Below are 56,376 nucleotides of genomic sequence, written 5' to 3'. Positions count from 1 at the left end.
GGGATCTGCGGCGTCCATCCCGTGGTGGCCGTCAGGCGTCCGTGGTCGCCCACCAGGACGGGCAGGTCGACCGGGCGCAGCCGTGCCGGGTCCACCTCGACGTCGATCGGCACGGCGGCCTGCGCGCGCAGCATGTCGAGCAGGGCGCTGATCGCGATGGCCTCCCCGCGACACACGTTGTAGACCTGGCCGCGCGCGCCGCCCTGCACCAGCAGGCGATAGGCGCGCACCGTGTCGCGGACGTCGCAGAGGTCGCGGCGCGGCGTCAGGTTGCCGACGCGCATCGGCCCGGGCTCGAGGCCTGCCTCGATGCGCGCCACCTGCCGTGCGAACGCCGGCGCGAAGAAACCGAGGTCCTGGCCCGTGCCGATGTGGTTGAAGGGGCGGGCAACGATGACGTCGAGGCCGCCGTCGCGCGCGGCATCGAGCGCGACCATCTCCTGTGCGAGCTTGCTGACCGCGTAGGGCGTCGCCGGCGCGATCGGGTCGTCCTCGCGCAGGGGCGCGTCCGATGCGGCGTAGATGGCGGCCGACGTGGTGACCAGCACGCGCGCCGTGGGCACGTGCCGTGCCACCGCACGGAGCAGGACATGGGTGACGCGGACGTTCAGCTCGAGCGTGACGTCGCTGTGGGCCCAGGCGGCGCCCTGGTTGGCGGCGCCGGCGAGGTGATGGACCGCCGACGGCTTCAGGTCCGCGATGGCGGCGTCGACCGCCGCCGCGTCGGTCAGGTCGACGGCGACCCAGGACACGTCGGGGCCGAGCGCCAGCGACGCAGGCGGCGGGGGCACTCCCGGCCGGTACCAGCCGACCACCGGGCCGTCGGCCCGGAGCAGCGACACCAGGTGTCCGCCCGCGAAGCCGGCCGCACCCGTGACCAGGACCGGTCCGTCCATGTCAGAACGAGCGGCTGCCGGACTGCCCGGTGTTGCCGCCGAACGCGCCCAGGAAGTTCGAGAAGGTGCCGAGCCCGGCCAGCGTGAAGCCGATGTTGAAGCGGCGGTCCTGCGGCACGGCGAAGGTGGAGTACTGCGGAAAGTTGTAGGCCTGGTACTCGACCACGATGCCACAGCACTGCGCGTTGTAGTAGCCGACGATCCGCTGGTCCATCATCACCGAGCGCCCGAGGTCGTAGAAGAACGCGTAGGTGCCGCCGAACCTGTTGCCCTTGGTCTTGAAGCTCGCGCTGGCGTTGAGGAACTTGTCGGGGCGATCGGGGAAGAACGAGAACTTGCGCTGGCTCCAGCCGCCGGTCACGTCGAGCCATTCCTTCAGGCCCCACTGGCCGTTCAGGCGGATGCTCTGGAACTCGCCGGCCCGATCGTCCCAGTCGAGGCGCGTCGTGACGCTCGTGCGCGCGGTCGGCGAGAACTGCGCGCTGAAGTTGATGGGCGAGAAGTTGCTGGGCAGCCGCCCGAAGTAGTTCAGCGGGTACGAGCCGAAGTCGTACAGGCTGGCGCGCGGGTCGCTGTAGTAGCTCTGGGTGAGCCCGACGGTCAGGAAGTCGCGCGTGCGCGCCGCCGACTCGCCCGAGCGCCGCTTGGCCGTGAACCTGTTCACCAGGCCGTAGGCGATGCGCGTGGTCCCGCCGTAGGTGAAGTCGTAGCCCTCGAGCTTGACGATGCGGTCGAAGTCCTCGAACGCGGTCAGCCGCTGCAGCGTGAAGATCGGCTCGATCGTGTGCTTGTACTTCTCGGCATAGCCGTTCTTCGGCGTGTCCCACACCTTGGTGAACTTCGGCCCGACGATGTCGGTCCGCAGGTCGAAGTAGCTGCGCGTGAGCGGCACCTCGGCCTGCACGTCGCGGTTGTTGGCGTCCCTGACGTAGCTCTCGGTCCACCGCGTGTAGTGGTAGGCCACCGACGAGTTGAACGTGAGGAACGGCCAGCGGTTGAACGGGACGCGCAGCGTCGGCGTGATGTCGAAGCGGCTGAGCGACTGGTCGGCCTCCCGGTCGCCGTCCTTGTCGACGCGGGCGATCGACACCCACTCCGACCCGAGCGCGTAGTAGAACGGCGTCTGGCCGATGCGGCTCTGCGCCAGGTTGTACGACAGGCGGGGCGTGCCGCCCTGCAGGCTCGACGAGGTGTCCGAGTAGAACAGCTCGGTGGTGTCGTAGGTGGCGCTCACGCTCTGGCGTCCCCACGTGCCCGACAGGTTGCCGCGCATGCTGCGCGTGCGCGACGACCAGTCGTACGGGTTCTGGTTGAACGTGGCGCGCGTGACGATGCTCGAGAAGTAGTCGATGTTGCCGCGGGCCCGCAGGTTGAGCGGCAGCACCTGCGCCACGTTGGCGCGGATCTCGTAGTTGGTGGCCGCCGGCGTCGTCACCGGGCCGCTCGTCGTGTCGTAGCTGGCTTCCTTCTCCTTCAGGTAGTACGTGGTGAAGGAGCCCTGCGACCCGGCGCCGGCGACGTAGCGGTACTCGCCGCCGACGCCCTGCCCGCGCTTGGTGAACCAGTCGTGGTAGATCGTCGCGTCCTGGCTGCGGTTGATCGCCCAGAAGAACGCGTTGCTGATGCTCTGCCCGCGGATCGTCGACGACCCGTAGGTCGGCAGCAGGAAGCCGGTCGCCCGATCGTCGCTCTGGATCGGGTAGTACATCACCGGCAGGTAGAACACCGGCACGCCCTTGACCTTGAGCATGGTGTTGGTGAGCACCGCGTACTCGTCGAGCTCGACCATCGCGGTGCTCGAGACGAGTTCCCAGCGTGGCGTCGGCTGCACGCAGCTCGTGAAGCCGCCGTGCGTGATCTTGTAGCGCTTGGGACCGACCTTCTCGATCCGCTCGCCGTAGAACAGCGCGTCGGGCTCCTGCGTGCCGAAGAAGCTCTTGTCGACCTTGTCACCGAGGTAGGTGGACCCGGTCGCGTTGTGGAACACGCCGATCTTCGTGTCGAGGCTGTACTCGAGCTTGTCGGCGGCGATGCGCGTCTGCGGCGACGTGTACACCACGTTGCCTGTCGCCACCATCAGGCGCGTGCTGGTGTCGTAGTCGACCTGGTCGGCGTAGAACTTCTGGTTGCCCTGCTCCATCTCCACCTGGCCCTCCAGGTGGTAGGTGTTGCCGCTGATCTCGATCTTCAGCTGCTTGGTCACCTTGAAGCCCGGCACCTGCTGTGCGCGCCCCGCTGCCGGCAACAGCGGCATCAGGAGGAGCAGGAGCGCGAGGACACGGAGCGTGTGGGTCGAATGCACGGGCTGGCGATCGGCGGCGGGCGCGACCCGCAGGATATCACGCGGGTTGCGGCGGTCCGGGCACCTGCGCGAGCCACGCGCGGGCGGCGCCGACGAGGAACAGCGAGCCGGCGACCACCACGCGCGCATGGCCCTCGGACGCCGCCGCCAGTGCGTCGGCCGGCGTCGGGGCCACCGTGACGGGCATCGCCTCCGCGATCGCCACGACGCGCGCCGCGAGGTCCTCGGGCGGCAGCGCGCGGGGGAAGGGCACCGCCGTCGCGATCACCGTGTCGGCCACCGACAGCAGCGGGCGCAGCAGGCCCTCCACGTCCTTGTCGCGCATGCACGCCACGACCAGCGTCGCGGGCGCGAAGCCCGCCTCCCGGCACCACGCGGCGAGCGCCTCGGCGCCGGCCGGGTTGTGCGCGCCATCGAGCACGACGGGCGTGCCACCGGGCAGCACGCGGCGCTCGAGGCGACCCGGCCAGCGCGCATCGCTCAGGCCGGTGGTGATGGCGGCCTCGCCGCCGCCGATTCCTGCGCTCTCGAGCGCTTCGAGCAGGCGCACGGCCACCAGGGCGTTGTCGACCTGGTGCCGCCCGCGCAACGCGAGGCGCACCGTGCGGTAGGCGCGCCTCGGCGTGGCGAGGGTCACCTCGCACTCGCCATCCGGTCCCGACAGCTGTACCCGTGTCTCGTCGTGCGCGCGGATCAGCGTCGCGCCGCGCGAGGCGGCGGTCTCCTCGATCACCCCGGCCGGCCCCGGCGCGGTGACGCCGCTCACCACGATCGCGCCCGGCATGATCACCCCGGCCTTCTCGGCGGCAATGAGCTCGAGGGTGTCGCCGAGCTGCGCCATGTGGTCCATCCCGATCGAGGTGATGGCGGCCCACGGTGCCTCGACCACGTTGGTGGCGTCGTGTCGACCACCGAGTCCCACCTCGAGGACCGCGACCTGCACCCGGGCCGACCGGAACAGGACCAGTGCCGCCGCCGTCGTCAGCTCGAAGTACGTTGCCGGCCCGGGGAGGCCGCCCTCGGCGAGCAACCGGTCCTCCGCCACGAACACCTCGGCCAGCGCCGCGTCGAGCGTCGCCTCGTCGACGTCCTGCTCGTCGATGGCAAAGCGCTCGGTGAGGTGGATGAGGTGCGGGGACGTGTAGCGCCCGGTGCGGACGCCGGCGGCGCCGAGCGCCCTGGAGACCATCGCCGTGACCGACCCCTTGCCGTTGGTGCCGGCGACGATGACGGGGATGAAGGCGCGCTCGGGGTGCCCGAGCGCGCCGACGAGCGCCCGCATGGTGTCGAGCCCGAGCTTGATGCCGAAGAACTCGCGCGTGGCGAGGCGCTGCTGTGGCGTCATGCCGGCGCGTGCATGAACCGCAGCGCGTCGGCGATGGCGTCCTTCAGCTTGCAGCGGTCGACGATCATGTCGACCATGCCGTGCTGGACGAGGAACTCGGCGCGCTGGAAACCCTCGGGGAGCTTCTGGCGGATCGTCTGCTCGATGACGCGCGGGCCCGCGAAGCCGATGAGGGCCTTCGGCTCGGCGATGTTCAGGTCGCCGAGCATGGCGAAGCTCGCCGTGACGCCGCCCGTGGTCGGGTCGGTGAGGACCGAGATGTAGGGCAGGCCGGCGCGATCGAGGCGCGCGAGCGCCGCGCTCACCTTCGCCATCTGCATGAGCGACAGCGTGCCCTCCATCATGCGGGCACCGCCGGAGCACGACACCACCACGACCGGGCGCCGGTGCTCGAGGCCGCGCTCGATGGCGCGCGTGATCTTCTCGCCGACCACCACGCCCATGCTGCCGCCGATGAAGGAGTACTCCATCGCGGCGATCTCGGTCTCGATGCCGTCGATCGTGCCGGTGCCGCAGATGATCGCGTCCTTGAGGCCACTGGCCTCCTGGGCGGTCCGCAGGCGCTGCGAATACGGCTTCGTGTCGATGAAGGCGAGCGGGTCGGTCGAGGCGAGGTCGTGGTCGTGCTCGACCCAGGGGCCATCGAACAGCATCGCCAGCCGCTCGGCGGCGGGGAGGCGGAAGTGGTGCGCGCACTTGGGGCACACCTGCAGGTTCCCGTCGAGGTCCTTCTTGTAGAGGGCCTGCCCGCAATCGGGGCACTTCACCCAGACGCCCTCGGGGATGCGGCTGGCCTTCTGTGCCGGGGCGATGGGCTTCGGAACGCGCTTGAACCAGGCCATGGGAGGCGCCTGCCGGGCAGGCGAAGGACCTAGGGTATCACCGCTGCCGAGGCACGTAGTACTGGGTGCCCTGCTGCATGTGCTCCACCTGCCGGAGCAGGTCCTCGACGTCCTCGTCCTGCCAGTCGAGGTCGAGCGAGGAGGTCTCGACCACCAGCAGGGGGGCGCTGGTGTAGTGGAAAAAGAAGTGGTTGAACGCGTCGTTCAGCTCGCCGATGTCCTCGTCGTCGCCGCGGCGGTCGGGGGCCCGCCGGGCGCGATCGCGGAGCCGCTTGCGGAGCCGGTCGGTGGGGCACTGGAGGTACACGACGACGTCGGGCGTGGGCAGGTCGCGGGCGAGCAGTTCGTAGAGGCGCTGGTAGATGAACAGCTCGTTGTCGTCGAGCGTCAGGTACGCGAAGATGCGGTCCTTGTCGAACAGGTAGTCGCAGACGGTGACCTGGCTGAAGAGGTCGCCCTGACGGAGGGCGTCCTGCTGCCGATGCCTGGCGAGCAGGTGGAAGAGCTGGGCCTGGAAGGCGGCACCCGACGTCCGGGTCTTCCGGTCGGGCGCGAACGGGTTCTCGATGTCGTCGAGGACGAGGCTGGCGTCGAGGCGCTGGCCGAGCCGTTCCGCGAGCACGGCCTTGCCAACGCCAGGAGGGCCCTCGATCGCGAGGTAGCGCGCGTCCACGATGGCGCGCAGTATAGCGACGGGCTTCGCGGGGCGTCCAGTCGCGCGTGCTAGCATGCGCCCGAGTGATGACGCGTCGCCTGTTGCCCCTTGCCGGACTGGCGCTGGTCACCGCCTGTGCGTCGGCGCCGCCGCCGCCCCCGCCGGTCGTGGCCCCGCCCTCCACCTACGAAGCCAAGATTGCCAGCATCCATCGGCTCGAGGACCATCGCGTGCTCGAGGATGCCCGGTCACGGTCTGTCGTGCCGCCACCCGTCGTGGATGCACGCGGCCGCGTCGTCGCCACGCCGCCCGCGCCGCCGTCGCTCGACCTCGTCAGCCTGCTCGACGACCCGGAGGCCCGCGTCAGGCGTCGCGCGGCGCTGGCCATCGGCCGCGTCGGGCTGCCGGCCGGCGTGGCCCCGCTCGTCGCACGGCTGCAGGATCCGGATGCCGACGTCCGTGCCATGGCGGCGTTCGCCCTCGGCCTGATCGGCGACGCCGGCGCCGTGGAACCGCTCGTGGCGGCGCTCGCTGATCCGAACGCGCAGGTGAAGGGCCGGGCGGCGCACGCCCTCGGCCTGCTGGGGCCGGACAAGGCGGCCGCCGCCGCGGCCCCGATCGGGCAGATGGTGCGTGGATTGGTCGAGGGCGGCGCCATCGCCACGCCGCCCGCCGACGAGGACTCCCGCAGCAGTGCGGAGGCCGACGCCGTGCGCCGGGGACTGGCTGCGCTGGCGGCCCTGAAGAACTTCGACGGCCTCGCCGCAGCGGTGCTCGACGGGTCAGGGCGGCCGCGCAGTGGCTGGTGGCCGGTCGCGGCGGCGCTGTCGCGCGTCGGCGACGACCGTGCGGTTCCCGGCCTGATCGAGCTGATCTCGTCGCCCTCGCCCTTCACGGCCGGGTATGCGGTGCGTGGCCTCGGCGAGCGGCGGGCGGCCTCGGCCATCCCGTCGCTGCTGCCGTTGCTCGAGCCCGCGCGTCAGGTCCATCCGCAGGTGCGCGTGTCGGCGGTGCGTGCCGCGGGGCAGATCAAGGACCCGCGAACGATTGCGCCGCTGCTCGGGTTGTTGCGACAGAAGGGCGTGCCGCAGGGCCTCGAACTCGAGATCCTGTCGGCGCTGGGGCAGCTCGGCGCCCGGGAGGCCGAGCCGGACCTGATCGATCGGCTCACGGCCCGCTCGCCCCTCATCCGCGCCGCGGCCATGCGGACGCTGGCGCGCGTCGACTCGCTCACGTTCACGACGGTGCTGTCGGGCCTCGATCCCGACGGCGACTGGCGGGTGCGCGCGGCGCTGGCCGATGCGCTGACGACGCTGGCCCCCGAGAATGCGACGCCGATGCTCGAGCGACTCATCGCCGACAAGGACGCGCGCGTGCTCCCGGCAGCGCTGCGTGCCTGGGGCACCCTGAAGCTGCCCCGCCTCGAGACGCACCTCGCGGCGGCGCTGGCGCGCGACGATGTGGCGGTGCGCGCCGAGGCGGCCTCGATCGCGGGCCAGCAGAAGCTCGCCTCGATGCGCGACGCGCTCACCGCGGCCTGGGAGCGCTCGCGCGGCGACACGGCCGACGACGCCCGCTGGGCGACGCTGTCGGCGCTGGCGGCCATCGACCCGGCGGCGGCCACCGGACCGATGACCGAGACGCTTGCCGATCGTGACTGGGCCATGCGTCTGCGCGCGGCACAGTGGCTGGTCGCGCGGGACCCCGCGAGCGACGCCCTGGCGCGCATTCGCCCGGCGCCGGTGACGGTGGCCGCCGAGGTGTACGAGGCCGCGCGCGTCGTGGCGCCGCCCTACTCGCCGCAGGTGTACCTCGAGACGTCGAAGGGGACCGTGCAGATCGAGCTGGCCGTGCTCGACGCGCCGCTCACGGTGGAGAACTTCGTCGCGCTGGCGCGTCGGGGCTACTTCGACGGGCTGCAACTGCACCGGGTGGTGCCGGCCTTCGTCGTGCAGGACGGCGATCCGCGGGGCGACGGGACGGGCGGGCCGGGGTACAGCATCCGCGACGAGCTCAACGACCGCCCCTACCAGCGCGGCACGGTGGGGATGGCGCTCTCGGGCCCGGACACGGGCGGCAGCCAGTGGTTCATCACGCATGCGCCGCAGCTGCACCTCGAGGGGCGCTACACGGTGTTCGGGCAGGTGGTGAAGGGGATGGAGGTCGTCGACCAGCTCGAGGTGGGCGACACGATCACGCGGGTGCGTGTGTGGGACGGCGTGACCGCGCCGCAATAGACACAAAAGGGGCGCGGAGGGCCGCGCCCCTTGCGGTGTGTGTGACCGGGCGACACCGCCTACCGCTTCTTGGCCGCCGTCTTCGCAGCCGGCGTGCTGGCTGCCGACGTCTTGGCTGCGGCCGTCTTCGCTGCCTTCTTGGCCAGGGCGTATCCCCCTTTCCAGGTTGATCGACCTTGGCCGGCCGCCCGCAGGCTCACGCCTGCGCTCGCAACGCTGCCTGCCGCGCTCACGACCCGTGAGTGGCGGGCCCGGACAGCCGTTCGTTGCGGCCGGAAATGGCCGGCGGCCACCGGTCGTGACTGGTAGCCGCCGCATGTCCAACTGGCGGACGCCACCCGAGGGCGGCATCCGTTTGCGGCCTGGCGACGAAGCGCCGTTGCCGCGACCGCTACTAGCGCTTCTTCGCGGCGGTCTTCTTCGCGGCCGGCTTCTTCGCTGCCGGCTTCTTGGCCGCGGCCTTCTTGGCTGCCTTCTTCGCCATTCTTCCTCCTCTGGCTGGCGGTGCTCGCCCCGCGGGCCGTCATTGGCCCATCACTACAGGTGGATTGAGCTACCCTGCCTCACACAAGATGTAGATTATGGATGAGAAAATTGCCTTGTCAAGCACAAAGAAACCGTGCTTGTCAAAATTTTCCGCCCGCCTTGCAGACCCCTCCGACGAGGCGACTAGCGCAAACGCCAGGGCTTGTCAAACTTGACAAATCAAACCCTTCGCTTACCCGCGAAAGGGTTCGGTCGCGGTGGTTTCGCGCACGCTTTTCCGGGGGCTGCCGCCCGCGCCTCGTCTCATCGGTAAGTGGATATCGACCTGACGAGCGGGCGGACGCGTCGGCGCGGGCAGACGCATCGGCGCGGCGTCCCGGGGGCGCACGCGGAGCCGCTGGTGGCTTGTTCTCGGGGAGGCGCCCTAGAAAAAAATCCGGCGGGTGCCCGTGGGGAGCACCCGCCGTCGGCCGCACCGGAGGCGCGGCGGTTCAGAAGGCCGAGACGCGCAGCTGCTGCTTCTCGGCGTGGCGCTCGAGCGCGAGCTGCACCAGCCGATCGACGAGCTCGGGGTAGGTGAGCCCCGTGGCGGCCCACAGCTTCCCGTACATGCTGATCGTCGTGAAGCCGGGCATGGTGTTGATCTCGTTCACGTACACCGCGCCCGATGCGCCGTCGACGAGGAAGTCGACGCGGCTGAGCCCCGCGCCGTCGATGGCGCGGAAGGCCTCGATGGCCAGCGCCTGCAACTGCGAGCCCAGGTCGGCCGGCACGTCGGCCGGGATGGCGAGCCGGCTGGCGCCGTCGAGGTACTTGGCCTCGTAGTCGTAGAACTCGCGCGACGGGACGATCTCCCCGGGCACCGAGGCGATCGGGTCGTCGTTGCCGAGCACCGCCACCTCGATCTCACGCGCGTGCGCGACCGCGACCTCCACCACGACCTTGCGGTCGTAGTCGGCGGCCAGCTTCAGCGCCTCGACCAGTTCCTCCTGCGTCCGTGCCTTCGAGATGCCGACGCTCGATCCCAGGTTGGCCGGCTTGACGAACAGCGGCAGCGCGTGGCGCGAGAGCAGGTCGGCGGCGACCGCGTCCGGGTCGGCGAGCACCTGGCGGCGGAGCAGCACCTCGTATGCGCACTGCGGCAGGCCGCGCGCCCCGAACACCGTCTTCATGAGCGCCTTGTCCATGCCGACCGCCGAGGCGAGCACGCCACACCCGACGTACGGCACGTTGGCGAGCTCGAGCAGTCCCTGCACCGTCCCGTCCTCGCCGTGGGGGCCGTGGAGCACCGGGAAGATGACGTCGAGCCCGACCCCATTCACCAGCGCGCGTGCCTCGTCGTCGTCGCGACGCGCCGTCCGGTCGATGGCGAGGATGGTCTCCTCGCTCGGCCGGGGGAGCAGGTGCACCTCGCGACCGGCGCGCACGGCCTTGACGTCGGCGCGGGTCTGCTCGATGACTTCGGAGGCGGAGGCGGCGGTCGGCGGCTTGTCGGCCAGCGACCAGCGGCCATCACGGTCGATGCGGATCGGCACCGCTTCGTAGCGGGTGCGATCGAGATTGGCCATCACCGCGGCGGCCGAGGCGACCGACACTTCGTGCTCGCCCGAGCGGCCACCGTAAATGACGCCCACGCGCAGTTTCTTCAAGGGTCTCCTGGGGTACGGGAGGCGGCCGGACCGGCCGGATTGGATGCCGTAGTATAGCCGAATGCCCGGGGCCTTCGCGTTCACGTTGACGGGCCGGGACGGGCAGGCGCGGACCGGTCTCCTGCAGACGCCGCATGGCGTCGTCGAGACGCCGGCGTTCATGCCGGTGGGCACCCGGGGGGCGGTGCGCGGGGTGACGCAGCGGGCGCTCGAGGAGGCCGGCGCCTCGATCGTTCTCGCCAACACCTATCACCTCTATCTCCGGCCCGGCGACGACCTGATCGCCGAGCGTGGCGGTTTGCATCGGTTCATCGGCTGGCCCGGACCGATCCTCACCGACAGCGGCGGGTACCAGATATTCAGCCTGGGGCCGCTGGTGAAGATCACCGAGGAAGGGGCACGGTTCCAGTCCCATCTCGATGGCTCGCGCCACGCGCTGACCCCCGAGAAGGTCGTCGACATCCAGGCGCAGCTCGGGCCCGACATCGCCATGGTGCTCGACGAGTGCCTGGCGGCGCCGGCCAGCGAGGCGGCCTCGGCGGCGTCGCTCGACCTCACGCTGCGATGGGCGCGGCGCGCCCGCGACCGTTTCCAACGCCTGCAGGCGGGGCCGGTCGACGGCGTCACCGTCTCCAATCCCGGACAGGCCCAGTTCGGCATCGTCCAGGGAGGCATCTATCCGCACCTGCGCGCCAGGAGCGCCGAGGCGCTCCAGCAGATCGGGTTCGAGTCCTACGCGATCGGCGGCCTGAGCGTCGGCGAGTCGGTGGAGACGATGTACGAGGTGGTGGGCTACACGACGCCGCTGCTGCCGGAGGACCGGCCGCGCTACCTGATGGGGACCGGCATGCCCGACGACCTGGTGGAGTGCGTCGCCCGGGGCATCGACATGTTCGACTGCGTACTGCCGACCCGGAACGCCCGCAACGGCCAGGTCTTCACGCCCGACGGCCCCCTGAACCTGCGTAACGCCCGGTTCGCCCGCGACGATCGGCCCATCGACGAGCAGTGCCCCTGCGACACCTGTCGCCGCCATTCCCGCGCCTACCTCCGGCACCTGTTCCACAACAAGGAGATGAACGCCGGGACGCTGGCGAGCGTCCACAATCTCGTCTTTTACCTTGACACCCTCCGGAGGATCCGACAGGCTATCGGTTTCGGGTTGTTCGAGCAGTTCCGACAGGATTTCCACCGCCGATTCTCCCGGACAGCCCCGAGTTCCTGATGCCCTCGCCGAGCCTGCTCGCCCGTGCGCTGGTCGCCCTTTCGGCGCCGGCCGATCCCAACGCCAGCCCGTGGCTGTCGTTGCTGCCGTTCGTCATCATCCTGGGCATCTTCTACGTGATGGTCCTGCTGCCGATGAAGAAGCGGCAGCAGAAGGTCGCGGACTTCCAGTCGGCACTGAAGGTCGGCGACAAGGTCATCACCACCGGCGGCATCTACGGCACGATCACCCGCCTCGGCGAGCAGCACGTGCAGCTCCAGATTGCCCCCCAGGTCCGCATCGACGTCGCCCGCGCGGCCGTGGGCGGCCTGCAGGGCCAGGACCCCGTCGTGCCCGATCAGGGCGTCGCGTAATCCCTCATGACAAGCAACCTTCGCTGGAAAGTGATCGCCATCCTCGTGGTGGTCGCGCTGGCCGTCGTGGCCTTCTATCCGCCCAAGGACAAGGTCAAGCTCGGCCTCGACCTCAAGGGTGGCGTCCACCTCGTGCTCCGCGTCCAGACCGACGATGCGCTGAAGCTCGAGACGGAGACGAGCGGCGAGCGCCTGCGCGACGAGTTGTCGCGGCAGGGCGTCTCGGTCGGCGCCGTCACCCCGCAGGACGTCCGCTCCTTCAGGGTGGACGGCGTGCCCGGTGACCGCGACGCCGACTTCCGGCGCATCGCCGACGAGTGGGTCGGGCAGGTGTTCGACCGCGCCTCCGGCGTCGGCGGCTCCTACACCTTCACGCTCAAGTCGGCGCAGGCCACGCGGCTGCGGCAGGAGGCGGTGGCGCAGGCGCTGCAGACCATCGAGCGCCGCGTCAACGAGCTCGGCGTCGCGGAGCCCATCGTGGCGCCGCACGGCGAGGGCGACCAGATCCTGGTGCAGATGCCCGGCGTGACCGACGTCGCGCGCGCCAAGGAGATCATCAGGTCCACGGCGCTCCTCGAGCTGAAGATCGTCGAGGATGGCCCGGCCCCGACGCGCGAGGCGCTGCTGGCGGCGCGCGGCGGCCAGGTGCCGCCCGACCTCGAGATCGTGCCGGGCTCGGCCGAGGCCGGCAACGCGGCCGGCACCGGTCCCGTGTACTACCTCGTGAAGCGGGTCGCCGGCATCACCGGCCGTGACCTCCGCAACGCGCGCCCGTCACTCGACGAGAACAACCAGCCGGCGGTCGGCTTCTCGCTCAACCAGCAGGGCGCCGACAAGTTCAGCCAGCTCACGGCCCAGAACATCGGCCGGCAGCTGGCGATCATCCTCGACGGCCGCATCCAGAGCGCGCCCACGATCGAGGGCCGCATCTACGACGAGGGCCGCATCTCGGGCAGCTTCACGCAGCAGGAAGTGCAGGACCTGTCGCTGACGCTGCGGTCCGGCGCGCTGCCGGCCAGCCTGACGTACCTCGAGGAGCGCACCGTCGGCCCCTCGCTCGGCGCCGACTCGATCCGCGCCGGCGTGATGGCCTCGGCCATCGGCCTCGGCTTCGTCACGCTCTTCATGCTGGCGTACTACAAGCTGTCGGGCATCAACGCGCTCGTCTCGGTGTCGCTGAACCTGCTCATCCTGATGGGCTTCATGGCCTACATCGGGGCCGTGATGACCCTGCCGGGCATCGCCGGCTTCATCCTCACGATCGGCATGGGTGTCGACTCGAACGTGCTCATCTTCGAGCGCATCAAGGAGGAACTCGGCGCCGGCAAGTCGGCACGCGCGGCGGTCGCGGCCGGGTTCGACCGCGTGTTCCTCACGATTCTCGACACCCACGTCGCCTCGCTGATCTCGGCCGCGTTCCTGTTCCAGTTCGGCACCGGCCCGATTCGCGGCTTCGCCACCACGCTGTTCTTCGGCTTGCTGTCCAACGTGTTCACGGCCGTGTTCGTGTCGCGCACGCTGTTCGAACTCATCCTGTCGCGTCGCCCGCAGGCCGCGAAGCTGAGCATCTGAGGGCGCCATGGACCTGTTCTCGAACACCAACTACAACTTCACGAAGTGGCGCTGGCACGCGCTCGCGGTCTCGATCGCGATCGTGCTGCTCGGCCTGGTGCAGATCGCCCGCAACGGCCTGCCGCTCGGCATCGACTTCTCGGGCGGCACCATCGTCGTGCTGAAGTTCCAGCAGCCGACCTCGGAAGAGGCGGTGCGCAAGGCCCTGACCGCCATCCCCGGTGAGAAGGTCGTGCAGCAGTACGGCGCCGCCTCGGCCAACGAGGTCCTGGTGCGCCTGCCCATGGTGCAGCAGAGCGAGCAGGGCACCAGCCTGGAGCAGGGCGCCCGGCAGGTCGTCGACGCGGTCCGCGCCGCCAACCTCGGCCAGTTCGAGACGGTGAGCACCGAGATCGTCGGGCCCGTCATCGGCAAGGACCTGCAGCGCAAGGGCGTGTACGCCACGCTCGCGAGCATCTTCGGCATCGCGCTCTACATCGCGTTCCGCTTCCGCGCCTCGTTCGCCATCGGCGCCATCGCGGCGACGCTGCACGACGTCATCGTCACCCTGGCCGTGCTGACGTTCTTCGGCTACGAACTGTCGCTCAACGTCGTCGCTGCGATCCTGACCATCACCGGTTACTCGGTGAACGACACGATCGTCATCTTCGACCGCGTGCGCGAGAACTTCCGGACGATGCGCGGGGCCTCGCTCGAGGCGCAGGTGAACATGGCCGTCAACCAGACGCTGAGCCGCACGATCATCACGGCGGGTACCACGTTCCTGTCGGTGCTGGCCCTGTACCTGTTCGGCGGCGAGGTGCTCGAGGGCTTCGCCTTCACGATGCTCATCGGCATCGTCAGCGGCACGTACTCGACGGTGTTCATCGCGTCGGCGATCGCGATCATGTTGAGCAAGAACGACGCGACGCCCGCGGCTCCTGTTGCGCGACCGGCCGCCGATCGCGCGCGCCGCCGCGAACGGCGCAACGCCTAGTCCGGCTGCCGGGAAGACCCGGCAGTCGGCATTCAGAGTTCACAGTGCGGAATGAAGAGCGGGTCGCAATGGCGCTGCCCGCCCCGCGCTCCATTCTGAATTCTGAATCCTGAATCACTCCGGAGCATCCGCCGTGTGGAGCTACCTCCGCCGACGCTTCGTGGCGGGCTTCTTCGTCACCGTGCCGCTGGCGCTCAGCCTCGCGGCCCTGGTCTGGATCTTCGGCGTCGCCGACGCGCTCACGTCGCCGCTGGTCGAGCGTGTCTTCGGGCAGCGCGTGCCTGGCCTCGGCATCGCCGCCACGGCGGCCGGCATCCTGCTGGTCGGATTCTTCGCGGCCAACGTCGTGGGCCGTCGCCTGCTGCAGCGCGGCGAGCACTACCTGATGCTCGTGCCGCTGTTCCGGTCGATCTACGCGCCGGTCAAGCAGCTCGTGTGGGCCTTCAACCCGCAGAACGATTCGGGCTTCAAGCGCGTGGTCCTCGTGGAGGAACCGCAGCGCGGCATGGTGCTGGGCTTCCTCACGCGCGAGCTGACGGTGCCCGACGACGCGGGCCGGCCGGAGGCCTGGGTGGCCGTCTACGTGCCCACCAACCATCTCTACCTCGGCGACGTCCTGCTCTACAGGCGTGCGCGCGTGCGTTTCCCGGACCTGTCGGTGGAGGACGGCGTGCGCATCTTCCTGACGGGCGGGATGGCGCTGCCGGAGGCCATCGTGGCGACTCCGCGCGACGACGCGGCGCAGTGAGGGACGACGATCGCGCGGGCCGGTGACCGCTCCGTGACAGCCGGGTTTTGACACGCATGGACGTGCGCGCATACCATCGACGGTCTGCGACCTCAGCAGGGGCGCGCGCCGGGATCCCGTCCGAGTGACGGGGTCGTGGTCAGGCGTGTGGCTCGGGCGGAGGGGGCGGGTTGCCGCGGGAAGAAAAGTTCGGCGCGGGCGTGTGCCGATTCCCGAAAACCGGTGTCCAAGAGGACATCGGTGTGCGTTGACACTGTTTTTTTGCTGTCGCTATAATCGCCGCCTCACGACGGAAGCTTTAACGAGCGTCAGAGGCGGTAGGAGGACAGGCCAGTGCCGAAAGACATGTTCGGGGATGTGGTTGAACCATCCATCAAGGTTGGTTCGCAGAAGTGGTACACGGTCCCCGTTTCGATCCTCGTCCACCTGCTGATCGTGGGTTCGGTGATCATCGTCCCGCTCATGGCGATGGATGCCCTGCCCGAGGTGTCAGGCAGCATGTCGGCGTTCGTGGGCGCTCCGCCTCCGCCGCCGCCTCCGCCGCCTCCGCCTCCGCCGCCTCCGGCGGCTGCGGCGCCGACCCCGACGCCGACCCCGACGGCCAACCCGAACGCCGCGCCGATCGAGCCGCCCAAGGAGATCAAGCCCGAGGCCCCGGCCCCGCCTGCCGCCAACGTCGGCGTGGGCGTGCCCGGCGGTGTCGAGGGTGGCATCCCCGGTGGCGCCCTTGGTGGCGTCGTGGGTGGGCTCCCGTCCGCGCCGCCTCCGCCGCCGCCGCCCCCGGCGCCGACGCAGCCGGTGCGCGTGGGTGGCAACATCGCCCCGCCGAAGAAGACCCGCGACGTGAAGCCGGTCTATCCGCAGATTGCCCAGTCGGCCCGCGTGGCCGGCGTGGTCATCATCGAGGCGACGATCGGCCCCAACGGCAAGGTGCAGAACGCACGCGTGCTCCGCAGCATTCCGCTGCTGGATCAGGCGGCCCTCGATGCCGTGAAGCAGTGGGAATACACCCCCACGTTGCTCAACGGCGTGCCGGTGCCGGTCATCATGACCGTCACGGTGAACTTTACGCTGCAGTAGGTCCCTGGGTTCCCGCGCCCTCGTGGAAGGGCGCGGAGCCTGTCACGTCAAACCACACGATCGGTCGACTGAACACGAACGAACGATGGGCGTGCTCCCTGACGGGAGCGTCCCAGGAGTCATCCCCGGAGGGGTAGAGCGCAATGGGTGATCTGAATCTGATTCACATGTGGCAGCAGATGGGCTTCGTTGCCAAGCTGGTGGCCTACATCCTGTTCTTCATGTCGTTCTGGTCGGTGGGTGTGTTCGTGGAGCGCTGGTACACCTTCTCGCAGGCGCGCAAGCAGTCCAAGCTCTACGCGCCGCAGGTGGCCAAGCACCTCAAGGAAGGCCGCCTCAAGGACGCGATCGCGCTCTCGCAGTCGAAGAACTTCCGCTACAGCCACCTGGCCAAGGTCGTGCTCGCGGGCCTGCAGGAGTACCAGTTCCAGAGCGAGAGCGGTCAGGCGCTCAACCGCGACGACCTTCTGGACACGGTCCGTCGCGCCATCCAGCGCGCCACGGCCCTCACGAGCAACGACCTGAAGAAGGGCGTCTCCTCGCTCGCGACGATCGGTTCGACGGCCCCGTTCGTGGGTCTGCTCGGCACGGTGGTCGGCGTCATCTCGGCCTTCCAGGGCATCGCGTCGACGGGCTCGGGCGGTATCGGCTCGGTGTCGGCGGGTATTTCGGAAGCGCTCGTCGAGACCGCACTCGGCCTCGTCGTGGCCATCCCGGCGGTGTGGTTCTACAACTACCTCACCGGCCGTCTCGAGTACTTCAACGTCGAGATGGACAACAGCTCGTCGGAGATGGTCGACTACTTCGTCAAGAAGAGCAATTAGGCCGGTGGGCCGGTCCTCGGATCGGCCTCTCGCCTCGGGCCCGGATGTGACGCGAGGACGCGCCGGCCAGCGCGTCCTCGTTGAGGAGAAGATGCCATGTCAATGAACTTGGGGGGCGGGAAGGGCGGCATCAAGGCCGACATCAACGTCACCCCCCTGGTCGACATCATGCTGGTGCTGCTCATCATCATGATGCTCATCGCGCCCCTGTTGCAGAAGGGCGTCAACGTGCGGCTGCCGCTCGCCGACAACACCACCGAGAAGCCGTCCACCCAGGACCAGACCGTGGTGCATGTCGACGCGCAGAAGGGCCTGTACGTCAACAACATCCAGGTCTCCGAGTCCGAGGCCGTGGACCGCATCAAGGCGGCCCTCGAAGAGAAGGCCGAGCGCGTGGTCTACCTCAAGGCCGACACCGACGCCCCCTACTCCGCCATCATGAACATGATGGACAAGCTCCGGGAGAACGGCATCGAGAACGTCGCGCTGATCACCGAGAGCCGCAAGAAGGCAGAAGGGGGAGGAGACTAGCATGTCTGCCCACAAGCACCTCGGCGCCGAGACGGTCCAAAAGGGAGAACTCCCGCAGACCAGCTCGGACATGAACGTGACGCCGCTGATCGACGTGCTGCTCGTGCTGCTCGTCATCTTCATGGCGGCGCTGCCCATGACCCAGAAGGGCACGGACATCAACCTGCCCCTGGAGACCAAGAGTGCCGAGCAGGCCACCGACAACACGCAGATCGTGTTGACGATGAATGCCGATCGCACCCTGTCGGTCAACAACCAGGATGTCCCGATCGCCGAACTCCAGACGCGGCTCACCGAGATCTTCGAGACGCGCAAGGAGAAGACGATGTTCATCCTGGGCGCGCCTACGCTGCCCTACGGCTACGTGGTGACGGCCATCGACGCCGCGGCCGGTGCCGGTGTCGACAAGGTCGGCATCGTCACCGAGGGCATGCGTCGCGGTGGCGGCGCCGACTAGGCGTCCTCCCGCGCGAACACCTCACGCCGGCGTCCGCAAGGGCGCCGGCGTTTTCCGTTTGTGGGTACTGCGGCATCGCAGCATTGGAATGTGACCACGTGATCGACGCCCTGCTCTTCGACCTCGGCAACGTCCTCATCCGCTGGGACCCGCGCAACCACTACCGCGATCGCTTCCCGACCGAGGACGCGATGGAGGCGTTCCTCGCCGAGGTCACGCCAGGCACGTGGAATCACGAGATGGACCTCGGCAAGCCCTTCGCCCAGGCCATCGCGGAGCGCACGCAACTCTTCCCCCAGCATGCCGCGCTGCTCGCCGAGTGGCAGTCCGAGTGGTCACGGATGCTCGGAGGGGCCATCGAGGAGAGCGTGGCCCTGCTGCAGGAGGTGCGCGCCGACGGCTATCGCATCGCCGCCCTCACCAACTGGTCGGCCGAGACGTACCCGAAGGCGCTGGCCCTCTTTCCGTTCCTCGACTGGTTCGAGGACGTGGTGATCTCCGGCGTCGAGGGCATCGCCAAGCCCGACCCGGCGATGTTCGCGCTCGCGCTTCGGCGCACCGGCTTCGACCCGGCCCGCACCGTGTTCATCGACGACAACCTCGCCAACGTCGAGGCGGGCCGCGCTGCCGGCATGCACGCCATCAGGTTCATCGACACGGCACAGTGCCGCGCCGACCTGCGCGCGCTGGGCGTGCGTGTGTAGTGGCGTGGCCGTGGCGCGCTCGCCCTCCTGATGCCGACAGCGCGGCGCAGTCGGCTGCCGACTGTCGCTGAGGGCGACGACCCAGCCGGCTAGAAGTCGGCAAGCAATCGCCAAGGGGGGCCGACTACCGTCAGCCAGGAGGTCTCGATGCTGACACGCCTGCTCCCGCTCCTGCTGGTCCTGCTCGCCGCGCCGCCAACGGTGGCTGGTGAGCGACAGTCGCCCACCAATCGCGACGAGGCTGCGCTGACCTCGCTCGTCGAACGCTGGACCGAGGCGCGCAGCGCCAACGATGCCGCCGCCATGCGTCCTCTGTACGCCGAGAAGGTCGACCGCGTGGTCCTGCCGAGCGGCACGCTCGAGTCCACCACTCGTGAGCAACTCATCACGTACTTCGCCGATGGCTTCAAGGGCAGCGCCAGGGGAACGCATGCCAGGACGATTGCGATCCGTCCCGTCCTGCTGTCGTCCACAGCCGCGCTTGTCGATCACATGTACGAGATGTACGGCGCCGATCGCCAGAGAATAGGCGTCGGCTTCACGACGTTCGTTGCCGTGAAGGACGGCGCGGGCTCGTGGCGCATCGCCGCGATGCGTTACGTCTCGGCGTGGCCGCAGGCGCGCGCGCCGCGTCCGGCCTCGGACAAGTGACGCGTCGCTGCGCGAGCGGCGAGGCTAGGTCCGGCTTCGGAGGATCGTGGTGAAGACGTCTGTCGTCCGCTCGGACGGCTCGGCCCCGAGTTCCTCGCGGAACAGCCGTCGGCATCGCGCGAACACGCGCAGCGCCTCGGCCCGGTTGCCCGCGGCGGCGTGGGCCCGCATCAGCGCCTGACACGCCACTTCGTCGAAGGGCTCTGCGTCGAGCGCCTCCGTCGCGTGCTGGATGCCCAACTGGTGCTCGCCCGTGGCCGTGCTCACCACCGACAGCACGATCGACGCGCGGCGCCAGATCCGTTCGAGCCCCGCGCGCTCGCGCACGACCCACGCCGCCTCCTCCATCGCGAGGAATGGCTGGCGCGCGAGCACGGCAGCGACATTGGCTGCGGCCCAGGCCGCGGGCAGGTCCTCGCGTCGCAGCGCGCCCTCCGCTGCGTCGAGCGACTTCCTCGCCTCCTCGACGTCAATCCAGCCGTGCGGCAGGGACAGATGCAGCGAGCCCGATTCGGTCACCACGCCGGCCGGCGGTAACAGGCCCACACGTCTGGTCGCCGTGCGCAGCTTGCTGATCACGACGTTGAGCGACGCGTCGACCGACGGTGGTGGATGGTCACCCCACAGGGCACCGATCGTTTCGAGCCTGGACGCGGGGCGCGTGCGTCGGGTCCCCAGGAATCCCAGTAGCAGGCGGCTCTGGGCGCTGCCGAGCGCCGAGTCGCGAAGCACGAGCGAGCCGCACTCGATCGTCACGCGCCCGCACAGGTACAGGCGCACGACAGGAGCCACGGGTCCGGCGGCGGGCGTCAAGGTTTGCACAAGGTCCTGGAAATCAGCGTGACTATGATACCGGCCAGGAGGAACCCATGACGAAGATCATCCAGTGTCCGTGCGGCGTCGTGATCGAGGGTCGCGACGATGAGGATGTGGTGACGCAGGCGCAGGAGCATGCGCGCGAGGTGCATCAAATGGAGCTCAGTCGCGAGCAGGCGCTCGCCATGGCGCGCCCCGCCTGACGGCGCGCGGGAGTACGCGGGACGCGGACCGGAGGGGCATCGCCCCGAGGTTCGCGTCGGCGCGACCGGCCCCAGCCGCCGCCGCGCCGCGCGACCAACCCTGACGCGTCAGCGGCTACTTCGGCGGCGTCCCGCTCTCACACGGGACGCGCCGGAACGCGAGGTCGAACCCGCGTGGTCCGTCCTTCCCCGGGCCCTCGACGCGTGCCGTGAACGCCGCGTCGCCCGTGCGCGTGTAGATGATGCGCTGGGGGAAGTCGTGGGCGAGGTTCTCGACCGTGAAGCCCGTCGCGCTCGTGGCCGTGGAACGGAAATCCGTCTCGCGCTGGCCGGCCGGCATCGCCGTGTAGACCAGGGCCTCGCCGTCCGCGCGGATGCGCAGGTGCTCGAACGCACGCGCCTGGCCCGCCACGATCGTTCGACCAGCCCCGATCATGAGTCCGCCGTCGGCCGGCATCCACATCTCGGCGACGACCCGGGAGCCCGCCGTGCTTTGCCAGCATCCACCCAACCACGCCACTCGATCGAGCGGCGGTTGCGCAGCCGTCAGGACCGCAACGCCTGCGAGCAGCAATGTCAGCATGGCGCTCGAATGTACACGACGTCGCACGTCCAGGGCGGCGTTCTGTCCCTGCCCAGTGCGCGCCTGACACTGAGCAGGGACGAACGCCCTGCGGCGCCCCCCGTCGACGTCCCGGCCCGCCAGACGGCCCTGCTCAGAAGTCGAACTTCACGGCGAACTGCATGCTGCGGTTGTCGACCACGGTCGAGGTGATGCGGCCGACCGTCGGCGAGCCGATCGAGGCATTCGGGAAGCCGAAGCCCGGGTTGTTGAACAGGTTGAAGGACTCGATGCGGATCTGGGCGTTGGCCCGGCCGCTGAACAGGAACACGCGCTTGGTGAGCGAGAGGTCGACGTTCAGGTGGCCGGGAGCGTAGAGCACGCCACGGCCGACGTCTCCATACGTGTTGGGCGGCGGCGCGACGAAATCGGCAGGGTTGAACCACAGGTTCACGCTCGGCTCGTCGAGCCTGCCCGAGCCCACCCGGTTGGGCCAGCTCGGCGCGCCGTTGTTGACGCCCACGGCGAGGTTCACGTTGAACGGTCGGCCGGTCGTTGCCGTGACGATCGTGCTCGCCTGCCAGCCACCGACGATGGCGCTGAGCAGTCCGCCCTGATTGAGCCAGGGCCGGTTGGGGCCCCACGGCAGCTCGTACACCGAGCTGATCACGGCGCGATGCCGCACGTCGAAGCCCGAAGGCCCCTTGCCGGCGTTGAGGTTCGTGACCGTCTGCGGGCCGCCGGTCTGGCCGCCGCCGCTCGCCGCCGACCCGCCGTAGTCCAGCGACTTGCCCCACGTGTACGAGAACAGCAACTGGAACCCATTGGCATAGCGCTGGTTCACGCGCGCCTGCAGCCCGTGGTACGTCGAGCGGTTGCGCGGATCGCACTGGATCAGGTTGTTCATGTTCGACAGTGGCTGGATCAGGCGCCGCGATGGCTGTGACCCCGTGCCCGGCTGCACCTCGTTCGGGTTGTAGCAGAAGAGCAGGTGCGTCCCCTTGCTGCCGATGTAGCCGACCTCGGCAACGACTGGTCCGAACAACTGGCGCTCGACCCCCAGGTGCCACTGTTGCGCGTAGGGCGTCTCGTTCTCGAACGAGTGGCCGAGGACGCGTGGGTTGGCGGCGTTGAGTTCGGCGGTGGTCTGCGGCTTCAGTTGCACCACCGCCGGGAACGGGTCGGCGATGGTGCGTACGTTGGCGAAGTTGACCGGGTTGACCTCGGGGTTGACGTTCTGCGAGATGGTGTACGGCACCTGCTGCCCCAGCAGGTTCGAGGCCGACGCCGCGATGGGGAAGTACGTGATGCCGTACCCGGTCCGCAGGATGGTGCGGCCGTCCTCCGAGAGCAGGTAGGTCACGCCCAGCCGCGGCGCCAGGTTCGTCGTCCGCGTCTTCAGGTTGACCGTCTCGCTCGCTCCATTCTCCCCGGCGTAGATCAGTCGCAGGTTCGTGGGATCGAAATTGACCAGCCGATTCTGTTCCTCGGTCGGTGCCGTGAAGACCTCGTAGCGCAGGCCGGCGTTGATGGTCATGCGGTTGCTGACCTTGAAGTCGTCCTGCACGAAGGCGCCGTGCTCCTGCGTGCGCATGTCGTACGGCTCGATCAGGAACCCGCGTGCCGCACCCGTCATGTAGCCCGTGAGCAGCGTGGCCAGGCCCGTGCCGCCGGCGTTGGTGACCGGGTTGTTGGTGAAGTTCCGGTTGAAGGTGAGCGTGCCGCGCGTGTCGGTGTTGGTGAACGGCGAGACGAACCGATCCACCAGGCGGTAGCCGAACTTCAGCGAGTGCCGCCCCTTCATCCAGTTCAGGCTGTTCTCGATCTGCCAGTGCGTCTGCTTGGGGTTGACGGGCAGGAACGCAGGGCCGCCGCTCAGGCCGGTGAAGTCCTGGACGTTGATGTTGGGCAGGCCGGTGGTGAACTCCGTGATGTTGATGCCGCGGATGCCCAGCGACGTCGCCGACTGCCGCCCGAAGTCGGACTGGAACGTGAACGGCACGGTGCGCGCGAAGCCGCCGCGCAGTTCGTTGACGAGCGTGTTGGTGATCACGCGCGTGTAGTTGACGCCCGCCCCCTGCGTCTTCAGCCGCGTGTTCTGGATGCCGGCCACGTAGGGCCCGAGGTCGAAGCGGGCTGCCGCCTCCGCCGGTGTCTCGAGACAGCAGGCCGCCTGCCCCTGCGGCGCATCGAGCTTGAAGCTGCCCCAGTTGTAGCGGAAGAACACCGAGTCGCGCTCACCGAATCGGTGATCGACGCGGAAGGAGATGTTGTCGTCCGTGGAGACACGATTGGCGGTCGTGACGTAGTTGTCGAAGTTGCCGGCCTGGTTGGGCAACGGGTAGATGCTGGCGACGTTCAGCCCGACGGGGTTGAGGCGGTCGGCCGGGATGACGTTGCCCGGGAACGGGTCGCGCAGGAACTGCGGGTTGGTCAGGCTCACCGGCCTCGAGCTGTCGAAGGCCGGATTCAGGCGCGTCGTCAGCGGGTCGTAGATCGCGATGAGGTTGCCACTGCGATCGCGGAAGTTGCTGAAGTTGCCGACGCGCGTCTCGGCGGTGGGGACGGTGTTGACGAACGCCAGGCCGCGTGTCTCGCGCAGGCCGGCGTAATCGAAGAAGAAGAACGTGCGGTTGCGGAACACCGGGCCGCCGACGGCGCCGCCGAACTGGTTGCGATCGAGCGGCGGCTTGGGCGCCGGCGCCTTGGCCGCGAAGAAGTTGCGCGCGTCGAACTTCTCGTCGCGGTAGAACTCGAAGACCGTGCCGTGGAACTGGTTGCTGCCGGACTTGGTCGACACCGACACCACGCCGGCGCCGCGGCCGAACTCCGCCGAGAACACGCCGGTCAGCACCTTGAACTCGCGCACCGACTCGACCGACGGCGTGATGATCACGGTGTTGAACGTGTACTCGTTGTTGTCGATGCCGTCGATCAGCCAGCCGTTGGTGTTGGCCTGGTGGCCGAGCGCGTTGAAGTTCGAGGCGCCGCGCGGGTTGAACGTGCTGGCGCCCGACAGGTTCTCGCCGGCCTGGCCAGGCGTCACGCCTGGCACCAGGTACACCAGCGCGGCGAAGTTGCGCGCGTTCAACGGCAGTTCCCGGATGGCCTTCTCCTCGACGGCCGCCCCGACCTCCGAAGACTCCGTGCGCAGCAGCGGTGCGCTCGCCACCACGACCGTCGTCTCCTCGAGCCCGCCCACCTCGAGGACCGCGTCGACGCGCCCGCGCTGGTTCACCTCGAGGGCGATGCCGGCGCGCGACCACTTCTTGTAGCCCTGCATCTCCACCTCCACGGTGTAGGTGCCAGGGTTGAGGAATGGCGCGGTGTACGAACCGGCCGCATCCGTCGTGAACGTCGTCCGCGTCCCTCGACGCTCGTCGACGATGGTGACGATCGCGCCGGGCACGACACCGCCGCTGTCGGTGACGGTGCCGAGCAGGGTGCCCGTCGTGACTTGCGCGGTAGCGAGGCGGCCGCCGAGGACCGCGCAGAACAGGACCAGACTGATGGCGAAACGGACCGCGAGCGACATCGCGCCTCCATGGGACACAGCTCGACCACGCGCATCGGGCTGACCGGTGGGAGGCTCGGCACAGCCACTCGCACGCACGACGGCCGCAGGCGCGGTGAGCGCCACGGGCCGCGACGGATTCAGGATGCGCAGAGGATGCTCCCGAAGCCGCAGCCTGTCAACAGGCAACGCCCGAGCGGCCCGACTGGCGACTCCCCGACTCCCCGACTGCCGACTGCCGACTCCCGACTGCCGTTCCCTATTCCGTCTTCGTCGACAGCAGCGCGCCGAATCGCTGGTGAATCGCCAGCGCAGGGTCGAGCGGCACCTCGACGGGCCGGACGTCGGGAGGGATGACGATCGTCGGCTTGGGAGAGATGCGACGGCCCGCGAACTGTGGCAGCCATGCGCGCTGCGCCTCGAGCATCGCCGTGGCCATCTCGCGGATCTCCTTCAGCGTGCACACGGCGCCCGTCAGCGGGTCGAGCGCCAGCGCATGCACCACGTGCTCAGGGTCGCCCGACAGCGCCGCCTCCGCCACCAACTGCTGCACCAGCACGTTGGTCGTGCAGGCGGCCGCGCACTGCGGCGGCAGCGCGCCCACGCGCGTCGGGTGCAGCCCGGTGTCGTCGGCAAACGTCGGTACCTCCACGCAGGCGTCGCGCGGCAGGTTCTCGATGTAGCCGTCGTTGTACACGTTGCCCATGAACCGGAACGGGCGCCCCGTGACGACGGCTTCCATGATCCAGGAGCAGTACTCGACGCTGCGACACTCGCACGCCGTGTCCTCGAACTCGAGCGGATCGACCTTCGCGTACTTGTCGGCCATCGCCTTGCCCCAGCGGTAGTACGCCCCGCTCTCGCCGCCGAACGCCGGCTCGTCGCAGTAGAGCGCGAGCGCGTCGGCACGCGCGCGGAACCACGGCACGTACTCGCTCAGGTGCCCGGTCGACTCCGTCATGAAGTAGCCGAAGTGCCGGAACACCTCGCCGCGGACCTTCTCGTTCTTGTAGTACTCGGGTCGCTCGAACTTCTCGCGCAACTCGGGATACAGGTCGCGTCCCCGGTGTTCGAGGCGCAGGAACCAGTCCATGTGGTTGATGCCGCCACACGTCCAGGTGATCTCGTGCTTGTCGGCGATGCCGCAGTAGCCGGCGATCAGGTCGAGCGTCGTCTGCACGCCATGGCACAACCCGACGAACGGCACACGGGTGACGCGTCCGAGTGCGAGGCAGTTGGCGGCCATGGGGTTGGCGTACTGGAGCATGATCGCGCCCGGGCGCGCCACCGCCTCCATGTCCCTGGCGATGTCGACGAGCACGGGGATGTGGCGCAGCCCGCGGAACACGCCGCCCGGCCCCAGCGTGTCGCCGATGCACTGGTCGACGCCGTATCGCAGGGGCACCTCGTAGTCGATGGCGTAGGCGTCGAAGCCACCCACCGCGATCATCACCACCACGAAGTCGGCGTCGCGGATGGCCTCACGGCGGTCCGTCGTCGCCGACACCGTGGCCGAGAGGCCGTTGTCGCGGATCATGCGGTTGATGAAGGCCTCCATCCGCCGCAGCTTCGGCTCGGTCGGCGACATCAGCACGATGTCGCTGTCGCGCAGCGCCGGCGTGGCGAGGATATCGGCCGTGAGGGTCTTGCAGAACACCACGGAACCGGCCCCGATCATCGCGATCCGTGGCCGGCGTGCGGTGAGGCGGGCGGGGGCATAGGTCGGCATGCGCCGGAGTATAGTGCGCCCGCCTTCGCCAAGGCTCCGGCGGGGCGAGCCCGACGCTCAGCGAATCGTCACTGACCGTCGGGCAAGCCCGACGGCTACACGAGTGAGGGAGACGGACGCCCCGACGTTCCGGCATCGCGGCTTGCCCTGAGCGCAGTCGAAGGGCATCGCGGCATTACCAGCGCAGCTCCACCAGACAGAAAAGGGCCGTCGCCCCCGGTCGGGAGCGACGGCCCTCGAGTGCTGCGATGCTGCGCGAGCTAGAAGCGGTACATCAGCATGATCTGGAAGCGGTACACGTCGCCGAGGCCGGCCGTGGGCTCCAGCGACTTGGTCATCAGCTGGTTGTTGATGACGCGCAGGCGGTACTGCGCGCGGCCCTGCGCGTCGAACGTGCCACCCTGGGCGGCCGTCGGCACGACGAGGGGCTGGTTGTTGATGACACGCTGGCCGACGCCCCAGTCCTCGTTCAGCAGGTTGCCGAAGTTGAGGATGTCGGCGCGCACCGTGAAGGTGTGGCGGCGACCCTTGATGTTGACGAACAAGTCCTGAGCGATGCTCACGTCCATGCGATGGACCATCGGCAGGAAGATCGCGCCGCGCTCGGCGTACTGGCCGCGCCGCGTGCTCAGGTAGTTGTCCTGGGCGATGAACGCATCCCAGGCCGCCGCCTGCTCGGCAGCCGTGAACGTGATGCCGTTGGCCGTGAAGGGCTGGAAGTTCATCTCCCCCACGTTGCGCGCCACGTAGTACAGGTCGTTGCTCGTGCCGCCGTCGCCGTTCAGGTCACCCGCGAAGGTGTAGGTCGTGGCGCCGTTGGTGCGCGACTCCCAGAACGCCGAGAACGTCGTGCCGCCGAAATTGAAGTACTCGAACGAGTACGAGCCGGTGAGGAAGAAGCGGTGGCCCGGCGAGCCAGCCGCGAAGCCGAGACCCGGGTTGTTCGGGTCGCCCGGGTGGGCGTTGCCGTTCCACGAGCCGAAGGCGATGGAGCCAGGGTCCACGGTGTTCTTCGCCTCGCCGTAGCTGTAGGCGCTCTTGATGAAGCCGCCACGGAAGTTCTTGGCGAGGGTACCGGCAAGGTTCCATGAACGGCCCACGTTCTGGTTCTTCAGCACGACCGCGTTGGAGACATTGCTGTAGATGCGGTTGCTGGTGTAACGGGGCCGCGCGTCGACGCCGGTGAACGCCGCCTGCGCCGCGGGCAGGTTGGCGTTGATGTAGTACACGCCGTTCACATCGGCGTTGTAGATGTACTCGGCCGTGCCGATCAGGCCGAACGGCAGGCGCTGGTCGATGGCGATGTTGGTGCGCCAGAGCTGCGGGAACTTGAAGTCGGGATCCGTCAGCGCGAGCTCGTAGCTCGACGCTGGTGCGCCCGTGACGTTGGCCGGCTTGTAGGCGTCGGGGTTCGGGTTGAACGGGCGACTGGTGACGTTGTTCAGTTCCTCGAAGCCGGTGAGCACGCCGGTGTTGCCGATCTGGTTGGAAATCCACACGTAGGCCGGCCGGCCGGTGAAGATGCCCGTGCCGCCCCGCACCTGCGTGTTGCGGTTGCTGTCAACGCCCCAGTTGAAGCCGACGCGCGGCGACCAGAGGATCTTCGGATCAGGCAACTTGCCCGTCTGGTACTGGACCGCCGAGCCGTCCTCCTCGCGGAAGGTGAGCGCGTTGGCGACGGTGTTGTCGTAGCCCGTGTCGCCGAAGCTGGGCACGTCGAGGCGGAGGCCCGCCGTGATCTTCAGGTTGTCGCGCACCGCCCACTCGTCCTGCGCATACGCCCCGGCGTAGAGCACCTCGAGCGGCTGGACCGGCTTGGTCTGGCCGGGGATGTTGCTCCAGCGCACCTGGAAGCGGCGGAGGTTGACCGGCGACGACGTGCGGTTCGGGTTGGCGAGGTAGTCGCGCGCGTCGGTGTAGAAGTCGGCGAGCGAGTTGTACGAGTAGACGCTCTGCGACCCGGGAAAGAAGACGTTCTCCGACTCGTAGCGCTCCAGCGTGCCGCCGAAGGTCAGCGTGTGGTTGCGCGCGAACTTCGTGAAGCTGTCCTGCACCTGGAAGGTGTTGTAGCGGAGCTCGTTGTTCGGCGTGAACGGCTCGAAGCCGAACGAGGTGTACGTGGTGCCGGCGTCGAGGATGTCGACGAGCGGGAACAGCATGCCATCACCGCGCACCGACCGGCTCTCGTCCTGCTTGGTGTAGCCGACGATCAGCGAGTTGGCCATCGTGTTGCCGAACGTCGCGTTCCACTCGCCGATGCCCGACCGGATGTTTTCCTTGATCTGGTAGTTGGAGTTCTGGAAGTTCAGCGCCTGCGTGCTGGTGCGGCGGTTGCCGAAGCCGAGCGACGCGGAGTTGGACGCGAGCACGTCGGTGAGCGAGTCGAGGTGCGTGTACCGGAACGTGAACTTGTTGCTCGCGTTCAGGTTGTAGTCGCCCTTGACGAGGTAGCGACGGGCCGGCGTCTCGTGCTCGTAGCCCGTGTACGGGCCGGTCTGGTAGCTGAAGTTGGACGACAGGAAGTTGCTGAGGTTGTCGAGGTCCGACTGCAGCACGCGCGTCATCGCGCCACCGACGGTCGCGCCGCCCGGGTTGGCCAGGAACGTCGTGCCGGGCTCGGTCAGCGCCTCGTCTTCCATGTTGAAGAAGAAGAACGCCTTGTTCTTCCAGATCGGGCCCGACACCCAGCCGCCGGTGTTGGCGAACTCGAACTTGCCCACCGGCACCGTGTTGGCGCCGGCCTTGGTGCCCACCATGCTGTCGTCGCGGAACTGGCGGTACAGCGAGCCGCGGAACTGGTTGCCGCCGCTGCGGGTCACCGTGTTGATGCCGGCGCCCACGAAGTTGCCCTGGCGCACGTCGAACGGCGCGACGTTGACCTGGATCTGCTCGACCACCTGCGGCGAGATCGGCGCGACGCCCGTGCGGTCGCCGGGCGCGCCGCCCAGGCCGAACGAGTTGTTGAAGTAGGAGCCGTCCACCGTGATGTTGTTGAGGCGGTTGTCCTGCCCGACGAACGACGACCCGCTGGCCTGCGGCGTGAGGCGCGTGAAGTTCTCGAGGCGGTTGCTGACGTTCGGGAGCGACTGGATCATGTCGCGGTTCACCGTCGTCGCCGCGCCCGTGCGCTGCGTGCTGAACACCGTGTCGGTCGACGCCGTCACGGTGACGGTCTCCTCGACGGCGATGTCCTTCACCGTGATGTTCACGTCGGTCGTCACGCCGAGGTTCACCGTGACGTTCTCGTTCGTGTACGGCTCGAAGGCGTTGCCACCGCCGACGTAGGCCACCGTCACCACGTACGGCCCGCCGACGCGCATGTTCGGCATGAAGTACCGGCCGTCCTGGCGTGTCGTCGTCTCGTAGTTGGTGCCCGACGGGGTGTGGATGGCGATCACGCTCGCGCCCGCCACCGGCGCGCCCGTCGCGTTGGTCACCACGCCACCCAACGAGCCGGTCGTCACGCCCTGCGCGGTTGCCTGGCGCGTGGCACCGACCAGAGCCAGGACGGTCGCCAGTGCCAGCACGGGCACCCGCCACCACGAGTTGCGCACACCGCGCATTCGCTGAAACGCACTCACCATGAATCTCTCCTACGTGCCCGCCGACCCTGGGCGGTGCCGGACTGACCTGCGGGAAGGAACCCCGGCCGAGACCGGCCGGTACGTCGACGCGCCCTGAGGAGCGGGCGGGGAATCTAGACCGCCTGACAGGCTAGCAACCGGATGTTTCGCTGGCGTAAACAGATGAAGCACGAAGGGCGCCGCGCGCGGTGCCCGGCGGCGGCAGGAGGGGAGGAGCGAGATCCGCGAGGCGAACAAAAAACGGGGGGCGACGCCCATGGCGCCACCCCCCGTCGGGTCCTGCGGGGCCGGAGCCCGGACTACTCGGACTTCTTCTCGCCCTTGGCCTTGGCAGCCGCCTCGGCAGCCTCGGCCTCGCCCTGCAGGCGGTTGCGCGTCTCGATGGCCTTGTCGCGCAGCGCGTTGGCTTCCTTGAGGAGCTCCTGCTGGCGCGCCGGGCTCTTCTCGACGAGCGCCTGCTGGCGGAGCAGCAGGTTCTTCATGACCAGCGCCTCGACGTAGTCGCCCTTGATCTCGATCGCCTTGCTGGAGGCGTCGAGGCCGCGCTTGATGTAGTCGACCTTGGTGGCCGGCTTGAGCGTGTAGTCCTTGCGGACCTTCTCCTCGAAGTAGCCTGCCACCGTGTGGTAGGCCTCGGGGTTGTTCGGCTCGAGCTGGATGCGCGTCTGGAAGGCTTCCATCGTCTTGTCGAAGTTGCCCTGGCTGTTGTAGAAGCCGGCGAGCTGCAGCTGGACGTCGACGCTGTTGGGCGCCGCTTCCTTGGCCTTCATCAGCATCTGCTCGGCCTCTTCCATGCGTCCCATGTCCTTGTACAGCTTGGACAGGCCGAAGTAGTTGTTCACGTCCTTCGGGTCGAGGGCCACGATCTGCTGGCCGACCTCGAGCGCCTGGTCCGGCTTGTTCAGCTTTTCCGGGCCGTACAGGCCCACGAGGTACTCCAGGCTGCGCTTCTTGAAGGTCGCGCCCTGCCCCTCACGGGACGCCGGGTCGATCTGCTCGTACGCCAGCTTGTAGTACTTCTCGGCCTCCGGCAGGTGCGCGTCGTTCTCGGGCTGCCCCTTGCGCGTGAACTTGAAGGCGTTGTCGTGGGAATTGGCGAGGTAGAAGTAGGCGTAGGGGCGGTACTCGAAATCGTACTGCACCGCCTGCTCCAGCTCCTCGATCGCCGTGCGGTAGTTCTGCTGTTGGTACGCGCCGATGCCGTCCTTGAACGACATCTGGGCCGTCACCTTCCCGCAGGCGGTCAGGGAGAGGCTCAAACCGGCAATGGCCATGAGCCGGACAATGGTCAACCGCGTCGACATCGATCTACTCCTTGCACGCCCGCTCGATGCGGGTGCTCGCGGACCCGGAACCCGGTGTGCCTGTGCGTCAAGCATGAGGACGGGAATCGGCCGCGCCAACGCCAACCAGGTCGATTCCAGGCGGAAAATCATGGCGAGTATAAAGACCGCCTCTGCAACGGTCAAGGCGGGCCGTGGGCTATGATCCGCCTGCGTGCCCTGTTCGTGTAACGACGCTTAGACACCGCCCCCCATGATTCGGTTCGAGGACCTGGTCGACAAGGTCCGCAGCTACAGCCCCGACGCCGACCTCGAACTGCTCCGGCGGGCCTACGTGTTCTCCGCCCGGGAGCACAAGGGGCAGGTCCGCCACTCCGGCGAGCCCTACCTGGTCCATCCCCTGGAGGTCGCCAACCTCCTGGCCGACATGCGCCTCGACGCGGTGGCCGTCGCCGCCGGGCTGCTCCACGACGTCGTCGAGGACACCCTCACCTCGATCGAGCGGGTCGCCGAGCTGTTCGGCCCCGAGGTCGCCCACGTCGTCGAGGGCGTCACCAAGCTCTCCAGCATCCCGTTCTCCTCCAAGGAGGCCCAGCAGGCCGAGAACTTCCGACGGATGTTCCTGGCCATGGTCGACGACATCCGCGTGATCCTGGTCAAGCTGGCCGACCGGCTCCACAACATGCGGACCCTCGGCCACGTGCCCGACGAGAAGCGCGAGCGCATCGCCAGGGAAACCCTCGACATCTACGCCCCGATCGCCAATCGCCTCGGCATGAGCAAGGTCAAGAACGAGCTCGAGGAGCTCTCGTTCAAGGCCCTCGAGCCCCGGGCCTACGAGGAACTGCGCGACAAGGTCGACCAGCGGCGCCGCACCACCCAGGGGCTCATCGAGGAACTGCGCAGCACCATCCAGGCCAAGCTCGCCGAGGCCCAGGTCCCCGTCGTCTCCATCGATGGCCGCATCAAGCGCCTCTACAGCATCTTCCTGAAGCTCCGGCGCCAACGCATCGACCTCGACCAGGTCTACGACCTCGTCGCCCTCCGCGTCGTGGTCACCAGCGTCAAGGACTGCTACGCCGTCCTCGGCATCGTCCACCAGACGTGGCAGCCCGTCCCCGAGCGCATCAAGGACTTCATCGCGATGCCCCGGCCCAACGGCTACCAATCGCTCCACACCTCGGTGATCAGCGATCGCGGGCTGCCGTTCGAGATCCAGATCCGCACCGAGGAGATGCACCGCGTCGCCGAGGAAGGCATCGCCGCCCACTGGAAGTACAAGGAGGGGCGGGTCGGCGCCCAGCGCGACGAGCAGTACTTCAAGTGGCTCCGCCAGCTCCTCGAGTGGCAGCAGGACGTGCGCGACCCGCACGAGTTCATCACCAGCCTGAAGATCGAGCTCTACCCGGAGGAGATCTACTGCTTCACCCCCGGTGGCGAGCTCAAGGAACTGCCCCGCGAGGCCACGATCGTCGACTTCGCCTACGCCGTGCACACCGACGTCGGCCACCGGTGCGTCGGCGGCCGCGTGAACGGCAAGATGGTGCCGCTCCGCCAGGTGCTCAAGAACGGCGACATCGTCGAGATCCTCACGCAGGGCGGCCACAAGCCGAGCCGCGACTGGCTGGCCTTCGTCAAGACCTCGCGCGCCAAGAACAAGATCCGGCACTTCATCCAGCTCGAGGAGAAGACCCGGTCGGTCGAGCTCGGCAAGAAGCTGTTCGAGAAGGAAGCGCGACGCTTCGACATCAACCCGAAGAACATCCCGTCCGAGGCCTGGCAGCGCGTGTCGGTCGACTCGGGGATGCAGAAGGTCGACGACCTGCTCGCGGCCGTCGGCTGGGGCAAGCTCACGGCGCGCCTCCTGCTGTCCAAGCTGGTGCCGCTCGAGGACCTCCAGGAGAAGCCGCCGGAAACCGGCCTGCTGGCCACGGTCAGGAAGGTGCTGCGGCCACGCTCGGGCCAGGACAAGATCCGCGTCCGCGGCGCCGACGACCTGCTCGTGTTCCGCGCCAAGTGCTGCAACCCGATCAAGGGCGAGAAGATCGTCGGCTACATCACGCGCGGCAAGGGCGTGTCGGTGCACTCGGCGTCGTGCCGCAACGTCACCAACCTGATGTACGACCCCGAGCGCCGCATCGACGTCGAGTGGGACACGGGCGACGACCCGAGCGCCCCCTACACCGTGCGTCTCAACATCCAGGTCGAGGATCGCAAGGGCATGCTCGCCGCGATCAGCAGCCAGGTGTCGGCGATCAACACCAACATCCGCACGATGGAAGCCACCACCTCACAGGAGCAGGGCTTCATCGACATGACCGTGGAGATTCAGGACGTGAAGCACCTCGACAAGGTGATTCGCGCCGTGAAGGGCATTCCCGGGGTGCTCGCCGTCGACCGGACGGGCGGGGGGCGGACGGAGGAAAGAGCCTCGTAATTCGAAATTCGACATTCGAAATTCTCGGCGGCTCGGCCTTCGCTCGCACGCGGGGGACCGCGGCGACCGGCCGGCAGGCCGTCGCCCCTGAATTTCAAATGTCCAATCTGTAACTACGGGAGCAGCGCGACGACTTCGATCTCGACCCGCACGTCGCGGGGGAGACGCGAGACCTGCACCGTCGAGCGGGCAGGCGCCGGCGACTCGAACGCGGTCGCGTAGACCTCGTTCATCGCGGTGAAGTCCGCCATGTCGATCAGGAAGACGGTCGTCTTCACGACGGCGTCCATCGACACATCCGCGGCCGCGAGGACACCCGCGATGTTGTCGAGCACACGGCGCGTCTGCGCGCGCACGTCTCCCGCCACCACCTCGCCCGACACGGGGTCGAGGGGAATCTGCCCCGAGAGGAACAGGAACTGGCCGGCCCGGATGGCCTGGGAGTACGGACCGATGGCCTGCGGGGCGTCCGGCGTGGAGACCGACGCGCGCGTGGCCATGCCTAGGCGGCCTTGGTCACCTTGCCCGAGCGGATGCAGCGCGTGCAGACCTTCAGCCGCTTCGCCGCCCCGTTCACCAGCGCCCGCACCGACTGCAGGTTCGGGTTGAACCGGCGCGAACTCACGTTGTGCGCGTGGCTGATGTTGTTGCCGAACGTGGGACCCTTGCCGCAGACTTCGCAACGATTTGCCATGACTCAGAACTTTCGCGTGGCCTCGGCCTGGACTGGCCATGGACCCTCGGAGGAGAGCCCGCCGGGCGCGCGAACCACCGAGTGTACCACAGTCGGCACAGCATCAGGGGCCAGGGGCTGGGGGCTCGAGGCTTGGGGGGCTCGAGGTCATGCCACGGCATCTGGGGGCTTGGCGCTTGGGGCTCGAAAGACGATGCGGGCTCTACGTCTAGCCCCGAGCCCCGAGCCCCGAGCCCCCAGCCCCCAGCTCCCAGCTCCCAGCTCCCAGCCCCCGCACTAGGGCACGATGAGGCGCGGCCCGTCGTCGGGGCTGGCGAGCCCCTCCAGCGGGGCAAGGACCGGGTCTGACCCGGCCGACAGCGCCTGGCCGGTCTGCGCGTCGGCCAGCCGGGGCTTGAGCACCCGGCCCAGGAAGGCCAGGTAGGCGTCTGGAGCCGTCGGACCCGTGCGGCGGAACTCCTGCACGGCCGCCTCCACGCGTCGCATGGCGGCGGCCGTGGACGCGTCGAGCCGCTGGACCCCCGCGCTGGCTGCCTCGGCCAGGGGAGCCGACATCGCTCGGGCCAACCGCGCCGCCACCGGGCCCTCGGGTTGGTGTTCGTAGAGCACGCCGCGCTGGGCCGTCTCGGCCGTGGCCGCCAGCGCGGCGGCCGCCGACTCCAGGTCGGCGTCGAGCGGAGGCGGGTCGGCCTCGTTCCGGAAGGTGACGGCCGCCGGGAGGCATGCCATCAGCACCGCATACCCGCCATCGTCGAGTCCCCGGATCAGGGGCACGACCAGGCCGGCGTCGGCCTCCTGCTGTCGTTGCTGGGCGGCGTGAGGATGGGCGCGGGCGGTCCGGAGCCAGCCGCACCCGGCAGGGCAGGCGATCTCGACGATCCGTTTCGTTCCGCAACAGGTGGCGCAGATCGCCCGCCCGAGCGCCGGGCACTGCCGCTTCGCCTTCCCACCCCCGCACGTCGCGCACGCCGCCATCGGCCGAGCCTTCCACAGCAGGCACGCCCCGTCAATCATGGTCACCGGCGCGGCCTCCCGTTCGCGTGATCGCGTCACCACGCGCCTGCTCCTCGAGCGGGGCGTGGTCCTGTCGGACCGCCGACGGGGCCCGGTGCAGTGGGGCATCCTGCAGCGGCCAGGCGCGTCCAGGACGGTCCGACGGGGCCGCGGTCCGGCGCCGAACCATCCCTGACCCCCAGGCGTCTAACCCGCTGTACTGCCGAGACCGCGCTCCGGTCCTGACACCGATGCGTGGGAGGCAAGTCGCTTCGTATGAGCACCTTGCGGCGTGGCGAGGCCTGGAGGGTCTCGCGGTAGCGTGGTCCCTCCTTCCCGCCCGACAGTTCTTCGAGGTCTCTGACCTGGCGCGGTGACGCGCCCGGACCGCCAGAGCCGTCAGGCTCGTGGCACGAGGTGTGCTTCGTCTGTCGGCACTTGAGACGAACGAAAGGAGCGTGGACAGGCCATGAAGTCGATTCGCAAGTCCACCACCAATACAGACCGTCACGCCGAACTGCGCCGCATCCTCGAGCACCGGAGGCTCGAGCTGGGGCGTGAGCTGCGCCGCCAGATTCACGATGTCAGGGCCATCGGATCCACCGACCAGGCCCAAGGCGTCGTGGATGCCGAGGAGGCCTCCGTGTCCGACATCCAGGAGGACATCGAGATCGCCCTCCTCCAGATGAAGTCGGAGACCCTCAACCGGGTGAACGAAGCGCTCGGCCGCCTCGAGGCCGGCAGCTACGGGTTCTGCTACGAGTGCGGCGACGAAATCGCCGAGGCGCGCCTGCGCGCGCTGCCGTTCGCGCTCCGCTGCAAGGACTGCGAGGAGGAGCGCGAGCAGGCCGCGGCGCGCGACCGCTTCTTCGCCCGCCGCAGCACTGCCACCGCCATCATGGACATCGCGAGCTGATCGCGACGTCGCCGCGGGACTGACACCACGAGCCGCTGCAGGTCACCTGCAGCGGCTCGTGTCGTGTCGGGCCGCCCTCGGCCGCCGACTGCCGACTGCCGACTGCCGTTTCCTATAGCCACTGCAGCGCGGCCACCGTCTTCATGTCGGTGATCTCGCCCCGCGCCACCGCCTCGCGCAACTCGGCCAGCGAGAACACCCGCGGCTCGATGTGCTCGTCCTCGTCCTGCGCCGCCGCCTCGTCCGGCACATACAACCCCGTCAGCCGGTAGAAGTGCATCACCTCGGTCGTGTACCCGGGCGACGGGTAGAGCGACGCGATGCGCTCGGCCTGGCGCGCCTTCTGGCCGATCTCTTCGTGGCACTCCCGCAGCGCCGCCTCGTCCGGCGCCTCGCCGGGGTCGAGGCTGCCCGCCGGCAACTCCCACACGTGCTGTTCGATCGCGTGACGGTACTGCCGGATCAGGATCACCGACGCGTCGTCGGGCATCGGGATCAGCACCACCGATCCGCGGTGCCGCACGATGTCCATCGTCGCCTCCACGCCGTGCGGAAGGCGGACCCGATCCTTCGTGACCGTGAAGACGCGGCCGGTGTACTCGAGGCTTGAGGACAGCTCGGTCATGGGCTACAGGCTACAGGCGATCTCGAAGATAGGGCGCGGTCTCCGACCGCGCCGCTGTCGGGTAGCGGCGGCGTGGGACACGCCGCCCTACCGGTGTGCTACGGGTTCTGCAGCGTCTTGTACCCGAACTTCACCACGGCGGCGTCGAGCTGCTCGAGCACCAGGGTGAGGTCGTCGGCCAGGGGCGCCTCGAACTCCATGCGCCGCCGCTCGGCCGGGTGCGTGAACACCAGCCGCTCGGCGTGGAGGAACGGGCGTTGCAGCGACGACAGGGCCTTCAGGTGGGGGGCAATCCGGCGCGGAATGCCGCCGTAGATGCCGTCGCCGCACACCGCGTGGCCAATCGAGCTGAGATGCACACGGATCTGGTGCGTGCGGCCCGTGTGGATGGCGACCCGGATCAGCGACACCCCGGGCAGGTGCAGCGCCCACGTCACGCGGGTGACCGCGGCCCGCGACCGCCGCGCGCGTCGCGTCGTCATCTTCTGGCGGTCGTGCGTGTCGCGGCCGATGGGCGCCTCGATGCGGCGCCCCGCATGCACGAGGCCCCACACGAGCGCCACGTATTCCTTCTCGACCTCGCGGTCGTGGAACTGGCGCGCCAACTCCTGGTGCGCGGCGTCGGTCTTGGCCACCACCATCACGCCCGACGTGCCCTTGTCGAGCCGATGCACGATGCCCGGCCGCACCGAACCCGCCACGCCGCTCAGGTCCTGCACGTGGTGGAGGAGCGCATTGACCAACGTGCCCGTGGCGTGCCCCGCAGCGGGGTGCACCACCATGCCCGCCGGCTTGTTCACCACGATGAGGTGGTCGTCCTCGAACAGGATGTCGAGCGGGATGTCCTCGGCGACGGCGTCCGCGGGCCCGACCTCGGGCAGGTGCACGACCAGCGTCGTGCCGAGGGCAAGAGTCTCGCTGGACCTGGCCAGCACGCGATCGCCGATACGGACCTGGCCGTCCTTGATCAGGCGCTGCACCTGTGACCGGGAGAGCCCCGCCAGCAATGCCGCGAGTGCCTGATCGGCGCGCTGTCCGGCCTCGTCCTCGCCGATCACGAGCGTCAGCGGCCCGCCTTCATCCAGAAGGCCGGCCTCCTCGTCGCCACCCTCGTCGTCGAAGGCCTCGATGTCGACGGCCTCGTCCTCGAACTCGTCGTCGTGCATGGCGGTCAGGCGCGGGCCGCGCGGGGGCGCGACGCGGCGGGAGTGGCGTCTGCCGGGGTGCGCGAGAGCCAGTACAGCATCGCCAGGCTCAGGGGCACGATCAGCAGCGAGATGAACTGCGAGGTCGACAGGCCGTCGACCACCATGCCGCGGGGGTCGCCGCGGAAGAACTCGATCACGAAGCGCGACACGCCGTACACGAGCATGTAGCCCCAGAACGTGCGTCCGGGGAACGGGCGACCCTTGTGTTCCAGAGCAAGGAGCAGGCCGAGGATCACCGCCTCGGCCCCGGCCTCGTACAACTGCGTGGGGTGCAGCGGCACGCCGAGCGGGGTGCCGACGTTCTCGAGCGCCAGCGGGTTGGTGAAGGTGACCGCCCAGGGCACCGTCGTCTCGTGGCCATAGCAGCACCCGGCGAGGAAGCAGCCGAAGCGCCCGACCACATGGCCGAAGGCGATGCCCGGCGCGGCCACGTCGGCGATGCGCCACGTCGGCAACTGGTGCTTGCGCACGTACCACAGCCCGACCAGCACGGCGAGGATCAACCCGCCGTAGAACACGCCCCCGGAGCGTGCAAGCGACAGCAGGTCGGCGGGTTCGCGCAGGAAGTGATCGGCGTCGACGATGACCAGCAGCAACTTGGCGCCGACCAGCGCGCTCACGATGATGTAGATGCCGAGGTCCATCACGCGCGCCGGGTCCAGGCCCCGCTGCTTCGCGCGGACGAGCGACAACTGCAGCCCGCCCAGGTAGGCGGCGGCGAGCAGCACGCCGTACGAGTAGACGGTCAGCGGCCCGAGATCAAGCAGCTTCGGGAACATGGCGCCTCGAGAAGAGCGTGTCGGCCGCGAACAGGATCGCGCCAATCGTGATGGCCGCGTCGGCGACGTTGAAGGCCCAGAAGTGCCAGCCGCCGGCGTAGACGTCGACGAAATCCACCACGTAGCCGAGCGTGACCCGATCGATCAGGTTACCGACGGCGCCGGCCACGATCAGCACGAACCCGTAGCGGGCCGGCCAGGCGTCGCCGGCGAACGTCCGGGCGTACCAGAGGATGCCGATCAGCGCGAGGATGGCGAGCCCGGCCACGACGAGCGGCTTGTAGGCGAAGTCGCTCGCGTTGAGCATGCCGAAAGCCGCGCCGGTGTTGCGCACGTAGGTGAGGTTCAGCAGGCCCGGGATCACCGGCACCGTGTCGTGCAGCGGGATGCGCTGCAGCACGAGCAGCTTGGTGACCTGGTCCAGGACCACCAGCAGCACGGTGACCCAGATCTCGGGCCTCATCCAGGAAGGCCGGGCGGGCAGGGCCGGCCCTACGGGGGCGCGATCGCTCATGCGGTGACGGCTCCGGCCAGGCCGAGCGCGTCGATGCAGCGGTCGCACAGTCCTTCGGACTCGGTGGCCGTGCTCGTCGTCGGCACGTACCGCCAGCACCGCTGGCACTTGTCGCCGCCGACGCGCACCACCGAGACCACCAGCGAGTCTTCGGGCTGGTCGGCCGCCGGGGCGACGACCGACGCCTCGCTGACGATGCAGAACGCGGCGATCTCGTCTGCAGAGAGTCCCGCGAGTGCCTCGGCGAAGCGACCCGTGCCCGCCAGCGTGACGGCCGCCTCGAGGGAGGTGCCGATCACCTTGGCCTGCCGCTGTTCCTCGAGCTTCGCGTTCACCGCGTCGCGCAGTTCGAGCCGCGTCGCGTACCGCGCCACCAATGCCTCGTCGCGCCAGGCCTCGACGCCCTCGGGGAACAGCGCGACGTGCACGGAGGCCTCGCGCGACCCTCCACCTTCGCCGTGGCTACGGTGGACAGGCGGCAGCACCCGCCACAACTCGTCGGCGGTCACCGGCAGGATCGGCGCGAGCAGCCGCGCCAACCCGTCGGCCATCAGGTAGATGGCCGTCTGCGCGGAACGCCGTGCCTTCGACGCCGCACCGAACGTGTACAGGCGATCCTTCGACACGTCGAAGTAGAACGCGCTCAGGTCGACGACCGTCAGGCGGTTGAGCTCGTGGAAGATCGTCTGGAAGTCGAACCGCTCGTAGGCGGCGCGCATCTTCGTCGCCACGTCGGCATAGCGCGCCAGCGCGTACCGGTCGACCTCGAGCATCTCCGCCGCCGGCACGAGGTCCGTCGCCGGATCGAAGTCGTACATGTTCGCGGCCAGGTACCGCACCGTGTTGCGGATCTTGCGGTACGCCTCCACGGTGCGCGCCAGGATCTGCTTGCCGAGGCGCACCTCCTCCGTGTAGTCGACCATCGCGACCCACAGCCGGAGCACCTCGGCGCCGCTCTGCTCGATCACCTGCTGCGGGACGACGTTGTTGCCGCGCGACTTGGACATCTTGCGGCCTTCCTCGTCGACGACGAACCCGTGCGTGATCACGGACCTGTACGGCGCCTTCCCGCGCGTGCCGAGGGCGACCAGCAGCGAGCTGTGGAACCAGCCCCGGTACTGGTCGCTGCCCTCGAGGTACATGTCGGCAGGCCACTGCAGCTCGGGGCGCACGGCCAGCACGCCCTCGTGGCTGGTGCCCGAGTCGAACCACACGTCGAGGATGTCGCGCTCGCGCTCGAACTCGGTGCCGCCGCAATGCGCACACGTCAGGCCTTCGGGCAGGAACTCCTCGATCGGGCGCTCGTACCACGCGTCGGCACCGTGCTCGAGGAACACCTCCGCCGCGCGATCGGTGAGCGCGGTGGTGAGCACCGACTCACGGCAGGTCGTGCACGTCACCGCCGGGATCGGCACGCCCCACGCGCGCTGCCGCGAGATGCACCAGTCGGGGCGGTTGGCGAGCATGTTGTGGATGCGCTCCTCGCCCCAGGCCGGCAGCCACTCGACGCCCTTGATGGCCTCGAGCGCCTTCTCGCGGTAGCCGTCGTGGTCCATCTCGATGAACCACTGCGGCGTGGCCAGGAAGATCAGCGGCTTGTGGCAGCGCCAGCAGTGCGGGTAGCTGTGCTCGTACTTCTCGGTGAACCACAGCGCGCCGCGCTCGCGCAGCGCCTCGACGACCTTCGGGTTGGCGTCCCACACCTTGACGCCGGCGAACAGCTCGACGTCGGCGAGGAACTCGCCCGACGGGCCGATCGGCGCGTACGTGTCGAGCCCGTACCGTTGGCCGGTGTTGAAGTCGTCGGCACCGTGGCCCGGCGCCGTGTGCACCGCGCCGGTGCCCTGTTCCAGCGTCACGTAGTCGGCCAGCACGCCGAGCGACTCGCGATCGTAGAGCGGGTGACGGAAGCGGATGCGGTCGAACACCTCGCCCTTCATCCGCGCCACGGGCGTGCCCGGCGTGCGCCCGGCCTTGGCAAACGTCGCCTCGGCCAGGGCCTCGGCCACGATCACCAGGCGGCCATCGACGTCGTACGCGGCGTAGTCGAAGCCGGGCTGGAACGCGATCCCGAGGTTGGACGGGATGGTCCACGGCGTCGTCGTCCAGATCAGTACGGACACGTCGCGGCCCGCGAGTGCCGGCACGCGCGCCGCGAGGGCGTCGGCGTCCCGCGCATCGAGCCTGAACTCGACGTAGATCGACGGCGACGTGTGCTGCTCGTACTCGACCTCGGCCTCGGCCAGCGCCGTGCGGTCGGAGATGCACCAGTAGACCGGCTTCTTGCCCTTGTAGACGAGCCCTTCCTCGACGCAGCGGCCGAGCGCCCGGACGATCGCCGCCTGGTACTCGTACTGCATCGTCAGGTACGGCTTGCCCCAGTCGCCGAACACCGCGAGGCGCCGGAAGTCGGCGCTCTGCTCGGTGACGTGCCGCTCGGCGTAGGCGCGGCAGGCCCGGCGGATGTCGGCCAGACTCATCTCGCGCTTCTTCGCGCCGAGCTCCTTGTCGACCTGCAACTCGATCGGCAGGCCGTGGCAGTCCCAGCCCGGCACGTACGGCGCGTCGAAGCCCGACATCGACTTCGACTTGACGACGAAGTCCTTCAGGATCTTGTTGAGCGCGTGCCCGATGTGGATCTGGCCGTTGGCGTACGGGGGGCCGTCGTGCAGCACGTACTTGGGCTGCCCGGCGCGCGCCTGCGCAATCTGCCCGTACAGGTCCATCGCCTCCCAGCGCGCAATCGCCGCAGGCTCTGCGACCTGCAGGTTGGCCTTCATCGGGAAGTCGGTACGGGGCAGGTTGACGGAGTTTTTCCAGTCGGCCATAGAACAGTCAATTGTAGGCTACCGGCTGCGGCCTGCAGGCCACCTGCGCCATTCCACGGGCCGGGTGCCTGTCCGCGGCCTGAAGATGACCCGCTGGGCGAGCGGGCCCGACCGGCCCCCGGAGCGGAACCCGGTACCCGGTACCCCGTACCCGGTTTACCCTGTGCACCATGTCCAGCTGCCTGTTCTGCCGTATCTCGGCCGGCGAGATCCCGGCCAAGGTGATCTACCAGGACGCCGACCTCGTGGCGTTCGAGGACATCAACCCCCAGGCGCCCTTGCACTGCCTGGTGATCCCGCGCCGGCACATCGCCACGCTGAACGACCTCACGCCTGACGATGCCCACGTGGTGGGGCAGATGCAGTACCGCGCCGCCCAGATCGCCCGGGAGCGGGGCTACGCCGACGGCGGCTTCCGGACCGTGATGAACTGCAACGCCGACGCCGGGCAGACGGTGTTCCACATCCACCTGCACCTGCTGGCCGGTCGCCGCATGGGCTGGCCGCCGGGCTGACGCCGGCTCCAGGCACCTCTGCCGTGGGGTTTAATAGGGGGCACTCCCCGCATGCCCCCACATGAGGGCGCGTCCGCGCCACCGCACGTCGATCCGACCCCCACGGCCGCGTCCCTCGACGCCGCCCGACAGTTGCACGCCTTCACGGGGCCCCTCGACGAGGAGACCATCGCCGCCCTGGCGTCGACGCTGCAGCACGTCACCCTGCCCGCCGGGGGCGAGCTCTTCCGCCAGGGCGAACCTGGCGATGCGGTCTTCTTCGTCGCGTCCGGCCGGCTGGCCGCGCTTGTCACGCGCGACGATGGGCAACAGGTCCGGATCGGGGAGGTGGGGGCCGGCGAATCGGTGGGCGAGATGGCCTTGCTCTCGGGGCAGCCGCGCATGGCGTCGGTGCAGGCCCTCGAGGACAGTCGGCTCCTGCGACTCTCGAAGGCCGGCTACGACACGCTGGTGGCGCGAGCCCCGCACACGCTGGCCGTGTTCGCACGGGTCATGGCCGAGCGACTGGCGCGCAGCGCCCGCGCGAGGCAGGCCCTGTCGGCGATTCGCAGCACCAGCACCGTGACGCTGCAGGAATGCGCCGCCGCCGTGGCCACGCCCGATCCGGTGATGCTGAACCTCACGATCACGCAGCTCTACCACCGGATCGCGCTCGACCTCACGGTGCTGCTCGGCGCGCAGGACGTCAACTGGTTCGGCTTCGCCTGTCGCGCCTCCAAGACCGCCGGGTCCGCCATCCGTGGTGAGGATGTGCCGATCCTGCGCCCCACCGCTCGGTTCGTCGCGCGTCGGCTGCCGGATGCCCTCGTCAGCCGCCTGCAGGCCTGGCGCATCGTCAGGCACGCCGACGCCGCCCTCGCGGCCGTCACCACGCGCATCGCGGAGGGCAACCGGCTGATCTTCTCCGAGATCGGCCCGGTGTTCGTGCGGCTGGTCAGCCTGTGCGCGGACCACCACGCCCATGATCCCGCGCGGATCGAGGCGCTCGTCGCGACGTTGACGCCCGGCCGGGCCGAGGACGGCGGACAGGATCTGCTGCGTGATGCGGCGCGCGCCTACTACGACGCGGCCTTCGAGCCCCACCCCAAGAAACGCGCGGAGCTGATCCTGCTCGGGTCGCTCAAGATCGGCCTGCACGAGCAGATCCGCGTCGATCCGCTGATCGACGAGGCGCTCGATCGACCGATGCTGGAACTGGTGGCCGTGGTGGCGCCCTGGTTGTCGCGCCTGCCTCGTGGATGGCGGATCGAGGAGCGCGTGCGACACAGCGCCTGTCGCCGCGCCCGGCGGCTGGTCACGGCCAGGCTCATGCGCATCAGGCTGCCCTACGGCGACCTGCGCCTCGGCGACGACCTGCCGGAACTGCCGGCGCGGCGCCGGTTTCCGGACCTGCTGGCCTCCCTCGAACTCCCCGAACTGGCCGCGACGTTCGCGCGCTTCGACCGCGGCCTGCCGACGCGCGCCATCGACTGGAGCGATCTGGACGACCGCATGCGCTACATCGCCAACTTCTTCCGTTCACGCCAGAAGAGCCTCGAGATCTTCGAGCCGCCGTTCCTGTTCGCGCAGCAGGCCGAGATTCTCGGTGGGAGGGTGCCGCAGGGGCCGCTCTGACGAGCGCTGGCAATTCGAAATTCGACAGTTGAAATTGATGGGCGGCCGGCCTGCCGGCCTCGCCGCTCGCGGGTCTGGGAGGTGAGTGACCGAAGGCCCTCGCCCAGGAATTTCAAACGTCCAATCTCGAGTTACTGGCGGCGCGCCACCAGCGTCCGGGCGATGCCCTGAAGGTCGTCGAGCACCTCGATGACCTGCAGACCCGCAGCCGTGGCGTTGGCCACCGTGTCCGCTTCCTGGCCGTCGCCGAACTCCATCACGAACAGGCCGCCCGGCGTGAGGCGCGGCACGGCCTCGACCATCAGCCGCTGTGGCAGCGCCCGCCCATCCTCGCCGCCGAACAGCGCCACGTGCGGCTCGTGGTCGCGCACGGTGGGGTGGACGCCCGCCGCGTCGCGCAGCGGGACGTACGGCGGGTTCGAGACGATGGCGTCGAACATCCCCATCGTCGGCGCGAGCAGATCGCCCTCGAGGAAGGTCACCCGGCCGCGCACGCCGAGCGCCTCGGCGTTGCGCAGCGCCACGCGCAGGGCCTCCGAGGAAATGTCGGTCGCCTCGACGTGCCACTGCGGCCGTTCGGCCGCCAGCGTGAGGGCAATCGCGCCGCTGCCCGTGCCCACGTCCACGAGCCGGACGAACGCGTCCGCCGGCAGGAGGCGCAGCACCGTGTCGACCATCAACTCGGTCTCGGGACGCGGAATCAGCACCGCCGGAGTGACCGTGAAGGGCCGCCCGTAGAACTCGCGCTGGCCGACGATGTAGGCGACCGGTTCGTGGAGGCTGCGCCGCGTGACGAGGCGATCGTAGGCGTCGTGGAACGTATCGGGCAGGGGATCGTCGGCGCGGGTGATCAGCGCGGTGCGGTCCCAGCCGAGCACGTGCAGCGCCAGGACCTCGGCGTCGATGCGGGCGTGGGCCTGGTCGAACCCGACCCCCAGGAGTCGTTGTCGCGCGAGGCCGATGGCGTGGCGGAGGGTCGTGGAGGTCAGGCGTCCACCGCTTCCGTGCGGCTCGCGTCCTTGAGCAGCTCCGACCGGTAGAACGTCGTCACCTGGTCGATGAGCTCGGTGAGGTCGCCATCCATGGCGGCCGACAGCTGGTGCGTCGTGAAGTTGATGCGGTGGTCGGTGATGCGGCTCTGCGGGAAGTTGTAGGTGCGAATCTTCTCCGAGCGCTCGCCGGTGCCCACCTGGCTCTTGCGGTCCTTCGCGATGGCGTCCTGCTGCTTGCGCAGTTCCATCTCGTAGAGGCGGGACCGCAGCACCTTCATCGCCTTCGCCTTGTTCTTGATCTGCGACTTCTCGTCCTGCTGCGACACGACCACGCCGGTCGGGATGTGCGTGATCCGCACGGCGGAGTACGTGGTGTTCACCGACTGGCCGCCGGGGCCGCTCGAGCAGAACGTGTCGATGCGCAGGTCCTTGTCGTGGATCTGGATGTCGACGTCCTCGGCCTCGGGCAGCACGGCGACGGTGGCCGTCGACGTGTGGATGCGGCCCGCGGCCTCGGTGGCCGGCACGCGCTGCACGCGGTGCACGCCGCTCTCGTACTTGAGGTGGCTGTAGACCTGCTTGCCCTCGATGGTCGCGATGCCTTCCTTCATGCCGCCGGCATCGGCCTCGCTGGTCGACATCACCTCGAACTTCCAGCCCCGGCGCTCGGCGAACCGCGCGTACATGCGGAAGACCTCGGCGGCAAACAGCGCGGCTTCCTCGCCACCGGTCCCGGCGCGCACCTCGAGGACGACGTTCTTGGCGTCGTTGGGGTCCTTGGGGATGAGCAGGAACTTCACGTGTTCGAGCAGCTGCGTGTGCTGCGGCTCGAGGTCGGCGAGCTCCTCCTTCGCCAGGGCCGCCATCTCGGCGTCGCCGGCGCTGGCGAGGTCGCGCGCCTGCGCCAGCTGCTCCTCGAGCGACTTGAGCGACCGGTACGCGTCCACCAGTTCCTGCAACTCCGACAGGGTCTTGGTGTGTGTGCGGTACGCCTGCGCGTCGGCCTGCACCGCCGGGTCGGCGATGAGGCCCATCAGGTAGTTGTATTGCGCCTCGACGGACGCGAGCTTGTCCAACATAAGAAAGGCTCAGGGCTCAGGGCCCAAGGCTCAAAGAGCACACGGTCGGGTCACGGCTCGAGGCTCAGAGCTGGCAACCACAGGGCTCGACGCGCCGGCCAAGGCCGGCGCCTACGCCCTGGCTGGAACCCGCTGTCTCCCCAGCTCCAAGCGCCCAGCCCCAGTGCCGACTATCCGCCACTCACCGGCGGCAGGAAGGCGACCTCGTCGCCGTCTCGGACCGCGGTGGTCATGCGGGCGTACTGCGCGTTCACCGCGCAGGAGAGGCTGTCCGCATACGGTCCCAGCGCGGGCCACTCGGTCACCAGCCCCTGCCACACGCCGGCCACGGAGTCGGCGGTCGGTCGTGCCAGTTCATCGGCGCCGGCAATCTCGCGCAGTCGCGCGAACAGGCGCACCGTCACGGCCATGCGCGCCTCCAGGCCTCGGCCAGCGGCTCGGGGTCGTCCGGGTGCACGGTGGCGCCCTCGACCCACGACGCGCCATCGACCAGGTGCTCGCGCTTCCACACCGGGGCAATCTGCTTCACCCGCTCGATGGCGAACCGCGAAGCCGCGTACGCCTCCGCGCGATGTGCCGAGACCGCCGCGATGACGATGGACGGCTCACCGACCTCGAGCGTGCCCACCCGGTGGTGCAGGCAGATCACCACGCCAGGGATGCGGTCGGCTGCTTCCCGCGCAATGCGCTCGAACGAGGCGACCGCCAGCGGTTCGTAGGCCTCGTACGTTAGCGCTCGGACGTCCTGCCCCTGGTGCCGCCCCCGCACGACGCCCACGAAGAGGATCACCGCGCCGGGACCCTCGGCGTCGGCCTCGGCCGCGGCCTGGGCGTGGCGCTGTTGCGCCAGCGCGTGGACCCCGGCGATGTCGAGCGATGCTCCGGTGATCGCGAAGGGAAGCAACATCTCAGTATAGCGGTGGACGGGAAGCGGGTACCGGGTACAGGGTACCGGGCACGGCCCGCCGGGCACCGGGCATGGGGCACCAGGCCTTCGGCCGCGCGCCTCGGGAAGCCACGGGCGGGCGAAGGCCGCAGGCCGAGCCACGAGGCATTTCAAATGTCCAATTTCAAATGGCCCGGTTCCAGAAGTGGGCCACCGGGCCCGCGCCGTGCCCGATGCCGGGCGCATGACGGATCGCGCCGTCCAGGTAGGCACGGGAGCGGCGGAAGGCGTCCGGAAGGGCATGACCGAGCGCGAGGTGGGCGGCGATGGCCGCCGCGAACGTGCATCCGGTGCCGTGGGTGTGCCGGGTCGCGTGCCGCGGGCCTCGTACCTCATGGAAGTCCGTGCCGTCGAACAGCACGTCCACCACGTCGGTCGTCTCGAGGTGGCCACCCTTGACGATGACGGCGGCGGGCCCCATGTCGTGGAGGCGACGGGCGGCCTCGCGCGCGTCGGCCTCGGTGCGCACCGGATGGCCGGTCAGCACTTCGGCCTCGGGCCCATTGGGCGTCACCACGGTCGCCAGGGGCAGCAGGTGCCTCACCAGGCCCTGAATCGCGTCGTCGCTCAGCAGCCGGTCGCGGCTCTTGGCCACCATCACCGGGTCGACCACCAAGGGAATTGTCGTCCACTGCTGGAGGGTGGAGGCCACCGTCTCGACCACGTCATGGGTGCCGAGCATGCCGGTCTTGATCGCGCCAGCGCCGATATCTTCAAGCACTGCAAGTATTTGCGCTGAGACCATGGAGGGCGACAGCACCTCGACCGCGCGCACGCCCCGGGTGTTCTGGGCGGTGATGGCGGTGAGGGCCGAGGTGCCGAACACCCCCAGGGCCTCGAACGTCTTGAGGTCGGCCTGGATGCCGGCGCCTCCGCCGGAGTCGCTGCCCGCGATTGTCAGTGCCGTAGCCATGCCGCTAGGATCCCACCCATGTACGCAGCCAGCCGGATGCCACTTGGCTTCCTCGCCGGAACTACCCTCTTCGACGTTCTCTCTGACCGCAGCTCGTCGCGCATCCTGCGCGTCGCCGTGGTCGTCGCTGCCACCGCCGCCACGGCCATGGCCGCGCAGTTCAGCATACCGTTCCACCCGATCCCGTTCACGCTGCAGCCGATGGTCGTGCTGCTGGCAGCCGCGGCGCTGGGATCGCGCCTGGGCGCGTATGCCCAGGTGGTGTACCTGATCGCCGGCATCGCGGGCCTGCCCGTGTTCGCGGCCTCGCCCACGCTGCCGGCCGGCTTTGCCCGCCTGCTGGGGCCGACAGGTGGATTCCTGCTCGCCTATCCCGCCGCCGCCTGGCTGACCGGGATGCTGGCGGAGCGCCGCTTCGACCGCCGCTACTTCACTTCGTTCCTCGCGATGCTCGCGGGTCTCGTGGTCGTGTACGCGGGGGGTGTGGCCGGGCTGTCGGCAACGCTCGGCACCGAGGCCGCCCTGGGCGCGGCGACGCCGTTCGCCGTGGCCGACCTCCTGAAGCTGGTGCTCGCCGCTGGCGTGCTGCCCTCGGTGTGGCAGCTGGTGGCGCGCACGCGATAGCCATAGCCGCACCGGGAACAGCCAGGGCTTGACCCGAGTGGAAGAGGGGCAAGGCAGGCCTGCCATGCTGCCCATGCTGGGAATGCCATCGATGCGCGGGTCGGCATCGCGGGTTTCCCGGCATCACGGCATTTTCCTCCCGTAGCCCAGTTCCGCGCCGCCAGAGATGACGTGATCCACGCCGGTCGTGTACGTGGCCTCTGCCGCCAGGTACACGCAGAGGCGACCGACCTCGTCGATGGTGCCCAGGCGGCCCAGCCACTGGTCTGCGGCGCCGGCGCGTCGCGTGGCGTCCGGGTCGGGGCTGCGCTCCGCGAACGACTGCCACAGCGGCGTGTCGATGTTGCCCGGCGACACGCAGTTGACGCGCACGCCGTGGCGGGCCTCGTCGATGGCGAGCGCGCGCGTGAACGCCGCGATCGCCCCCTTGGTCGCCACGTAGTCGACCGCATGCGCCTGGCCGAGTGATCCCACGAGGCTGCCCATGTTGATGATGCAGCCGCCCGAGGTCCGCAGGTGGGGGAGTGCGGCGCGGCACGCCACGAACTGGCTCACCAGGTTCAGCTCGAGCAGATCGCGGAAGGCCGCCGGCGTGATCGCGTCGATGGGCAGGTGCGGCGGATGCGTGCCGGCGTTGTTCACGAGGCAGTCGAGGCGCCCCTCGCGCGTCGCCACGCCGTCGATCAGGGCCACGACGTCGTCTTCCCGCCTGACATCGACCGGGGTGAACGTCGCGCGCGACCCGAGCGCAGACGCCAGCGCCTCACCGCCCGCGGCGTCGATGTCGGCGATCGTCACGCGTGCACCGGCGCCGACGAAGGCGCGCACGACCCCTTCGCCGATGCCCCTCGACCCGCCGGTGACGATCACGACGCGGTCGGCGTAGCGATCCGTCATGGTCAGCGCAGGCCGGAGGGTTCGGTCCCGGCCGCGTACTGGCAATCGGGCACGGCGGGATTGTTCGGGGTGTCGAGCGCGTGCGGCCGCGTCGCTGGCGGGCCGGCCGGCCCGAGCACCGCGAGCCGCTTGTTCACGAACAGCACCTCGACGGCCCACGACGAGAACGGGCCCAGGTCGGCCCTGCAGCCGTAGTTGTTCACGTGATAGTGCGCGACGTGGAACACGTCCTTGAGCTTGGACACCACGAGCCACTTGGTCCAGAGGTCGGGGTTGTCCAGGTGCAGTTCGATCGTCAGCTGGTCGATCTGTTCCAGGACGTCGCGTGGCGCCGCCAGGAGGCTGGCCCACTCGGCGCCTTCCACATCCATCTTCATCACCAGCCGCTTGCCGCCGTCGCCATTGCGCGTCAATTGCGCGGCGAGGGCGTCGAACGGCCGCCCAGCGGCATCGAGCGACGCCTCGTCGGCGATGCACTCCTGGTGGAAGCGGGTGTCACCGCCCTCACACACCGGACGACGCGGATCGAAGCAGTCGTACTGGTGCACCGGGATGGCGAACTGTCGGCTCACCCGGCAGCCCCACCCGTCGTACCCGGAGATGCCGTAGGAGTAGCCGGCGGCCGGCGCCAGCAGGTTCGCGCACATCAGGTAGCCGCCGTCGTTCGGCTCACCGAAGCGCTCCAGGGTGCAGTTGGCCAGGCGCACGGGCTGCAGGGCGTCGTAGAGCCGCTGGCGCAACTCCTCGCTTTGTGAGAGCCGCGGACGTTCCGTGGCACGCGGCTTCGGCGGTCGGGTGGAGACGAGCGCCAGACCGGTACCCACGACGAGCAGGGACGCGAGGGCGCTCGACAGGCGGAGCGTCGATGGAGACATGCGCGGCTAGGGTAGCTCGGCGGCTGTCGTGCGACGAAACGTCGGACTCAGCGCGTGAAGATCAGCAGGTACTGGAACTGCAGGAACTGCTCCTGGCGCACCAGGCGGAATCCGGCGGCCTCGGCGGCGCGGATCACCTGCGCTGGCGGGATCCGCTCCTCGCGCGACGGCCCGGGGCCGCCCCCCTCGGTGCGGTATTCGACGATCCCCAGTCGCCCGCCTGGCTTCAGGGCGGCGCGCACGTTGGTCAGCAGCGACCGCGTGTCCTCGACCTCGTGGAACGTGTCCACCATCAGGGCCGCATCGAGGCGGGCCACAGGGAGGGCCGGGTGGTCCGCCGCGCCGAGGACGGCCGACACGTTGTGCAGGCCCTCGCGAGCGACGCGCCGCTGGATGGCCTCGATCATCTGCGACTGGATGTCTTCGGCGTACACCACGCCGTTGGGACCGACGCGCTTGGCGAGGCGGACCGTGAACCACCCGCCGCCGGCGCCGAGGTCGGCCACGACCGAGCCGTCGCCGATGCCCAGCGCGTCCATGATCTGGTCGGGCTTCTGCCAGGCTTCGCGATCGGGTCCCTCGAGCATCCCGAGGTCCTGCGGCTGGAAGAGGCGCCCGTGGCCGCGCTGCTGCGAGGGCGGCGCCGAGGGGCGAGTCCCCGGCGGCACCGGCGGTGCCGGGAGGGCCGGCGGCGGCGCGGGCGGGCGTCCGGGCGTGGTCGTCGGTGCGGGCGTGCGCGGCGCCGCCACCAATCCCTGCGGGCGCACCGGTCCCTGCTCGGCTGGCACTTGCGCGGATGGCGTCGCCATTGCGCACATGAGCGCCATTGCCGTGGCGCCCAGCCCCCGGATGCACAGAGCCGCGTCCGTCATCGCTCCCCAGTGTAGACGGACGACCGGGCTCGACGGCCGCTGCCCTGAGGGAACGCGTTCAGCGTTCGGCTAGCGCCGGACGACGAGCAACCGGAGTTCGGTCATGTCCTCGATGGCGTACCGGGGACCTTCGCGGCCCAGTCCCGAGTCCTTCACCCCGCCGTACGGCATGTGATCGATGCGCCACGTGGGCACGTCGTTCACGAGCACGCCCCCCACCTCGAGCGTGTCGAAGGCCTTCAGCGCCTCGTCGAGGCGCGGCGTGAAGATGCCCGCCTGCAGGCCGAAAGCCGAGTCGTTGACGGCCGTCAGCGCCTCGTCCATGCTCGCCACCCGTTCGACGACGACGACCGGGGCGAAGGCTTCGTCGGCGCAGATGCGCGCGTCGCGCGGCACGCCCGTCAGCACCGTCGGGGCGAAGATCCGGTCGGACTGCCTCGTGCCGCCGCACAGCACGGTGGCTCCGCCCTGCACGGCCTCCGTCGTCCATTCCTCGATCCGTGCCACGTCGCCTGGCGTGATGAGCGGCCCCACGTGCGTCCGCTCGTCCATCGGATCGCCCACGACCAGCGCCTCCACGCGCGGGATGAACGCCGCCAGGAAGGCGTCCCACTCGGCGTCGTGCACGTAGACACGCTGCACGGAAATGCAGCTCTGCCCGGCGGCGCTGAAGCCGCCCGTGGCGATGCGTTCCGCCGCGGCCGTGATGTCGGCACCGCGGTCGACGATCACCGCCGCGTTCCCGCCCAGCTCGAGCACGACCTTCTTCTTCCCGGCCCGGGCCTTCATGGCCCATCCCACTTCGGCCGACCCGGTGAACGTGAGCAGGCGATAGCGCTCGTCGGTCACCAGCAGGTCGCCCGTCTCGCGGCTCATCGGCAGCACGCTCAGCGCGCCCGGCGGCAGGCCGGCTTCGTGCATCAGGTCGGCGAGCGCCAGCGCCGACAGCGGCGTGCGGCTGGCGGGCTTCAGGACGAGGGGGTTGCCGGCGGCCAGCGCCGGCGCCAGCTTGTGCGCGACGAGGTTGAGCGGGAAGTTGAAGGGCGAGATGCCCGCGACCGGCCCGATGGGCACCCGCTTGAACAGCGCCATCCGGGCCTCGCCGTGCGGGGCCAGGTCCATGGGCAGCACCTCGCCGCTGCCCGACAGGCGCCGCGCCTCCTCGGCGGCGACCTCGAAGGTCATGGCGGCGCGGTCGGCCTCGGTGCGCGCGTCGCGCAGGGGCTTGCCGGCCTCGGCGACGATGCGCCTCGCGAAGGTCTCGCGCTGTTCGCGCAGCTTCAGGCTGACGGCCCGCAGGAGACGGGCCCGTTCGTGCACCGGCACGGCGGCGACCCGCGGCGCCGCGGCGACGCAGGCGCGCGCGGCGTCTTCGTACTCGTCGGGGCCGGCGGCGGAGACGCGAGCCACCAGCGTGCCGTCGTACGGGGAGCGGACCTCGACGGTGCTCGCGGTCTCGCGCAACTGGCCAGCCAGGAACAGCGGGCGGATGGGAGCGGTCATGGGCGTTGGACGCGGCGACGGCCGCGCGTGGCCCGTCCGTCCGGCTGGTTGCCCGACGCTCGGACCGGTCGCTATACTGCCATGAGGCACTGAGGAGTCCTGTCACCCATGATCAACGTCACTTCCGTCGCGGCCGAGAAAATCACTGAACTGCTGTCCGAGGAAGGCAAGCCCGAGGCCGGCCTGCGCGTCTTCGTCCAGGGCGGCGGCTGCTCCGGCTTCCAGTACGGCCTCATGATCGAGGACACCGCGCCGACGGCCGACGTCGACCGGATCGTCGAGTCCAACGGCGTCCGCCTGTTCGTCGACCCCATCAGCGTCCGCTACCTGAAGGGCGCCGAGGTGGACTTCGTCGACAACCTGTCGGGCGGCGGATTCACGATCAAGAACCCCAACGCGAAGTCGACCTGCGGCTGCGGGTCGTCCTTCTCGGTCTAGCGCACGTTCGCGCGCGGTCCCGGGCTGCCGGGGCCGCGGCGCCTGCCGGCCTGCGGCTGCGCCCCGCGCGCCGCCCCTCGGCGCCCATCCCATGCCAGAGAAGTCACCGGCAGCCTTCATCGAGAGCCTGCGCCCGGCGGGCAGCAAGCGGTCGAGCAAGCGCGACCGGATCGTGGACGTGTTCCTCCGGCAGGAGGGGCACCTCACCGCCGACGACCTGGTGGACCTGATCCGCAAGGAAGACACGCGCATCAGCCGCGCCACGGTGTACCGCACGCTCGCCTGGATGGAGGCGGCAGGCATCGCGCGCAAGGTCGACTTCGGCGAGGGGCGCTTCCGCTACGAGCACAGTTACCGCCATCCGCGCCACTTCCACCTCATCTGCAAGTCCTGCAACCAGTCGATGGAGTTCCTCAGCTCCGACATCGAGCAGCTGTTGGAGGAAGTGGCCGAGGCGCGCAAGTTCACCGTGTCGCACGCCGTGGTGCAGCTGTACGGGACCTGCGAGGCCTGCACCACGGGACGTCCGGCACCCGCGCGCCAGGCGTCGACCGAGGCCCTCTTCGCCCGCGACGCGCTGCGCATCGCCATCGCGACCGAGCGCTCGGGACGCGAGTTCTACACCCGCGCCGCCGCGATGACCCGCGACGCGCGCGCCCGCATGATCTTCGAGCGCCTGTCGACCGACGAGGACGACCACCTCGAGCGCCTCGAGCAGCGCTACGCGCAATTGCTCGAGGCCGAGCCCGATCTCGAGCAGCAGCCGCCCTTCCTCTTCTTCAAGGGCGCGGCCAACGGCCTGTTCTCGGCCGGCGTGGATGCGCTGCGCGGCGTGACGAGCGACAAGGACGCGCTGATGATCGGCATCAGGTGCGAACGGGGCTCGCACCGCTTCTTCAAGCGCTACGGCGAGAAGTTCGAGGACTCCGAGGGCAAGCGCATCTTCCTCGAGTTCGCCGACGAGGAACGCGAGCACCTCGCGCTGCTGATTCGCGAGTACCGCAACCTCACGCGGCGCGACCGGGGCCGCCCCGAGGCCATGGCGTGACCGACGCCCCGGTGGTGCACTGCACCGGCGTCAGCAAGGACTACCGCGGCCTGCGTCCCCTGCGCCTCCTCGACCTCGTCGTCCAGCCGTCCGATCGCGTCGTCCTCAGTGGCATCGACGTGGTGGCCGCCGAGGTCCTGACCAACCTCGTCAACGGCTTCGTGCTGCCCGATCAGGGCGAGGTCCGCGTCTTCGGGCGGCCGACCACCGACATCACCGACGCCGACGCCTGGCTGGCCTCCCTCGATCCCTTCGGCGTGGTCACCGCCCGTGCGATCCTGCTCGACGCCTACACCGTCCGCGACAACGTCGCGCTGTCGCTCACCGCGCTCGTCGACCCGGTCGATGACGACCTGGTGCCGCAGGTCGACGCCATCGCGCGCGAGGCGGGCCTGGACGACGCCTGGCTCACCCGGCCGCTGCACGAGGCCCCTGCGCCCGTGCGCATGCGGGTCCACCTGGCGCGGGCCATCGCCCTCGACCCCACGCTGCTCCTGTTGGAGCACCCGACGGCCGCCCTCGAAGCTCCCGATCGCGCGGCGTTTGCCGACGACGTGGCGCGGGTGGCGACGGCGCGGGGGCTGACGATCCTGGCCGTGAGCCAGGACCGCGAGTTCGCCCGGCGCGTCGCGACGCGGCACCTGCAACTGCATCCGGGCACCGGGGCGCTGACGCCGCTCGCGCTCGGGTGAGTCGGCTCAGGTCTCGAGTCTCAGGAGTAACGAGGGGCAGTTGTGAGGCGCTGCAGTCGGGCCCTAGCCTGAGACCTGCGGCCTGAGTCCTGAAGTTTCGGCCTTCCCTGTACACTGCTGACCGACCTCGCCTCTCATGCCCACGCTCCTCCTCTTCGACATCGACGGCACCCTCATCACCACCGGCGGGTCCGGATACCGCTCGATGAAGCGGGCCGTGGAAGTGACGATGGGGGTCGAGGGGGCGCTGGAAGGCATCCCGGTGGCGGGTCGCACCGACTCCATCATCCTGCGTGATGCGGTGCGCGCCATCGACGGGTCCGACATCACGCCCGACCTGCAGGCGCGGATCCGCGACAACTACTGCCGGATCCTGAGCGAGGAACTCGACCGCGTGGGAGGCGGACCGGGCGTGCTGCCGGGTGTGCGCCAGTTGATCGCGAGGCTCGAGGCGGATCCGTCGTGGCACGTCGCCCTGCTGACGGGGAACTTCTCGGTGTCGGCCGAGATCAAGCTGGGCTACTTCGACCTCTGGAAGCACTTCGCGTGGGGAGCGTGGGGTGAGGACGCGGTGCACCGGAACGATCTGCTGCCCGTGGCCCTCGAGCGCTATCGGCAGCGCACGGGCGAGACCATCGACCGGCACGATGTCGTCATCATCGGCGACACCCCGAACGACGCCGAGGTGGCGCGCGTGGGTGGCTGCCGGTCGGTCTGCGTGACGACCGGGCAGTATGACCACGCGGCCCTCACGACAGCCGGCGCAGATGTGGTGTTCCACGATCTCAGCGACGTCGACGAGGTGCTGCGGGTGTTCGGGACCAAGTGACAAGACGGCAACGGACGAGTCACAAGGGCGTCGAGGGACAAGGGACGAGGACACGAGGGACACGCGGCAAGGACGAGGCAGGGCCAGGAGTGGGCGACCGGCTGAGCGCCTGGTGACGGACGCGTTTGGGTGCTGTCGTGCCCCTGCCCCGGTCCCCGTCTTGTCCCTTGTCGCTGCGGTGCCTGGTCCCTCGGCCCTCGCACCCCTTGTGACTGGCGTACCTGTCCCTTGTCCCTTGTTCAGTGTTCACATGGAAGCCAACGGGGCCCGGTGGCCCTCCCGGTCTTCAAAACCGGTGGTGTCCCGCCATGCGGGGCGGCT

The 56,376-nt window shown here is 69.4% G+C and carries 51 protein-coding genes (1 of these 51 only partly in view); 22 read left to right on the top strand and 29 right to left on the bottom strand.

The genetic code is table 11. The features are described 5' to 3' along the window. The 5 genes in view from ACIRDX_RS01510 to ACIRDX_RS01490 are tightly spaced (at most 37 nt apart) and all read right to left on the bottom strand, a layout consistent with a single transcriptional unit that may run on beyond the window. On the bottom strand, positions 1-896 hold the 5' portion of the coding sequence (locus tag ACIRDX_RS01510; RefSeq protein WP_396623631.1) for an NAD-dependent epimerase/dehydratase family protein. 61 nt of this gene lie to the left of the window's left edge; only the first 896 of its 957 coding nucleotides appear in the window; it begins with the start codon at positions 894-896; the stop codon falls past the left edge of the window. A 1-nt stretch (position 897) separates the two neighbouring features. Continuing rightward, positions 898-3,198 (bottom strand): LPS-assembly protein LptD, encoded by a 2,301-nt coding sequence (locus tag ACIRDX_RS01505; RefSeq protein ID WP_396623630.1) that lies wholly within the window; start codon positions 3,196-3,198, stop codon positions 898-900. Between the two features lie 37 nt (positions 3,199-3,235). Continuing rightward, the gene (locus ACIRDX_RS01500) at positions 3,236-4,543 is read right to left on the bottom strand and encodes a bifunctional folylpolyglutamate synthase/dihydrofolate synthase (RefSeq protein WP_396623629.1); all 1,308 of its coding nucleotides are present in this window, start codon (positions 4,541-4,543) and stop codon (positions 3,236-3,238) included. Next, positions 4,540-5,385: an acetyl-CoA carboxylase, carboxyltransferase subunit beta gene (accD, locus tag ACIRDX_RS01495; protein ID WP_396623628.1), complete on the bottom strand. Its 846-nt coding sequence runs from the start codon at positions 5,383-5,385 to the stop codon at positions 4,540-4,542. The genes ACIRDX_RS01500 and accD overlap by 4 nt, the downstream gene beginning before the upstream one ends. A 37-nt stretch (positions 5,386-5,422) precedes the next feature. After that, complete coding sequence (locus ACIRDX_RS01490; RefSeq protein WP_396623627.1) at positions 5,423-6,058, bottom strand: deoxynucleoside kinase; 636 nt, start codon at positions 6,056-6,058, stop codon at positions 5,423-5,425. A 68-nt stretch (positions 6,059-6,126) separates the two neighbouring features. Here ACIRDX_RS01490 and ACIRDX_RS01485 point away from each other — a divergent pair, with 68 nt between their 5' ends. Further along, complete coding sequence (locus ACIRDX_RS01485; RefSeq protein ID WP_396623626.1) at positions 6,127-8,277, top strand: HEAT repeat domain-containing protein; 2,151 nt, start codon at positions 6,127-6,129, stop codon at positions 8,275-8,277. 977 nt (positions 8,278-9,254) lie between these two features. Here the strand turns inward: ACIRDX_RS01485 and ACIRDX_RS01480 are convergent. Continuing rightward, positions 9,255-10,412 carry a D-alanine--D-alanine ligase family protein gene (locus tag ACIRDX_RS01480; RefSeq protein WP_396623625.1) on the bottom strand — a complete coding sequence of 386 codons (1,158 nt, stop codon included), beginning with the start codon at positions 10,410-10,412 and terminating at the stop codon, positions 9,255-9,257. Positions 10,413-10,473: 61 nt separating this feature from the next. On the opposite strand from ACIRDX_RS01480, the gene tgt reads away from it, so the two are divergent. From tgt to ACIRDX_RS01425, 11 genes are all read left to right on the top strand, one after another. Beyond that, a complete protein-coding gene (gene tgt, locus ACIRDX_RS01475) occupies positions 10,474-11,637 on the top strand; it encodes a tRNA guanosine(34) transglycosylase Tgt (RefSeq protein ID WP_396623624.1) in 1,164 nt (387 codons plus the stop codon). Next, positions 11,637-11,990, top strand: coding sequence for a preprotein translocase subunit YajC (gene yajC / locus ACIRDX_RS01470; protein WP_396623623.1), 354 nt, complete (start codon positions 11,637-11,639; stop codon positions 11,988-11,990). Before tgt ends, yajC begins: the two co-directional genes overlap by 1 nt. 6 nt (positions 11,991-11,996) lie before the next feature. Continuing rightward, a complete protein-coding gene (secD, locus tag ACIRDX_RS01465) occupies positions 11,997-13,562 on the top strand; it encodes a protein translocase subunit SecD (protein WP_396623622.1) in 1,566 nt (521 codons plus the stop codon). Between the two features lie 7 nt (positions 13,563-13,569). Further along, complete coding sequence (gene secF / locus ACIRDX_RS01460; protein ID WP_396623621.1) at positions 13,570-14,538, top strand: protein translocase subunit SecF; 969 nt, start codon at positions 13,570-13,572, stop codon at positions 14,536-14,538. A 133-nt stretch (positions 14,539-14,671) separates the two neighbouring features. Further along, positions 14,672-15,286 carry a DUF502 domain-containing protein gene (locus tag ACIRDX_RS01455; protein WP_396623620.1) on the top strand — a complete coding sequence of 205 codons (615 nt, stop codon included), beginning with the start codon at positions 14,672-14,674 and terminating at the stop codon, positions 15,284-15,286. A gap of 357 nt (positions 15,287-15,643) precedes the next feature. Then, entirely contained in the window at positions 15,644-16,366 is a 723-nt protein-coding gene (locus ACIRDX_RS01450; protein ID WP_396623619.1) for an energy transducer TonB, read from the top strand. Positions 16,367-16,509: 143 nt separating this feature from the next. Continuing rightward, entirely contained in the window at positions 16,510-17,190 is a 681-nt protein-coding gene (locus ACIRDX_RS01445; protein WP_396623618.1) for a MotA/TolQ/ExbB proton channel family protein, read from the top strand. A 96-nt stretch (positions 17,191-17,286) separates the two neighbouring features. After that, positions 17,287-17,721 carry an ExbD/TolR family protein gene (locus ACIRDX_RS01440; protein ID WP_396623617.1) on the top strand — a complete coding sequence of 145 codons (435 nt, stop codon included), beginning with the start codon at positions 17,287-17,289 and terminating at the stop codon, positions 17,719-17,721. A 1-nt stretch (position 17,722) separates the two neighbouring features. Further along, complete coding sequence (locus ACIRDX_RS01435; RefSeq protein WP_396623616.1) at positions 17,723-18,178, top strand: ExbD/TolR family protein; 456 nt, start codon at positions 17,723-17,725, stop codon at positions 18,176-18,178. Positions 18,179-18,276: 98 nt separating this feature from the next. Beyond that, on the top strand, positions 18,277-18,882 hold the full coding sequence (locus tag ACIRDX_RS01430) for an HAD family hydrolase (protein ID WP_396623615.1): 606 nt from the start codon (positions 18,277-18,279) through the stop codon (positions 18,880-18,882). A 147-nt stretch (positions 18,883-19,029) separates the two neighbouring features. Beyond that, on the top strand, positions 19,030-19,533 hold the full coding sequence (locus ACIRDX_RS01425; RefSeq protein ID WP_396623614.1) for a YybH family protein: 504 nt from the start codon (positions 19,030-19,032) through the stop codon (positions 19,531-19,533). A 24-nt stretch (positions 19,534-19,557) separates the two neighbouring features. On the opposite strand, the gene ACIRDX_RS01420 is transcribed toward ACIRDX_RS01425, so the two are convergent. After that, positions 19,558-20,325, bottom strand: coding sequence for a BTAD domain-containing putative transcriptional regulator (locus ACIRDX_RS01420; RefSeq protein WP_396623613.1), 768 nt, complete (start codon positions 20,323-20,325; stop codon positions 19,558-19,560). A gap of 77 nt (positions 20,326-20,402) precedes the next feature. On the opposite strand from ACIRDX_RS01420, the gene ACIRDX_RS01415 reads away from it, so the two are divergent. Next, on the top strand, positions 20,403-20,552 hold the full coding sequence (locus ACIRDX_RS01415; RefSeq protein ID WP_396623612.1) for a DUF1059 domain-containing protein: 150 nt from the start codon (positions 20,403-20,405) through the stop codon (positions 20,550-20,552). A gap of 115 nt (positions 20,553-20,667) precedes the next feature. Here ACIRDX_RS01415 and ACIRDX_RS01410 read toward each other — a convergent pair whose 3' ends face one another. The 5 genes from ACIRDX_RS01410 to ACIRDX_RS01390 form a co-directional block, all read right to left on the bottom strand. Next, positions 20,668-21,135, bottom strand: coding sequence for a DUF6265 family protein (locus tag ACIRDX_RS01410; RefSeq protein ID WP_396623611.1), 468 nt, complete (start codon positions 21,133-21,135; stop codon positions 20,668-20,670). A 133-nt stretch (positions 21,136-21,268) separates the two neighbouring features. Further along, positions 21,269-24,649, bottom strand: a complete 3,381-nt coding sequence (locus ACIRDX_RS01405) for a TonB-dependent receptor domain-containing protein (RefSeq protein WP_396623610.1) — start codon at positions 24,647-24,649, stop codon at positions 21,269-21,271. 238 nt (positions 24,650-24,887) lie between these two features. Next, complete coding sequence (melA, locus tag ACIRDX_RS01400; protein WP_396623609.1) at positions 24,888-26,357, bottom strand: alpha-galactosidase; 1,470 nt, start codon at positions 26,355-26,357, stop codon at positions 24,888-24,890. Positions 26,358-26,617: 260 nt separating this feature from the next. Beyond that, positions 26,618-29,941: a carboxypeptidase regulatory-like domain-containing protein gene (locus ACIRDX_RS01395; protein WP_396623608.1), complete on the bottom strand. Its 3,324-nt coding sequence runs from the start codon at positions 29,939-29,941 to the stop codon at positions 26,618-26,620. 299 nt (positions 29,942-30,240) lie between these two features. Continuing rightward, positions 30,241-31,245 (bottom strand): tetratricopeptide repeat protein, encoded by a 1,005-nt coding sequence (locus ACIRDX_RS01390; RefSeq protein ID WP_396623607.1) that lies wholly within the window; start codon positions 31,243-31,245, stop codon positions 30,241-30,243. A 232-nt stretch (positions 31,246-31,477) separates the two neighbouring features. Here ACIRDX_RS01390 and ACIRDX_RS01385 point away from each other — a divergent pair, with 232 nt between their 5' ends. Beyond that, a complete protein-coding gene (locus ACIRDX_RS01385) occupies positions 31,478-33,661 on the top strand; it encodes a RelA/SpoT family protein (protein WP_396623606.1) in 2,184 nt (727 codons plus the stop codon). A 113-nt stretch (positions 33,662-33,774) separates the two neighbouring features. Here ACIRDX_RS01385 and ACIRDX_RS01380 read toward each other — a convergent pair whose 3' ends face one another. The 3 genes from ACIRDX_RS01380 to ACIRDX_RS01370 all read right to left on the bottom strand — a co-directional run bounded on the left by ACIRDX_RS01380 (position 33,775) and on the right by ACIRDX_RS01370 (position 35,411). Then, positions 33,775-34,161 carry a RidA family protein gene (locus tag ACIRDX_RS01380; RefSeq protein ID WP_396623605.1) on the bottom strand — a complete coding sequence of 129 codons (387 nt, stop codon included), beginning with the start codon at positions 34,159-34,161 and terminating at the stop codon, positions 33,775-33,777. Positions 34,162-34,163: 2 nt separating this feature from the next. Then, complete coding sequence (gene rpmB, locus ACIRDX_RS01375) at positions 34,164-34,355, bottom strand: 50S ribosomal protein L28 (RefSeq protein WP_396623604.1); 192 nt, start codon at positions 34,353-34,355, stop codon at positions 34,164-34,166. Between the two features lie 276 nt (positions 34,356-34,631). Continuing rightward, positions 34,632-35,411, bottom strand: a complete 780-nt coding sequence (locus ACIRDX_RS01370) for a hypothetical protein (protein ID WP_396623603.1) — start codon at positions 35,409-35,411, stop codon at positions 34,632-34,634. A 406-nt stretch (positions 35,412-35,817) separates the two neighbouring features. Between ACIRDX_RS01370 and ACIRDX_RS01365 the strand changes: the two genes are divergently transcribed. Further along, complete coding sequence (locus tag ACIRDX_RS01365) at positions 35,818-36,264, top strand: TraR/DksA family transcriptional regulator (protein ID WP_396623602.1); 447 nt, start codon at positions 35,818-35,820, stop codon at positions 36,262-36,264. A gap of 112 nt (positions 36,265-36,376) precedes the next feature. On the opposite strand, the gene ACIRDX_RS01360 is transcribed toward ACIRDX_RS01365, so the two are convergent. The 5 genes from ACIRDX_RS01360 to ileS form a co-directional block, all read right to left on the bottom strand. After that, positions 36,377-36,889: an NUDIX hydrolase gene (locus tag ACIRDX_RS01360; RefSeq protein ID WP_396623601.1), complete on the bottom strand. Its 513-nt coding sequence runs from the start codon at positions 36,887-36,889 to the stop codon at positions 36,377-36,379. 98 nt (positions 36,890-36,987) lie between these two features. Beyond that, positions 36,988-38,055 (bottom strand): RluA family pseudouridine synthase, encoded by a 1,068-nt coding sequence (locus tag ACIRDX_RS01355; RefSeq protein WP_396623600.1) that lies wholly within the window; start codon positions 38,053-38,055, stop codon positions 36,988-36,990. A gap of 5 nt (positions 38,056-38,060) precedes the next feature. Next, a complete protein-coding gene (gene lgt, locus ACIRDX_RS01350; protein ID WP_396623599.1) occupies positions 38,061-38,876 on the bottom strand; it encodes a prolipoprotein diacylglyceryl transferase in 816 nt (271 codons plus the stop codon). Beyond that, positions 38,857-39,390: a signal peptidase II gene (gene lspA, locus ACIRDX_RS01345; protein WP_396623598.1), complete on the bottom strand. Its 534-nt coding sequence runs from the start codon at positions 39,388-39,390 to the stop codon at positions 38,857-38,859. The genes lgt and lspA overlap by 20 nt, the downstream gene beginning before the upstream one ends. Next, the gene (gene ileS / locus ACIRDX_RS01340; protein ID WP_396623597.1) at positions 39,387-42,218 is read right to left on the bottom strand and encodes an isoleucine--tRNA ligase; all 2,832 of its coding nucleotides are present in this window, start codon (positions 42,216-42,218) and stop codon (positions 39,387-39,389) included. The genes lspA and ileS overlap by 4 nt, the downstream gene beginning before the upstream one ends. Positions 42,219-42,388: 170 nt before the next feature. Here ileS and ACIRDX_RS01335 point away from each other — a divergent pair, with 170 nt between their 5' ends. Beyond that, on the top strand, positions 42,389-42,733 hold the full coding sequence (locus tag ACIRDX_RS01335) for a histidine triad nucleotide-binding protein (protein ID WP_396623596.1): 345 nt from the start codon (positions 42,389-42,391) through the stop codon (positions 42,731-42,733). 51 nt (positions 42,734-42,784) lie between these two features. Further along, complete coding sequence (locus tag ACIRDX_RS01330) at positions 42,785-44,347, top strand: Crp/Fnr family transcriptional regulator (protein ID WP_396623595.1); 1,563 nt, start codon at positions 42,785-42,787, stop codon at positions 44,345-44,347. 131 nt (positions 44,348-44,478) lie between these two features. Here ACIRDX_RS01330 and prmC read toward each other — a convergent pair whose 3' ends face one another. From prmC to thiD, 5 genes are all read right to left on the bottom strand, one after another. Continuing rightward, entirely contained in the window at positions 44,479-45,309 is an 831-nt protein-coding gene (gene prmC / locus ACIRDX_RS01325; protein ID WP_396623659.1) for a peptide chain release factor N(5)-glutamine methyltransferase, read from the bottom strand. Between the two features lie 23 nt (positions 45,310-45,332). Beyond that, complete coding sequence (prfA, locus tag ACIRDX_RS01320; RefSeq protein ID WP_396623594.1) at positions 45,333-46,418, bottom strand: peptide chain release factor 1; 1,086 nt, start codon at positions 46,416-46,418, stop codon at positions 45,333-45,335. Positions 46,419-46,588: 170 nt separating this feature from the next. Next, a complete protein-coding gene (locus ACIRDX_RS01315; protein WP_396623593.1) occupies positions 46,589-46,828 on the bottom strand; it encodes a MoaD/ThiS family protein in 240 nt (79 codons plus the stop codon). Continuing rightward, positions 46,819-47,325, bottom strand: a complete 507-nt coding sequence (locus tag ACIRDX_RS01310) for a molybdenum cofactor biosynthesis protein MoaE (RefSeq protein ID WP_396623592.1) — start codon at positions 47,323-47,325, stop codon at positions 46,819-46,821. Before ACIRDX_RS01310 ends, ACIRDX_RS01315 begins: the two co-directional genes overlap by 10 nt. A 163-nt stretch (positions 47,326-47,488) precedes the next feature. Then, positions 47,489-48,277, bottom strand: coding sequence for a bifunctional hydroxymethylpyrimidine kinase/phosphomethylpyrimidine kinase (thiD, locus tag ACIRDX_RS01305; RefSeq protein WP_396623591.1), 789 nt, complete (start codon positions 48,275-48,277; stop codon positions 47,489-47,491). An 18-nt stretch (positions 48,278-48,295) separates the two neighbouring features. Here thiD and ACIRDX_RS01300 point away from each other — a divergent pair, with 18 nt between their 5' ends. Continuing rightward, entirely contained in the window at positions 48,296-48,901 is a 606-nt protein-coding gene (locus ACIRDX_RS01300; protein WP_396623590.1) for a biotin transporter BioY, read from the top strand. A gap of 123 nt (positions 48,902-49,024) precedes the next feature. Here ACIRDX_RS01300 and ACIRDX_RS01295 read toward each other — a convergent pair whose 3' ends face one another. The 4 genes from ACIRDX_RS01295 to ACIRDX_RS01280 all read right to left on the bottom strand — a co-directional run bounded on the left by ACIRDX_RS01295 (position 49,025) and on the right by ACIRDX_RS01280 (position 53,048). Beyond that, positions 49,025-49,798: an SDR family oxidoreductase gene (locus ACIRDX_RS01295; protein ID WP_396623589.1), complete on the bottom strand. Its 774-nt coding sequence runs from the start codon at positions 49,796-49,798 to the stop codon at positions 49,025-49,027. A gap of 2 nt (positions 49,799-49,800) precedes the next feature. Then, complete coding sequence (locus ACIRDX_RS01290) at positions 49,801-50,673, bottom strand: hypothetical protein (RefSeq protein WP_396623588.1); 873 nt, start codon at positions 50,671-50,673, stop codon at positions 49,801-49,803. A 47-nt stretch (positions 50,674-50,720) separates the two neighbouring features. Then, positions 50,721-51,482, bottom strand: coding sequence for a class I SAM-dependent methyltransferase (locus tag ACIRDX_RS01285; protein WP_396623587.1), 762 nt, complete (start codon positions 51,480-51,482; stop codon positions 50,721-50,723). A 132-nt stretch (positions 51,483-51,614) separates the two neighbouring features. After that, on the bottom strand, positions 51,615-53,048 hold the full coding sequence (locus ACIRDX_RS01280; RefSeq protein WP_396623586.1) for an aldehyde dehydrogenase family protein: 1,434 nt from the start codon (positions 53,046-53,048) through the stop codon (positions 51,615-51,617). 108 nt (positions 53,049-53,156) lie between these two features. Here ACIRDX_RS01280 and erpA point away from each other — a divergent pair, with 108 nt between their 5' ends. From erpA to ACIRDX_RS01260, 4 genes are all read left to right on the top strand, one after another. Continuing rightward, positions 53,157-53,486: an iron-sulfur cluster insertion protein ErpA gene (erpA, locus tag ACIRDX_RS01275; RefSeq protein ID WP_396623585.1), complete on the top strand. Its 330-nt coding sequence runs from the start codon at positions 53,157-53,159 to the stop codon at positions 53,484-53,486. A 91-nt stretch (positions 53,487-53,577) separates the two neighbouring features. Further along, positions 53,578-54,534 carry a transcriptional repressor gene (locus ACIRDX_RS01270; RefSeq protein ID WP_396623584.1) on the top strand — a complete coding sequence of 319 codons (957 nt, stop codon included), beginning with the start codon at positions 53,578-53,580 and terminating at the stop codon, positions 54,532-54,534. Continuing rightward, positions 54,531-55,226: an ATP-binding cassette domain-containing protein gene (locus ACIRDX_RS01265; RefSeq protein ID WP_396623583.1), complete on the top strand. Its 696-nt coding sequence runs from the start codon at positions 54,531-54,533 to the stop codon at positions 55,224-55,226. The genes ACIRDX_RS01270 and ACIRDX_RS01265 overlap by 4 nt, the downstream gene beginning before the upstream one ends. A 136-nt stretch (positions 55,227-55,362) precedes the next feature. Beyond that, positions 55,363-56,055 (top strand): HAD family hydrolase, encoded by a 693-nt coding sequence (locus ACIRDX_RS01260; RefSeq protein ID WP_396623582.1) that lies wholly within the window; start codon positions 55,363-55,365, stop codon positions 56,053-56,055. Positions 56,056-56,376 lie beyond the last annotated feature (321 nt).

The organism is Luteitalea sp., assembly GCF_044337415.1.
Classification (GTDB): Bacteria; Acidobacteriota; Vicinamibacteria; order Vicinamibacterales; family Vicinamibacteraceae; genus Luteitalea.
The sequence above is the reverse complement of the archived record's forward strand: the minus strand, read 5'-3'. Positions and strand labels throughout refer to the sequence as shown.

What these genes read in the sequence shown, in the direction of transcription:
- lspA (WP_396623598.1), bottom strand. Translation starts at nt 39,390, where the DNA reads ATGAGCGATCGCGCCCCCGTAGGGCCGGCCCTGCCCGCCCGGCCTTCC.
- ACIRDX_RS01290 (WP_396623588.1), bottom strand. Translation starts at nt 50,673, where the DNA reads ATGTCTCCATCGACGCTCCGCCTGTCGAGCGCCCTCGCGTCCCTGCTC.
- ACIRDX_RS01330 (WP_396623595.1), top strand. Translation starts at nt 42,785, where the DNA reads ATGCCCCCACATGAGGGCGCGTCCGCGCCACCGCACGTCGATCCGACC.
- ACIRDX_RS01300 (WP_396623590.1), top strand. Translation starts at nt 48,296, where the DNA reads ATGTACGCAGCCAGCCGGATGCCACTTGGCTTCCTCGCCGGAACTACC.
- ACIRDX_RS01280 (WP_396623586.1), bottom strand. Translation starts at nt 53,048, where the DNA reads ATGACCGCTCCCATCCGCCCGCTGTTCCTGGCTGGCCAGTTGCGCGAG.
- secD (WP_396623622.1), top strand. Translation starts at nt 11,997, where the DNA reads ATGACAAGCAACCTTCGCTGGAAAGTGATCGCCATCCTCGTGGTGGTC.
- ACIRDX_RS01380 (WP_396623605.1), bottom strand. Translation starts at nt 34,161, where the DNA reads ATGGCCACGCGCGCGTCGGTCTCCACGCCGGACGCCCCGCAGGCCATC.
- rpmB (WP_396623604.1), bottom strand. Translation starts at nt 34,355, where the DNA reads ATGGCAAATCGTTGCGAAGTCTGCGGCAAGGGTCCCACGTTCGGCAAC.
- prfA (WP_396623594.1), bottom strand. Translation starts at nt 46,418, where the DNA reads ATGTTGGACAAGCTCGCGTCCGTCGAGGCGCAATACAACTACCTGATG.
- lgt (WP_396623599.1), bottom strand. Translation starts at nt 38,876, where the DNA reads ATGTTCCCGAAGCTGCTTGATCTCGGGCCGCTGACCGTCTACTCGTAC.
- ACIRDX_RS01365 (WP_396623602.1), top strand. Translation starts at nt 35,818, where the DNA reads ATGAAGTCGATTCGCAAGTCCACCACCAATACAGACCGTCACGCCGAA.
- ACIRDX_RS01385 (WP_396623606.1), top strand. Translation starts at nt 31,478, where the DNA reads ATGATTCGGTTCGAGGACCTGGTCGACAAGGTCCGCAGCTACAGCCCC.
- yajC (WP_396623623.1), top strand. Translation starts at nt 11,637, where the DNA reads ATGCCCTCGCCGAGCCTGCTCGCCCGTGCGCTGGTCGCCCTTTCGGCG.
- ACIRDX_RS01315 (WP_396623593.1), bottom strand. Translation starts at nt 46,828, where the DNA reads ATGGCCGTGACGGTGCGCCTGTTCGCGCGACTGCGCGAGATTGCCGGC.
- ACIRDX_RS01395 (WP_396623608.1), bottom strand. Translation starts at nt 29,941, where the DNA reads ATGGTGAGTGCGTTTCAGCGAATGCGCGGTGTGCGCAACTCGTGGTGG.
- ACIRDX_RS01260 (WP_396623582.1), top strand. Translation starts at nt 55,363, where the DNA reads ATGCCCACGCTCCTCCTCTTCGACATCGACGGCACCCTCATCACCACC.
- ACIRDX_RS01445 (WP_396623618.1), top strand. Translation starts at nt 16,510, where the DNA reads ATGGGTGATCTGAATCTGATTCACATGTGGCAGCAGATGGGCTTCGTT.
- ACIRDX_RS01410 (WP_396623611.1), bottom strand. Translation starts at nt 21,135, where the DNA reads ATGCTGACATTGCTGCTCGCAGGCGTTGCGGTCCTGACGGCTGCGCAA.
- ACIRDX_RS01295 (WP_396623589.1), bottom strand. Translation starts at nt 49,798, where the DNA reads ATGACGGATCGCTACGCCGACCGCGTCGTGATCGTCACCGGCGGGTCG.
- ACIRDX_RS01415 (WP_396623612.1), top strand. Translation starts at nt 20,403, where the DNA reads ATGACGAAGATCATCCAGTGTCCGTGCGGCGTCGTGATCGAGGGTCGC.
- tgt (WP_396623624.1), top strand. Translation starts at nt 10,474, where the DNA reads ATGCCCGGGGCCTTCGCGTTCACGTTGACGGGCCGGGACGGGCAGGCG.
- ACIRDX_RS01405 (WP_396623610.1), bottom strand. Translation starts at nt 24,649, where the DNA reads ATGTCGCTCGCGGTCCGTTTCGCCATCAGTCTGGTCCTGTTCTGCGCG.
- thiD (WP_396623591.1), bottom strand. Translation starts at nt 48,277, where the DNA reads ATGGCTACGGCACTGACAATCGCGGGCAGCGACTCCGGCGGAGGCGCC.
- ACIRDX_RS01285 (WP_396623587.1), bottom strand. Translation starts at nt 51,482, where the DNA reads ATGGCGACGCCATCCGCGCAAGTGCCAGCCGAGCAGGGACCGGTGCGC.
- ACIRDX_RS01500 (WP_396623629.1), bottom strand. Translation starts at nt 4,543, where the DNA reads ATGACGCCACAGCAGCGCCTCGCCACGCGCGAGTTCTTCGGCATCAAG.
- ACIRDX_RS01390 (WP_396623607.1), bottom strand. Translation starts at nt 31,245, where the DNA reads ATGTCGACGCGGTTGACCATTGTCCGGCTCATGGCCATTGCCGGTTTG.
- erpA (WP_396623585.1), top strand. Translation starts at nt 53,157, where the DNA reads ATGATCAACGTCACTTCCGTCGCGGCCGAGAAAATCACTGAACTGCTG.
- ACIRDX_RS01310 (WP_396623592.1), bottom strand. Translation starts at nt 47,325, where the DNA reads ATGTTGCTTCCCTTCGCGATCACCGGAGCATCGCTCGACATCGCCGGG.
- ACIRDX_RS01435 (WP_396623616.1), top strand. Translation starts at nt 17,723, where the DNA reads ATGTCTGCCCACAAGCACCTCGGCGCCGAGACGGTCCAAAAGGGAGAA.
- ACIRDX_RS01355 (WP_396623600.1), bottom strand. Translation starts at nt 38,055, where the DNA reads ATGCACGACGACGAGTTCGAGGACGAGGCCGTCGACATCGAGGCCTTC.
- ACIRDX_RS01440 (WP_396623617.1), top strand. Translation starts at nt 17,287, where the DNA reads ATGTCAATGAACTTGGGGGGCGGGAAGGGCGGCATCAAGGCCGACATC.
- ACIRDX_RS01335 (WP_396623596.1), top strand. Translation starts at nt 42,389, where the DNA reads ATGTCCAGCTGCCTGTTCTGCCGTATCTCGGCCGGCGAGATCCCGGCC.
- accD (WP_396623628.1), bottom strand. Translation starts at nt 5,385, where the DNA reads ATGGCCTGGTTCAAGCGCGTTCCGAAGCCCATCGCCCCGGCACAGAAG.
- ileS (WP_396623597.1), bottom strand. Translation starts at nt 42,218, where the DNA reads ATGGCCGACTGGAAAAACTCCGTCAACCTGCCCCGTACCGACTTCCCG.
- ACIRDX_RS01425 (WP_396623614.1), top strand. Translation starts at nt 19,030, where the DNA reads ATGCTGACACGCCTGCTCCCGCTCCTGCTGGTCCTGCTCGCCGCGCCG.
- ACIRDX_RS01270 (WP_396623584.1), top strand. Translation starts at nt 53,578, where the DNA reads ATGCCAGAGAAGTCACCGGCAGCCTTCATCGAGAGCCTGCGCCCGGCG.
- secF (WP_396623621.1), top strand. Translation starts at nt 13,570, where the DNA reads ATGGACCTGTTCTCGAACACCAACTACAACTTCACGAAGTGGCGCTGG.
- melA (WP_396623609.1), bottom strand. Translation starts at nt 26,357, where the DNA reads ATGCCGACCTATGCCCCCGCCCGCCTCACCGCACGCCGGCCACGGATC.
- ACIRDX_RS01485 (WP_396623626.1), top strand. Translation starts at nt 6,127, where the DNA reads ATGACGCGTCGCCTGTTGCCCCTTGCCGGACTGGCGCTGGTCACCGCC.
- ACIRDX_RS01360 (WP_396623601.1), bottom strand. Translation starts at nt 36,889, where the DNA reads ATGACCGAGCTGTCCTCAAGCCTCGAGTACACCGGCCGCGTCTTCACG.